This is a genomic window from Actinoplanes utahensis, from assembly GCF_016862455.1.
Taxonomy (GTDB): Bacteria; Actinomycetota; Actinomycetes; order Mycobacteriales; family Micromonosporaceae; genus Actinoplanes; species Actinoplanes utahensis.
In genome coordinates this window covers 1-55819 of record NZ_BOMZ01000035.1, presented here as the reverse complement: position 1 = coordinate 55819, position 55819 = coordinate 1, and the positions used below count along the sequence as shown (strand labels likewise).

Sequence of the window (55819 nt, the reverse complement as noted above, 5' to 3'; positions counted from 1 at the left end):
GCTCCCGGCGCATCGCCGCGTCCGGCAGCGGCACGGTGAGCGCAATGGCGAGCAGGTCGGGCCCGCGCAGCGCCGGATCCACCGACTCGGGCCTGCTGGTGGTGCAGACGACCGCGACACCCTCGGCGAGCGTCGCCGCCAGCACTTGCCGGAAGACCGTGGAGATCGGGCCGGGCTCCTCGCGGGGGGCCAACGCCTCCACGTCAGAGATCAGGAGAACGGCGGGACGCTCACCGCGTACCTCAGCGGAGAGCTCTCGCAACCGACCGGCAGCCGCATTGTTGGTGAGAGCCGCCAGCTCCGGTCCCCAGACCGGCCGGACCGTCGCGCCGACCGCCGCGCCCACCGCGTGGACCAGCGCGGACTTGCCGGACCCGGAAGGGCCGGAGATCAGGACACCGAGCGTGGCCCGGGTGCCGAGCTTGGCCAGCACCTCGCGGTGATGGAATCCCAGGTCGAGCAGTTCCTCCAGTTCCTTGGCCTGGGCGCGGAGGCCGGGCAGGTCGTCGAGGCTGGGTGGTGGCACCTCGGGATCGGTGGAGGCCGGCGTCCCCGCGGCGATGCGGCGGGTGGTCGCGGTGCCCGTGGTGGTCGCGGCGCCGGTGGCGGCCGCGGTGGGACCGTCCTGCCAGCCGACGACCGTGTCCATGGTGACCAGGGACGCGTCGCCGCCGGTCACCTCGATCACGGACAGCAGGGTGCTGGTCCAGGCATAGCCGACCCGGTTGGCGAGGCTGCGCCGGGCGGCCTCCACCAGTGGCCGATGGCCGGCGTCGGGCAGCACGTCCTGCGGCAGCAGCGAGACGTCGTCGCCGGCGCTGACCACCTTGCCGAGCAGCGCCAGCCGCAGCATCTCGGGCGAGACCACGGCGACCACCTCGGGCGGCCCGGCGAGCGTCACCCGGCCGGCCGCCGTCACCGGGACCGGGGTGACCGTGACCTGGCCGCCGTCACGCATTCCGAGGTTGCCCAGGATCAGATCGTCGGCGTAGAGCAGGCCGCGCCCGGCGGTCGCGTCGGCCCGCGCGACGATCCCGGCCGTGACGCGTTTCCCGGCCAGCCGCACCGGGTCGCCCGGGCGCAGCGCCAGCGCAGCCATCACCTCCGGGTGCAGTCGCACGATGCCGCGCCGCGCGTCCAGCGCGGCCGGCCGCAGGGTCACCGTCAGCGTGAGATCATCGGCCACCGCGCGTGCCTCCGGGTCATTGGTCTGGAGCTGGCCCGTCCACGCTAGCCGCCGAGGGGTAGTAGCTGCCCGCTGAGAGGTTTCACAGGCATCGCTCAGCCCGTTCCGGCTAGCGTGTGCGCCATGTCTGCCCTGACCGACCGTCTCCGGCTCACACGCCGCCGGGTCATACCCGCGGTGGCCGCCGCCGTGGTGCTGGCCGCCGCGGCCGTGTGGGCCGTGCGCCCGGCGCCCGAATCCTGGACCACCGAGGACCTGAGACTGGCCGGTGAGGGCGGGGTCGAGTTGGACGCCCGGTTCTACCTGCCGGCGGACAGAGACGGCAAGGTCCCGGCGATCCTGCTCGCGCACGGCTTCGGCGGCTCGAAGGACTCGGTGCGGGACGAGGCCGAGTCGCTCGCCGAGCAGGGCTACGCGGTCCTGGCCTACACGGCGCGCGGTTTCGGCCGCAGCACCGGTCAGATCCACCTGGACAGCCCCGACCACGAGGTCAAGGACGCGCAGCGCCTGCTCGACTGGCTGGCCACCCGCTCCGAGGTGACCACCGACAGCGCGGGCGACCCGCGGGTCGCCGCGGTCGGCGGGTCGTACGGCGGGGCCCTCGCCCTGCTGCTCGCCGGGCAGGACCAGCGGGTCGACGCCATCGTCCCGTCGATCACCTGGAACGACCTGGGTCGGTCCCTGGTGCCCGGCGGCGTCTTCAAGAAGGCCTGGGCGGGCTACTTCTTCGGCAGTGGCAGCGCCGACCTGTCCGCGCTCGCGGCCCTGACCGGCGGTGGCGGCGGCCCGGAGCGGGAGGGCCCGGCGCCGGACGTGGACCCCGCCTGCGGCCGGTTCGCCGAGGACGTCTGCAAGGCGTACCTGCAGATGGCCACCACCGGCATCCCCGACGAGACCACCCTGGCGCTGCTGAGCAGGTCCAGCCCGGCGAGCGTCCTCAGCAAGATCAAGGCGCCGACGCTGCTCGTCCAGGGCGCCGTGGACAGCCTCTTCCCGCTCTCCGAGGCGGACGCCAACGCCAAGGGCATCGCCGCGGCCGGCACCCCGGTGAAGGTCGCCTGGTTCACCGGCGGCCACGACGGCGGTGAGGGACCGGCGAACGACTCGGACCGGGTCGAGTTCCTCACGCTGCAGTGGCTGGACCACTACCTCAAGGGCGAAGGCGACACCCCGAGCGACGACTTCACCTGGTCCCGGGTGGCCGGGTTCAGCGCGACCAGCCGGGATCTGGCGACCAACGGGTACTCCGCGGAGGCGTACCCCGGAATCGCCGGAACCGGAACCACCGACGTCGCCGTCACCGGACCGGCCCAGCCGATCGCCAACCCGCCGAACGGGAACCCCGGCGCGATCTCCTCGATGCCCGGCCTGACCAGCCGGTTGAGCTCACTGCTCAGCGGCGGAGTCGCGATCGACGTGCCCGGTCAGCACGCGAACTTCTCCTCGGCCCCGCTGACCGGCGCGATCGACGTGGCCGGCTCGCCCACGGTGAGACTGCGGGTGGCCTCGCCGACCGGTGAGGCGGTGGTCTTCGTCAAGCTCTACGACGTCGACCCGAACGGCGCGGCGACGCTCAGCGCCGGCCTGGTCGCGCCGGTCCGGCTCACCGGGCTGCCGGCCGACGTCACGCAGGCCCAGCCGGTCACCGTGACCCTGCCGGCGATCGTCCGGCAGATCGAGGCCGGTCACACCATCCGGATCACCGTCGCCACCACCGACCAGGCGTTCCTGAGCCCGGCCACGCCCGCGGTCTACACCGTCGCGGTCGAGTCGGCGCTGACCCTGCCGACGCTGGCCGGCACCCCGATCGGCGACCCGGGCAACCTCTGGTGGCTGGCGCTGGCCGGGGTGGTCGGTGTGATCCTGCTCGGCCTGCTCCTGCTGCTGGTGATCCGCCGGATCCGGCACCGCCGCCGGGACGTGACCGTCATCGAGGAGCACGCGGACACCCCGCTGGTGGTGAAGGGGCTGCGTAAGGCGTACAGCGACGGGTTCGTGGCGGTCCAGGAGATCAGCTTCACGGTCCAGCGCGGCCAGGTCGTCGGGCTGCTCGGCCCGAACGGCGCCGGCAAGACCACCACGCTGCGGGTCCTGATGGGCCTGACCCAGCCGACCGCCGGCGAGATCTTCGTCTTCGGGCACCGGCTGGTCCCGGGCGCCCCGATCCTCTCCCGGGTCGGCGCGCTGGTCGAGGGACCGGGCTTCCTGCCGCACCTGTCCGGCTACGAGAACCTGAAGGCGTACTGGCAGGCCACCGGCCGGCCGTGGGCGGACGCACGGTTCGAGGAGGCCCTGGAGATCGCCGGACTGGGCGACTCGGTGCACCGCAAGACCCGCAAGTACAGCCACGGCATGCGGCAGCGTCTCGCCATCGCCCAGGCCATGCTCGGCCTGCCCGAGCTGCTGGTGCTGGACGAGCCGACCGACGGGCTGGACCCGCCGCAGATCGCCGAGATGCGCCGGGTGCTGCAGCGTTACGCCACCGACGGCCGGGCCGTGCTGGTCTCCAGCCACCTGCTCGCCGAGGTGGAGCAGACCTGCACCCACGCGGTCGTCGTCAACAAGGGCCGGATCGTGGCGTCCGGGCCGGTCGACGACATCGTCGGCGACTCGCCGTCGGTGCAGCTGGACGTGTCCGACGTGCCGGCCGCCACCCGGATCCTGGAGGAGCTGGGGGTGCGTTCGGTCAAACCGGAGGGCCCCAGCGGGCTGATCGTCGACATGAACGGCACGCCCCGCTCCGAGCTCGTCGCGTCGCTGGTCGGCGCCGGGATCGGGGTGGACCGGCTGGTGCCGCGCCGCCGCCTGGAGGACGCGTTCCTGTCCCTGGTCGGCGACAACTCGCGAGGAAGTGGAGACCGATGAGTTCGCTGGAGGCCGCGGCCGGTTACAAGCCCTCGCGCACGCTGCCGATCTGGGCCGAGGTGAAGCGGCAGGCGTCCCGGCGGCGCACCCAGCTCGCGCTCGGGTTCATGGTGGTGCTGCCGCTGATCGTGCTGGGCGCGTTCGAGTTCGGCAACACCGGCGGTGGTGACGACGACGGCGACGGCGGTGGCGCGTTCAGCAGCATCGCCGACCTGGCCACCTCCGGCGGCCTCAACTTCGCGCTGTTCTGCCTCGCCGTCTCGGCCGGGTTCCTGCTGGTCGTGGTGGTCGCGCTGTTCTTCGGCGACACGGTGGCGAGCGAGGCGAGCTGGGGCAGCCTGCGGTACCTGCTGGCGATCCCGGTGCCGCGGGCCCGGCTGCTCGGCGTGAAACTGACCGTCGCCGGGCTGTACTCGCTGCTCGCCCTCTTCACCCTGGTCGGCACCGGCCTGCTGATCGGCACGCTGCGGTACGGCTGGGGCCCGCTGGGCAGCTCGATCGCGGCGGAGCTGCCACCCGCCGAGGGTCTGCTGCGGCTGCTCGGCATCGTCGCCTACCTGGCGGCGACGCTGCTGGTGGTGGCCGGTCTGGCGTTCCTGCTGTCGGTGCTCACCGACGCGGCTCTGGGCGCGGTCGGTGGCGCGGTGATGCTCTGCATCCTGTCCAACATCCTCAACGAGATCGAGGCCCTCGGCGACCTGCGAAAGCTCCTGCCGACGTACTACAACGACGCCTGGCGCGGGCTGCTCTCCACCCCGATCCAGACCGACGAGCTCGCGCAGGGCACCATCTCGGCGATCGTCTACGCCACGATCTTCTGGGGGCTGGCCTTCTACCGCTTCACCCGCAAGGACATCACTTCCTGAAACCGGGCAAGATCAAGAACGCTTTTCGGTACGCCGTCGCACAGTCCCGTCGGTTCGCGGCGGCCACGGCAGGCGGGACACCGGACCGCTCCCCGGCCGCGGGTCATGCATGTGTGAGTCGGTCCGGGCCACCGCCTGCGCTGCCGCGGGGCCACGGGGCTGGGCTACGGCGTACCGAAAATGGGGTTCAGGGATTTTCGGGGGAGGAGGGCCGGGACCGAAGGGCGCTCGCGGAAGGAAGTCGCTCACACCTCGGGATCTCCGTATGGCGTTGACGGAATCTCGTCGTAAGGTGTGGGAAACAACTGAATACCTCATCCAGAGGGGCAGAGGGATACGGCCCGACGAAGCCCCGGCAACCACCGCGCAGGACATCTCGATGACGAGGCCGCGCGTGGCAGGTGCTAATTCCGTCCCCGTTCCGGCAGGTCGCCGCGGGGAAAGATGAGAGGAACTCATATGACGTCTGTCGTCGACGCCTCCGCGCACACCTCCACCTCGCCGGCCCGTGGCCTGATCTGTCGCGCCTGCGGCGCTGAGTACCCGCTCGCCGCGCAGCACGCCTGTTACGAGTGTTTCGGCCCGCTCGAGGTGGCCTACGACGAGGCGGCGCTCGCGCGGGTGACCCGGGCCCAGATCGAGGCGGGCCCGCAGAACATCTGGCGCTACGCGGCCCTGCTGCCCGCCGGTCAGGACCCGGCGACCCGGGTGAGCGTCGACCCGGGCATGACGCCGCTGGTCGCCGCCCCGGCGCTGGCCGCCGCGCTGAACATCCAGGCGCCGCTCTACGTCAAGGACGACTCGCAGAACCCGACCCACTCGTTCAAGGACCGGGTCGTCTCGGTGGCCCTGACCGCCGCCAAGGAGCTCGGTTTCACCCGGTTCTCCTGCGCCTCCACCGGTAACCTGGCCAACTCGGTCGCCGCCCACGCGGCCCGTGCCGGCGTGCCGAGCATCGTCTTCATCCCGGCCGACCTGGAGCAGGGCAAGGTCATCACCACCGCGGTGTACGGCGGTGAGCTCGTCGCCATCGAGGGCTCCTACGACGACGTGAACCGGCTGTGCAGCGAGCTCGTGGAGACCGACGAGTTCGAGGACACCGCGTTCGTCAACGTGAACGTGCGGCCGTTCTACGCCGAGGGCTCCAAGACCCTCGGCTACGAGGTGGCCGAGCAGCTCGGCTGGCGCATCCCGGCCCAGGTGGTCATCCCGATGGCCTCCGGTGAGCTGCTCACCAAGGTGGACAAGGCGTTCAGCGAGCTGGTCGAGATCGGTCTCGCGGAGGCGCCGGAGGGCGGCTGGACCGTCTTCGGCGCCCAGTCCGAGGGCTGCAACCCGATCGCGGTCGCGCTGCACGGCGACACCGACGTGATCACCCCCGTCAAGCCGACCGGCATCGCCAAGTCGCTGAACATCGGCGACCCGTCCGCCGGGCCGTACGCGATCGAGGCCGTCCGCCGCACCGGTGGCTGGATGGACTACGCCAACGACGACGAGATCCGGGCCGGCATCCGGCTCCTCGCCGAGACCACCGGCATCTTCGCCGAGACCGCCGGCGGGACCACTGTCGCGGTGCTGAAGAAACTGGTGGAGAGCGGCCGGCTGGACCCGAGCAAGGAGACTGTGGTCTACAACACCGGCGAGGGTCTGAAGACTCTGGACGCGGTCGCCGGCCAGGTTGGACCGACCCACACGATCAAGCCGTCGCTGCGTGGCGCACGTGAGGCCGGCCTGCTCGGATGACGTCGGTGGGTGCGCAACCCCTCCGGGGTGGCGCACCCACCGAAGTGGCCGTTTCGTGACCATCTATCACTGTAGGTAGTCGGCGATCAGCCGGTTGTCGAGAAATCCCTCCCTCGAGGACTTGCGATCTGATCTCCGGATCGGCAATATGCTCTCTGCGGGAGGATGCGACGCCGTACGAGGCCCCTCACCTGAGCTTGGCGACAATCTCCGAGGGACCCAACGATCCAGCGCTGACCCAATGGCTACGTGCCCGGAGGCGCTGTGCGTCCTTCCTCCCGACCAAATCTCCTCCGCCGTCCGAGGCGGTGAACCCAGGGCCGCAGTGGGATCTCGACGGGATAGTTCCCGTCGGCCAGGCCCGCGTTGCGCTCGAACCAGTTGCGGACGCCGTAAGACCGGGTCAGCGTGATCGACCAGCCGCACGCGAGCCAGTAAGCGGGCCAGAACAGCGGGCCGAGCACCGCGTACTGCCCGGCGTGCCGCGACTCGTGGGTGAACAGCCGGGTCCGTTCCTCGGCCAGCAGCCACTCCGCGGTCCGCTTCGTGATGATCACCGAACCGACCGTGAAACACGTCGCCTTCGGCACTTGGAAGCGGTAGTTCTCGGCGATCAGCACCCCGTGCCGGCCCCGCCGGATCCGCGCCCCGCACGCCTTGGCCAGCGCCAGCCCGACCAGGGTGGTCCCGTTCACCGCGGTCAGCGTGGTCCGGGCCAGATGCCACCCGCGCCCGGCCATCTCACACCCGCCGGCGCATCTGCAGCTCGGCGAGGGCCGGGATGGTCGGATGCCGCAGGCGCACCCCGGTGTCGATGAAGCCGAGCTTCTCGTACGCCCGGACGGCCCGTCCGTTGCCGCACACCACCTCGAGCATCAGCTCGTCCCGCCCGCACGCCGCGGACCAGTCGGCGACCGCCTCGACGAGCTGGCCGAGCAGCTTGCCGCCGCGATGCGCCGGCGTCAGATAGACCGCGAAGATCACCGTGCAGCCGGGCTCGCCGGGCACCACGCACCCGCCGGCGTGCCCGATCAGCGGCCCGCCCGGATCGGCGATGAACTGAGCGCGCTCCGGCCCGGACGACGACTCCCGGATCAGCTGCCGATAGCCCTCGTGCGGCCGGGACGCCGCCCGCTCCAGGGTCTCCAGGAAGGCGAGCGGACTGTCCGCCAGCATCTCCAGGCGCAGGGCACGCATCCGCCCGGCATCCTCGGGAGTCACCCGGCGCACGTTCCAGCTCTCCATAGGCTCCATCCCTACCGCCACCGGCCCTGCGCGGCAACCGGGTTGGCATGAACGGACGAGGGCGGGGTGGTGCGGGGGATCCCGGCCATCCTGGACGCCGGCCAGGCGGTTGCGGCGCTCGTCACCCCGGCTCCGCGGGCACGGAAAGCGGCGCGCACCCCTGCTGACCTGCGGTTGAAGATCATCGAGGGAAATCCCGGCCGCTGTGGCGGGTTTCGCGGGAAGATGGGGTTTCTTGCACTCGCCATCCGAGAGTGCTAAACAAGTGATTGGCACTCGCGCATTGCGAGTGCCAGCAGGTCGGGACGGTGGGGTTCCGGTTGCGATGCCGCCATCGGCATCGGGGCACGGAGCCGGTCGTCGCGGGCTATCCGGCTCGGCCTGAGGACGTCACCTTCGCCAGGTGGTGGCGTCCACAGACGTTCCTCAACGTGCGGAGAGCGGGGCCGACGAGGCCCGGCACCGCGGATGTCCGGGAGGACAACGCCGTATGGCCAAGATCATCGCATTTGACGAGGAAGCCCGTCGCGGCCTCGAGAGCGGCATGAACCAGCTCGCCGACGCCGTGAAGGTGACGCTCGGCCCGAAGGGCCGCAACGTCGTCCTCGAGAAGAAGTGGGGCGCGCCCACGATCACCAACGATGGTGTATCCATCGCCAAGGAGATCGAGCTCGAGGGCACCTTCGAGAAGATCGGCGCCGAGCTGGTCAAGGAGGTCGCCAAGAAGACCGACGACGTCGCCGGTGACGGCACGACGACCGCGACCGTCCTGGCCCAGGCCCTGGTCCGTGAGGGCCTGCGCAACGTCGCGGCCGGCGCCAACCCGATGGCCCTGAAGCGGGGCATCGAGGCCGCCGTCGCGAGCGTCTCCGAGGAGCTCAGCAAGCTGGCCAAGGAGGTGGAGACCAAGGAGCAGATCGCCTCCACCGCCTCCATCTCGGCCGCTGACACCACCGTCGGCGAGAAGGTCGCCGACGCGATGGACAAGGTCGGCAAGGAAGGCGTCATCACCGTCGAGGAGAGCAACACCTTCGGCCTCGAGCTCGAGCTCACCGAGGGTATGCGCTTCGACAAGGGCTTCATCTCGGCCTACTTCATGACCGACGCGGAGCGCATGGAGGCCGTCTTCGACGACCCCTACATCCTCATCGCGAACAGCAAGATCTCCGCGGTCAAGGACCTGCTCCCGATCCTCGAGAAGGTCATGCAGGGCGGCAAGCCGCTCGTCATCATCGCCGAGGACGTCGAGGGCGAGGCCCTGGCCACCCTGGTCGTCAACAAGGTCCGTGGCACCTTCAAGTCGGTCGCCGTCAAGGCCCCCGGCTTCGGTGACCGCCGCAAGGCCATGCTGGAGGACATCGCCATCCTGACCGGTGGCGCCGTCATCAGCGAAGAGGTCGGCCTCAAGCTCGACGCCGCCGACCTGTCCCTGCTGGGCCAGGCCCGCAAGGTCGTCATCACCAAGGACGAGACCACCATCGTCGACGGTGCCGGCAACGCGGAGCAGATCCAGGGCCGGGTCAACCAGATCCGCGCCGAGATCGAGCGCTCGGACTCCGACTACGACCGTGAGAAGCTGCAGGAGCGTCTGGCCAAGCTGGCCGGTGGCGTCGCGGTGATCAAGGTCGGCGCGGCCACCGAGGTCGAGCTCAAGGAGCGCAAGCACCGCATCGAGGACGCCGTTCGCAACGCGAAGGCGGCCGTCGAGGAGGGCATCGTCCCCGGTGGTGGCGTTGCGCTGGTCCAGGCCGGCAAGTTCGCCTTCGACAAGCTGGACCTGTCCGGCGACGAGGCCACCGGCGCCAACATCGTCAAGGTCGCGCTCGACGCCCCGCTGCGGCAGATCGCCGTCAACGCCGGCCTCGAGGGTGGCGTCGTGGTGGAGAAGGTGCGCAACCTCGAAGCGGGTTGGGGCCTGAACGCCGCGAACGGTGAGTACGTCGACCTCCTGGCCGCGGGCATCATCGACCCGGCCAAGGTCACCCGCTCGGCGCTGCAGAACGCCGCGTCGATCGCCGCGCTGTTCCTCACCACCGAGGCCGTCGTGGCCGACAAGCCGGAGAAGAACCCGGCCCCGGCCGGCGCCCCCGGCGGCGGCGACATGGACTTCTGAGTCCACCAGTCACCAAACCGGAAGGCGGTCCGCTTCGGCGGGCCGCCTTCCGGCGTTTCACGCCGGCTGCCGCGGCTCTGCGCCTGCCCACCTTCCGGGTGGCCGGCGGTGACCGGCTCAAACGCCTCACCCTGCGGATCGACCCGTCCGGGACGATCCGGGAGGTCCAGTTCCCGATCACCGACCCGGCGGCCTCGGTCGACGCGATGTCGGCAGCGGTGCCGGGATAGCGGACATCGCGTACAGCAGGATCCCGAGCAGGGTGGTCAGGCAGCTGGCGACCGTCAGTGCGGTCAGGCCCGGACCGGTGACCGGCAGATCCGGCGGCTCCGGCGGGGCCGGGGGAGCCGGCGGTTCCGGCGGGGCCGGGACGACGGTGGGCGCCGGGGACACCGAAGCAGACGGTGGGCCGGCCGGGACGGTGGTGGGCCGGGCCGGGGGTGTGATCGGCACCGTGACCGGCGGAGCGGGTGAAGCCGGCGGGGTCGGCGTGACCGGCGACGGGGAGGCGGGGGCCGGCACGGTCACGATGATCGTGCCGAAGGCGACGTTGCCGTTCGCGTCGATGATCTCGTAGGTGAAGCGGTCGACGCCGGTGAAGCCCGGGTTCGGGGTGTAGGTGACCGTGCCGTCCGGGTTCACGCGCACCGTGCCGTGCTGGGGCTGGCCGATCCGGCCCACGGTCGCCGGGCGGCCCTGTTCGTCGGTGCTCGGCAGCGGGATCGCGACCGGGCTGCCGGGCGGGGTGGTGGCCTCCCGGTTCGGGGCGGACGGTGGTGGCCCGACGGTGACGGTCACGGTGGCGCCGGTCTCGGAGCCGTCCTCGGTCACGGCGGTGTACGCGAACACCGCGTCCCCGGAGAAGCCCGGCTCCGGCGTGTAGGTGACGGCGCCGTCGTCGATCCGGGCGGTCCCGTGGTCCGGGGTGGTCACCGCGGTGATCCGCAGTGTGCCGCTCGGGTCGAGGTCGTTGGCGAGCACCGGTACGGTCACCGCCCGGCCGTGCGGGGTGAACCGGGAGTCCGCCACCGCGTACGGGACCCGGCGTGTCACCGTGACCTCGACGACCGCCTCCGCGGTGCCGCCGTGACCGTCGCTCACCTCGTACCGGAAGAGGTCCTGACCCTCCCATCCGGCCGGTGGCGCGTAGCGGATCCGGTCGCCCGCCGGTGTCGCGGTCCCGTGCTCCGGTGCGCCGACGGCGAAGATGGCGAGGGTCTGGCCGGGGTTCTCGTCGGTGTCGTTGGCGAGCACGTCGATGTCGACCGGGTGACCGGCCCGGGCGGCCGCCGTGTCGCCGCGGGCCACCGGCGCGGCGTTGGCCACCCGTACCGCGATCCGGGCGGTGGCGGTGTTGCCGATCGGATCGCGGACGGTGTAACCGAACGTGTCCGTCCCGGTGAATCCCGCGCGGGGCGCGTACCGGACGGCACCGCCGGCGCGGATCGTGGTGTGGCCGTTCGGCGGCGTCTCGACGGCGGTCACCGTGAGCGCCTGTTGTTCCGGGTCGGTGTCGTTGGCGAGGGCGGTGACGTCGACCGGTGTGCCGGATGCGGTGGCCGCGGTGTCGTCCGCGGCGACCGGCGCCGCGTCGATGGTGAGCCAGACCGTGCCGGTGTCGCTTCCGCCGACGTCGTCGCGGACCAGGTAGTCGAAGGTGTCGGTGCCGGTGGCACCCGTGGTGGGGGTGTAGTCGACGCTGTCCCGGCCGGTCACGACCGTTCCCCGGGCGGCGGGTCCGGCGGAGCCGACGGTCAGCGGCTGGCCGGTGTTGGCGTCGGTGTCGTTGCCGAGGACCGGGAGCATGGTGGTGCCCTGCTGCCGGACGATGTACGTGTCGTCGAACGCCACCGGCGCAGCGTTGCGGACGGTGACCGTCACGACGGCCGTCTCGCTCGCCCGGTGCGGGTCCCGGACCGTGTACCCGAACCCGTCGATGCCGGTGAACCCCGGGTCCGGGGTGTAGGTGAGCGTCCCGCCGGAACCGGCGGCGATCGTGCCGTGCGCGGCGGCGGTCCAGCCGGAGACGGTCAGCTGCTCGCCGTTCGGATCGCTGTCGTTGGCGATCACGTCCACGGTGACCGGCGTGCCGGTGTCGGTGGTGACGGCGTCGGCCCGGGCCACCGGAACGGCGTTGACCAGCTCGATCGTCACGTTCGCCGCGGAGGTGCCACCCCGGCCGTCGCTGATCGTGTAGCGCAGTGTGTCCGTCCCGGAGTACCCGGTCACCGGCTGGTACGCCACCCCGCCGCCGCTGACCGTCGCGGTGCCGTGTCCGGGGGCGACGTCGACCGTCACCGTGAGCGGATCGCCGTTCGGGTCGTCGTCGTTGACCAGCACCTCGATCCTGGACTGCCGCCCGGTCGGCACGGTCACCGCGTCGTCGCGGGCGGTCGGCGCGGCGTTCAGCACGGTGATCGTGACGGTCGCGGTGTCGGTGCCGCCCCGGGTGTCGGCGATGGTGACGGTGAACGTGTCGGTGCCGGAGAAGCCCTCGGCCGGGGTGTAGGTGAGCGTCCCATCCGGGTTGGGCGTCACGAGGCCGTGCGCGGGCCCGGTCGCGCCGCTGACCCGCAATGTGTCGCCGTTGGCGTCCCGGGCGTCGGTGAGCACGTCCACCGGCTTCGCGGTGCGGTACGCCGTGGTCACCGCGACGTCCACGGCCACCGGGGCGGCGTTGCCGACCATCACCGTGATCCACCCGGTGGACGTGCCGTCGTGGTCGTCCTCGATCGCGTACCAGAATCTGACAGGGCCGGAGAACCCGGCGTCGGCCTGGTAGACGACCTTCGTGTCGGTGCCGGTGCCGACCACGGTGGCGGTGCCCGAGGACGGGGTGTCGGTCCCGGTGATGGTGAGCGGGTCCAGGTTGCTGTCGCTGTCGTTGCCGAGCGCCGGGATCGTCACGCTGCCCAGGTAGGGGACGGTCGCCAGGTCGTCGCTCGCGGTCGGCGCGGCGTTCGCCACGTCGACGAGGATCTGGGCGGTCGCGGTGTCCTGCCCGTCGCTGACGGTGTACCCGAGGACGGCCTGCCCGACGAAGGTGGCCGCCGGGGCGTAGGCGACAGTGCCGGTGCCGTCGATCCGGACCGTCCCGGCGCCGGGCTGCGGGCCGGTGACCGCGACCACGGTGAGCGGGTCGCCGTTCGGGTCGCTGTCGTTGCCGAGCACCGGGACGATCACCTCGGCGCCGGAGGCGGTGGCGTCGGCGTCGTCCCGGGCGACCGGCTCCGCGTTGGCGGTCCGCACGGTCACCGTCGCGGTGTCCCGGCCGCCGTCCGCGTCGGCGAGCACGTACGTGAACGTGTCGTTCCCCTTCCACCCGGCCGCCGGTGTGTAGGTGATCGTGCCGTCCGCCTCGACGATCGCCGCGCCGTGCCCGGGCGGGGCGCCGAGCGTCACGGTCAGCGCGGACGCCGGGCCGTCCGGGTCGCTGTCGTTGCCGAGCACCGGCACGTTCGCCGCCGTTCCGGTCATGGTGCTCATCGACTCGCCTGTCGCCTCCGGCGCCAGGTTGATCCGGAACGTGACGGTGTCGGTGTCGTTCGAGGCCAGGGCGTCGGATCCGGTCCCGGAGGCGGCCAGGGTGGCGGCCGGCTGTGCGGCGGCGGTCCCGGCGACACCGGCCGGGATGGTCACGGTGGCCGCGGTGCCCGGGGCGATCGGCCCGAGGGCGCACGTGACCAGCTGGGCGAAGACCGAGCATCCGGCGGGCAGGGCGCCGGCGCCGACCCCGGCGGGCAGGGTCAGCTCGGCGACTGCCGCGTTCTCCTGGGCGGTTCCGGCGTTGGTGACCGTGGCGACGTAGGCGACCGTGCCGGGCAGGGCCGCACGTTGCAGCACCGGCGGCTGCACGGTCAGGGCGGCGACCAGGTCGGTCCGGCCGGGCGCGACCGCGGTGGCGAGCGAGGCGGCCGGCCCGGTGACGCTGACGTTCGCGGTGTGACCGGTGTAACTGAGGTCGACCAGGCTGGTGATCGGGTATCCGGGTGGGGCGGCGGGGTCGATCTGGACCCGCAGGACGGCGTACGCCGTACCGCCGCTCCCGATGTTCCCGAGCGAGAGCTCGGCCCGTCCCGGCCGGAACGTGCCGCCGTCGTCGCCTGCCGCGTCGGTGACCGGGACGCCGCCGATCCGCAGCGACCCCGGCACGTACGTGGTCCAGGTCGGGATCGCGCCGGTGATCCAGGTGTGGTCCGCGGTGTCGTTGCCGTCGTTGCGGACGTCGATCCGGTACTCGATGACGTCGCCGGCGACCAGGTCTCCGCCGTTCACGTCGGTGCCGGTCACGGTGGTGGTCATCTTCGGGGCGTACAGGTCGATGGCGAAGCTGACCACGCCCGGGTAGTAGGTGTCGCTGGTGGTGTTCAGGGTGAGGGTCGCCGAGGTGGCCGCGTGTCCGAGCCGCCCGGTGGCGTCGAACTGGTCGATGTCGACGCCGAACAGGTTGGCCCAGCCCGGGCTGCGGCCGGTCACCGGCGTCCCGCCGTCACTCACCGTGCTGTTGAAGAAGTTGTCCGCCGGGTTGGCACCGTCGCTGACCGCCGCCCCGTCGAGCCGCAGCACGTCCCCGGACTTGCCGCGGTCGCCCTCGTAGACGACGGTGCCGATCTCGGCGCGGACGGTGCCGGCGTGCGGGGTCTCGAACCCGCCGACGGTGATGTCGACGCCGCCGGAGCCGCCGCTCACCGAGCCGTAGCCGTCGTACAGGCGCAGGGCGCGCAGGCTCTCGGCGGGATTGCGGTAGGCGATGGCCAGGGTCCAGCCGGCGAACCGGTCGATGCCGGTGCCGGCCTGGATGTTCGCGACCCCGTACACCCCGTTGCCGGCGCCCGCGACCAGCGCGGTCACGTCGGCGTACGCCTGATAGTTGGTGTCGGTGCCGCCGGCGTCGAAGGTCTTGACGGAGGTGACGGTCTGCCAGCCCGCCGTGGGGGTACGGAACAGCACCCGCCCGCGGTTCGCCGGCGCCGGGGCGTTGACGCCGGAGGTGCCGCCGTCGGTGTCCGCGCCCCAGTACAGCGCCGCGAACAGCACCGATCCGCCGGGTGGCAGCGCGACCGTCGCGGTGCTGTCGTTGCGGGTGGTCACGCCCAGGTCGCCGTCGGCGTCGGCGTTCGTCATCGCGTACCCGTTGTTGTCCTGCGACTCCCCGTTCGGCCGCTGGCCCTGCCGCGCGTTGAGGCAGTTCCCGAGCGGCGGGCAGACCAGGTTGGCGTTGCCGCGCAGCATGATCGAGCCGTTGGTGTTGGCCGCGTACCGCAGGGTGAAAGGCGAGGTGACCGCGGCCGCCACGGGCCGGGCCACCAGGGCGGTGGCGGCCAGCAGGGTGGCGTAGACGAGCAGAACCGCGGTCCCGGTCCGGTGCATGGCTCCGACGGTAATCCCGACTAAGTGGGTAAGGCTGACTATTCGTGGCATACCGGAGGTCAGCGACTTTCCCCCGCCGGAGTGACGGCAGTGGGCGCTAACGTGGGACGGGTGCGTGATCCCTCGGTCTCCCGGTACTCCGCCGGCCGTCTGTCCCCGATCCGACGCACCGCTGATCTGCGGCGGCTGCGTGACGAGCAGTTCGACGTCCTGGTGATCGGTGGCGGCGTGACCGGCGCCGGCGCCGCCGTCGACGCCGCCTCCCGGGGCCTCAAGGTCGCCCTGGTCGAGGCCCGCGACCTGGCCGCCGGCACGTCCAGCCGGTCCAGCAAGCTGATCCACGGCGGCCTGCGCTACCTGGAGCAGCTCGAGCTGCACCTGGTGCACGAGGCGCTGACCGAGCGTGGGCTGCTCGCCACCCGCCTCGCCCCGCACCTGGTCCGCCCGGTCCCGATCCTGGTCCCGCTGCCCAGCGCCGGCCTGCCCAAACGGGCCTGGCAGCGTGGCTACTACGGGCTCGGTGTGGCCGCCTACGACGCGTTCGCCGGGATCTTCGGCGCCGGCCGGGGCATGCCGCTGCACCGGCACCTGACCCGCGACGGCGCCCGGCACCTGTTCCCGAGCCTGCGCGCCGACCGGGTGGCCGGCGCGATCCGCTATTTCGACGGCCAGGTCGACGACGCCCGTCTGGTGGTCAACCTGGCCCGGACCGCGGCCAGCCTGGGCGCGGCCGTGGTGACCAGCGCGCGCGTCACCGGCTTCGTGCGCGAGGCCCGGCAGGTGGTCGGGGTCCAGGTGCGCGACCTGGAGACGCCCGACGCGGAGCCCTTCGAGGTGCGCGCGCGTACGGTCGTCGCCGCCACCGGGGTGTGGAGCGACGACATGTCGCGGATGCTCAGCGACGTCGGAGTACGTCCCGGCCTGCGGGTCCGCGCGTCCAAGGGGGTGCACCTGGTGGTGCCCCGCTCAGCGATCACCGGAGAGGCCGGGCTGATCCTGCGGACCGCCACCAGCGTGTTGTTCGTGATCCCGTGGGGCGGCCACTGGATCATCGGCACCACCGACACCGACTGGCAGCTCGACCGGTCCCATCCGGCCGCGTCCGCCCGCGACATCCGCTACCTGCTGGACCAGGTCAACGCGGTGCTGGACCGGCCGCTGACCACCGACGACATCGAGGGCGTCTACGCCGGGCTGCGCCCGCTGCTCTCCGGCGAGGCCGACTCCACCTCGAAACTGTCCCGCGAGCACGCGGTGGTCGAGCCGATGCTCGGCCTGCTGCTGGTGGCCGGCGGCAAGTACACGACGTACCGGGTGATGGCCGCCGACGTGGTGGACCGGGCGGTGTGGCGGCTCGGCGGCGCGGCCCGCCCGTCGCGCACCGACGAGTTGCCGCTGCTCGGTGCCGACGGCTTCGCCGCGGCCTGGCGGGACCGGCAGGATCTGGCCCGGCGGCACGGCGTCACGGCGGGCGTGGTCGAGCACCTCCTGGAGCGGTACGGGACCCTCACCGTCCACCTGCTCGCGATGATGGCCGCCCAGCCGGAGCTGGCCCAGCCGCTCGCCGGCGCCCCGGAGTACCTCACCGCCGAGGTGGCGTACGCGGCCCTCGCCGAAGGCGCCCTGCACCTGGACGACGTGCTGACCCGGCGCACCCGCATCTCGATCGAGACCGCGCACCGCGGCGCCGAGTCCGCCGAGCACGCCGCCGAGATCATGGGGGAGGTGCTCGGCTGGGACGCCACCGTCCGGCGCAAGGAGGTCGAGCACTACCTGGCCCGGGTCACCGCGGAACGGCAGTCGCAGACCATGCCGGACGACGCGACCGCCGACGCCGCCCGGATCGGCGCGCCGGACGTGCGCGGACTGGCCGCCGACCGGCGGGAGCCGCTGCTCGAGATCGACCTGTGATCCTCGTCGACGAGCCGCTCTGGCCGGGCCGGGGCTGCCTCTGGTCGCACCTGGTCAGCGACGTGTCGTTCGACGAGCTGCACGCCTTCGCCGAGATGCTCGGGGCTCCGCGGCGGGCCTTCGACCGGGACCACTACGACATCCCGGAGTTCCGGTTCCGCACCGCGCTGTGGCTGGGCGCCACCCTGCTGCCGTCCCGGGAGCTGACCGTGCGGCTCCGGGCGGCCGGCCTGCGCCGCCCGAAACACCTGGTCAGACGGGCGGGCGTACCCGAATGAGCAGGTTCCGCCCGCACTGGGCGCTGCGTCTGGCCCCGCACGTCGGGTGGCGGGTGCTCGTCCTGATCGGCGTGCTGGCCCTGGGTGTGCTGGGCCTGACGCTCGGCGACGCGCCGCGGGCGCTGGCCATCGCGTTCCCCAGCGTGCTGGGCCTGGCCGGACTCGTGTGGATCATCGTCAGCGTGGCGCCGATCCGGGAGCGGCAGATCGCCTCCTCTCGGCGCCGGGGCGGCACTCGCGGGCGTTAGGCGCTGTGTGGTGGACCCCGTGGGAGCCACCACACAGCGTCTAGGCCAGCTCCGCCAACTCGGCTTCCAGGTTCGCGCGGGCCCGGTCCTCCCACTGCTCGCGGATCGGCTCCAGGCGGTAGATCGACGGGAGTTTCAGCAGTTCGGTGAGGACCCGGGAACGGCCGCCGCGGAAGGCGTCGTCGGGGACGTGCGCGTACTCCCGGCGGATCGCCGCGGTGTAGGCGGCGTACCGCTCCGGGTCGGCGGCGAGGATCGACAGGTCCGCGTCGCAGAGCAGCTCACCGTCCGGATCGTCGTCCTCGGTGGCGTGCCCGGCGGTCAGGCTGACCAGGCGGGCCACCTCGGCGGCGGCCTCGTCCGGGGCGCCCAGGCTGACCAGCAGGCCGGCGGCAAACTCGGCGCTGTCCCGCTCGTTCGCGTCACCCAGGGCGCGCGGGTCGTACACGGCGTCGTGCAGCCAGGCCGCCAGGCGTACCCGATCGGGGTGGGGTGCCAGGTGAGCGAAGCGATCGACGACGTCGAGCACCGACTCGAGGTGGCTCACGTCGTGGTAGTGGCGTTGCGGCTCGGTCCAGCAGCCGAGCAGGTGTCGGGCGGCCGCGTCCAGGTCGTCGTCGCTCGCGGTGGCGCCGGCGCCACGCGCGGCGGAGCGGAAGGCCTCGGGCAATGATGTCACGTAGGCATCCTGGCACGTAGGTTGTGATCATGACCGTGGTCCTCTCCCGTGCCAGGGCCGGGCTGATGCTCGCGATCCAGGCCGGCCTGGCCGCCGGTCTCGCCTGGTACGTGGCGCACGACCTGTTCGGCCGCCCGATGCCGTTCTTCGCGCCGATCGCCGCCGTGATCGCGCTCGGCTCGTCGGTGGGACAGCGGCTACGGCGCACCTCCGAACTGGTGATCGGTGTCGCCGCCGGGATCGGCCTGGGCGACGGGATCATTCTGCTGATCGGCAACGGGCCGGTGCAGATCGGCGTGATCGTGCTGCTCGCGGTACTGCTGGCGACCGCGGCCGGTGGCGGGGCGGCGCTGATCGTGCAGTCCGCCTCCTCGGCCGTCCTGGTCGCCACCCTGACCACCGCGAACGGGCCGGTGTGGACCAGGTTCCTGGACGCGCTGGTCGGCGGCGGGATCGCCCTGGTGGTGATGACCGTCCTGCTGCCGCTGAACCCGCTGACCGTGGTCCGCCGGGCCGCCGATCCGGCGTTGCGGGCCTTCACCGACGGCCTGCACGATGCCGCCCGCGGGCTGGCCGCCGCCGAACCGGAGGTGATCCACGGGGCGCTGGAGCGGTTGCGGGCCGCGGAGGGCACGTTCGCGGCGTTCAGCGCGGCGATCGAGGCGGCCGGCGAGAACGTGGCGTTCGCCCCGGCCCGATGGCGGGCCCGCGGCGCCCTGGCCCAGTACGTCGACGGCGCGCCACAGCTCACCTACGCGCTGCGCAACGTCCGGGTGCTGCTGCGCCGGGCACAGACCGCACTCGACGACCACGAGCCGATCCCGGCGGTGCTGCCCGAGTCGGTACGGCACCTCGGCGACGCGGTGGAGTTGCTGCGGCAGGAGTGGGACCGGGGCATCGAACCGGTCGCCGCTCGGGAGCGGGCGCTGCGGGCGGTCGCCGAATCGGGCCGTGCCTACCAGGAGGGCGTCGGATATTCCGGCGGCGTGGTGGTGGCCCAGACCCGGACCGCGGTGGCCGACCTGCTGCGCGCCACCGGCGTGGAATACGCCGAGGCCACTCGCCAGGTCCGCGACGCGATCGGCTGGAGCACCCGCCCGCGCGGGGCACGCCGGAGGCCGGGCCGGTCCACATGATCGATGTGGGGCATGTCGGCCGGGAGCCGGGTGACTACGCTGGCGGACATGGCCGACGAACCAGCAGCCTTCAGCCCGGTCTCGGCGCCGCCGACCCCGCCTCCGCCGACCCTGCCCGCGCCCGGCCGCGCCGGATGGTGGCGCTGGGTGGAGATCGGCGGGGCGATCACGCTGATCGCGCTCGCGGCCATCGGCATGCTGATCTTCTTCGGTTACAACATCGGCCCGGCCGGTCTGGCGATCGGCCTGACCGCGGCGATCCTGCCGGTGCCGTTGCTGGCCAGCGCCTTCGTCTGGCTCGACCGCTATGAGCCGGAGCCGGCCAAATATCTGATCTACTGCTTCGCCTGGGGCGCCGCGGTGGCGACCGCGGTGGCGCTGATCGTCAACAGCGGGTCAGCGTGGCTCTTCGACAAGATCGGCCTGCCGGACGCACTGGTGGCGGTGCTGGTGGCGCCGCTGATCGAGGAGTCGATGAAATTCCTCGGCCCGCTGCTGCTGTTCTGGCGCCGGCGCAAGGAGTGGTCCGGCATCACCGACGGCATCGTCTACTGCGGGCTCTCCGCGCTCGGCTTCGCCATGGTGGAGAACGTGCTCTATCTGGGCGGCCACGGCTACGCCAAGGGCGCCGCCGACTACGGCCCGGCGACCGGCCTGCAGAACGTGTTCCTGATCTTCATCGTTCGGATCCTCTTCACCGGCTTCGCGCACCCGCTCTTCACCTCGATGGCCGGGATCGGGCTGGGCATCGCGGCGCGCTCCGGCGACCGCACGGTCCGGCGGCTCGCCCCGATCGCCGGGCTGGTCCTGGCGATGATCCTGCACGGCATCTTCAACCTGCTGCCGACGCTGTCCGTGGCCACCGGCGAGACCCTGATCATGTTGTACGGCTATCTCGGCTTCATGGTCCCGCTCTTCTTCACCGTCGTCGGTTTCGCGATCGCCTGGCGCAGCTGGGAGGGCCGTCTGGCCGAGCGGGTGCTGTACCCGTACGCCGAGGCCGGCTGGTTCGCCCCGTCCGAGGTCGCCGCGCTCGGCACGCTGGGCCGCCGGCACGCCGCCCGGGAGTGGGCCCGCCGGGTGGCCGGCCCGATCGGGCGGCGGGGCATGCGTGACTTCCAGTTCGCCGCGACCAAACTGGCCCTGCTCCGGGACGGGCTGACTCGTGGCCTGCCGCGGACCCCGGTGGAGATGGATCGGGCGGTCCAGGAGGAACGGGATCTGCTGATCGCGATCAGCGGCCACCGGTCGGCCTTCGCCGGGCGGGACCCGCAGACACCCCCGTCCTGGTGGGACGGGCGGCATTACCGGATCACCTTCCCGGACGGGGTGGTGCGGACCGTGGCGCCGCCGCCGGAGCCGGTCATGCCGGTCCCGATCGTTCTGCCCACGATGCCGGTGGGTTACGCGTCGCCGCCACCGGGTTACGCCGGTCCGCCACCGTTCGCTCCGCCGCCGGCCGATCCGTCAGCGCCGGTCGTGCGGCATCCGCTGCCGCCTCAGAGGTAAAGGCCGGTCCCGTCGGATTCGACCCGGGTGGCCGCGACCGCGTGCACGTCCCGTTCGCGCAGCAGCACATAGCCCCGGCCGTGCAGCTCCACCTCGGAGCGGTCGTCGGGGTCGAACAGGACGCGGTCGCCGACCACGATCGAACGCACGTTGGGGCCCACCCCGACCGCGGTCGCCCAGGACAGGCGCCGTCCCATCGAGGCGGTGGCGGGGATGACGATGCCGGCGGTGGAGCGGCGCTCGCCGTCGCCACCGTCCTGACGGACGAGGACACGGTCGTGAAGCATCCGGATCGGCAGTCCGGTCTCGGTACGGGTGTCGGCACTCACGTTGCAGACGGTACGCCGCCACGGATCAGCCACGTTCACGGGGAAGCCGATCCGGGCATTCGGGTACTAGCGTGATGGTCATCGTTCGTACAGGTCGAGGGGGTTAGGCGGTTGAACCGCTTTCAGCGGGTCAGGGACAACCTGAAGAAGGCCTACGACTCGGGCCGGGAGTCGGTGCGGCAGATGCGGGCCGAGCGCCCGGCGCCGGAGCCGGAGCGGTACGAGAACGAGTTCGTCCCCGTCCCGCCCGACCCGGAGATCGTGCACGGTTCGACGGCCAGCCGGGACGACGCGGACGTCCCGCAGCCGTTGCGGATCGCCGCGGCCTGGAGCTGGCGGCTGATCGTGGTCGGCGTGATCGGCTGGGCGCTGCTGAGGCTGGTCGGCATGGTCAGCATCGTGGTGGTGCCGCTGGCCATCGCCCTGCTGCTGTCGGCGTTGTTCGGCCCGGCCGTCGGCTGGCTGCTGCGGCTGCGGCTGCCCCGTTCGCTGGCCACCTTCCTGGTGCTGGTCGGCGGCATCGGCCTGCTCGCCGGCACGCTGACGTTGGTGGTCAACGAATTCGTCGCGGGCGTGCCGAAACTGACCGAGAACGCGAGCGCCGGCGTCCGGCAGATCCAGCAGTGGCTGCGGACCGGCCCGCTGCACCTCTCGGACGCTCAGGTGGACGAGGCGATCGACGCCGGCCAGAAGTGGATCAACTCGAACACCACGTCACTGACCTCCACCGGCATCGCCACCGTGGCCACCCTCGCGGAGCTGGTCACCGGCCTGCTGCTGGTCATCTTCGCGACGTTCTTCTTTCTGCGTGACGGGCGGGCCATCTGGCGGTTCATCGTCCGGCTCTTCCCGGTGAACGCGCGCTGGTCGCTCGCCGACGCCGGGGACGCCTCCTGGACCACCCTGGGCGCCTACGTGCGGGCCACCGTGCTGGTCGCCTTCATCGACGCGGTCGGCATCGGCATGGCGCTGGTGGTGCTGGAGGTGGAGTTCGCGTTCCCGCTGGCCGCTCTGGTCTTCCTGGGCGCGTTCGTGCCGATCGTGGGCGCCAGTGTGTCCGGGGTGGTCGCGGTGCTGGTGGCGCTGGTCGACGAGGGCTGGGTGGTCGCCCTGATCACGTTGGGCGCGGTCATCCTGGTCCAGCAGATCGAGGGCCACGTCCTCCAGCCGCTGATCATGGGGCGGGCGGTGTCGGTGCACCCGCTCGCGGTGATCATCGGGATCGCGTGCGGTGTGGTGCTGGCCGGCATCATCGGCGCGCTGGTGGCCGTACCGTTGATCGCCGTCCTGAACACCGCCGTGCGGCGGCTGTCCCGCCGGCGCCCGGAGATCCCGCCGCACGCCGAGGTGGTCACCACCGGCGTCTGAAACCCGGTCCGGCGGGTTGCCGGTGCTGTCTCAGCGACGCTGAGACAGCACCGGCAACCCGCCGGACGTAACGCGAAAGGCGGGACCCCGGCAAGGGTCCCGCCTTTTCAACAGAGCGTGGGTCAGGCGTTCGCCACGGTCAGCGCGATCTCGTTGACGCCACGCGTGACGTCGACGGCCAGCTCGCCGTTGCCGTGCCGGCTGAGCGCCCGCACGGTCCACGAGCCCGGCGCCGCGAAGAAGCGGAACACACCCTCGGGCGAGGAGACGACCTCGGCGGTGAACTCGCCGGAGCCGTCCAGCAGCCGCACGTAGGCGCCGCCGACGGCCTCGCCCTCGGCGTTGCGGACGAGACCGGTGATCACCGTCTCCTTGGCCAGGTCCACGCTGCTGGGGAGGGGCGCGGACTGGTCAGGGGCGGCACAGCCGGCCGCGACGTTGGCAGTCGGAGAAGTCATGTGATCAGGCCTTTCCGGGCTCGTCGCCGAGGGCGATCGGCACACCGATGAGGGAGCCGTACTCGGTCCAGGAACCGTCGTAGTTCTTCACGTTCTCCTGGCCGAGCAGCTCCTTGAGCACGAACCAGGTGTGCGAGGAACGCTCGCCGATGCGGCAGTACGCGATGGTGTCCTTGCTGCCGTCGAGGCCGGCCTCGCCGTAGATCTTGGCGAGCTCCTCGTCGGACTTGAAGGTGCCGTCCTCGTTGGCGGCCTTGCTCCACGGCACGCTGATCGCGGTCGGGATGTGGCCGGCCCGCTGCGACTGCTCCTGCGGCAGGTGCGCCGGGGCGAGCAGGCGGCCCGCGAACTCGTCGGGGCTGCGCACGTCGACCAGGTTCTTCACGCCGATGGCCTGCACGACCTCGTCACGGAAGGCCCGGATCTCGAGGTTCGGCTCCTTGGCGTTGTAGACCGTCTTGGTGCGGACCGGGATGTCCTTGGTGTACGGCCGGGCGTCCAGCTCCCACTTCTTGCGGCCACCGTCGAGCAGCCGGACCTGCTCGTGGCCGTACAGCTTGAAGTACCAGTACGCGTACGCCGCGAACCAGTTGTTGTTCCCGCCGTACAGGATCACGGTGTCGTCGTTGGAGATGCCGCGCTCGGACAGCAGGGCGGAGAACTGCTCCTTGTTGACGAAGTCTCGCCGAACCGGGTCCTGCAGGTCCTGCTTCCAGTCGATCTTGATGGCGCCGGGGATGTGGCCGCCGTCGTAGGCGGTGGTGTCCTCGTCGACCTCGACGAAGACGAGGCCCGGGGTTTCCAGGTTCTGCTCGGCCCACTCGGCCGAGACGAGTGCGGTGTCGCGACTCATCGATTCACTCCCTTGGAGATGGGTGATGGGAGAGTCAGCGCACGGATGTGTCGTCGCACTCCGCGCGGACCCAGGGGTAGGTGGGATCACGGGCTTGCTGTGCGACGGCGCCACTGCCGGGCTTAGAGATGCCCTGGGCTAGCTAGAAGAGAGGTGCTCAGCCTCGCGTGGCCCCGTCAGATGACGGGACGACACAGGCACGCGGCCACGCGGCACAGGTCGACCGCGCGCCGTTTGGTGAGCAACAGACTCATGTGGGCGACCCTACCAGCGTGCTCACGCTACGGAACAGTGCCGACCACGATCCGGGATCGAGTGAGGTCAGACACCCGCCGCCGCGAGCGACACATCGGTCGCCCCGAACGCCACCCGCAGGCCCTCCGGCAGCGGCTGCAGCGTCTTGAGCTGCAGGTTCATCGGCAGATCCGGCACCTGAATGTCGGGGAGGTCGCGTTCCAGCAGAGACGTCAGGCGGCTCTCGTCGATCGGGGTGTCCGGCAGGTCCGTGGCCGTGACGTCGGAGAAACGCACCCGAATCTTGCCGCCGACCACCTTCAGATCGATGACGGCGGAGACCGATACCTGCTGGGTCCGCGTCAGCGGCACCACCGCGGAGCCGACCACCTTCCCGTCCTTCTCGGCGAGCTTCAGCCCCTCCTGACCGGTCGCCTCGGCCAGCAGCGCGTAGTCGATCGTCCCGACGCCGGTGACCGACCCGGCCCGCACCTCGCCCTGGCCGGTGCGCAGCGCGTCGAGCGGGGCCTGCACGTTCTGCGCGCGGATGTCCAGCAGATCCATCCGGACGGTCTCGCCGGACAGCGCGGTCGCCCGGAAGTCGGGCAGCTCGATCCGGATCTCCTCGTACTTCCCGGCGAGGACCTGGGTGAGGAACGGGACGCCGGCGATGGTCACCACGGGCGGACTGCTGGAGGCGCTGCGGGCGGCGACCTCCTCGGCCACCTTGTCGGCCAGGATGTTCTCCGCGTACGAGTTGCTGAACCGATCCAGCACGGCGAGCCCGGCCCCGAGCAGGACCAGCAGCACCAGAACCACGATGAGAAGCCGGCGACCCCGGCGACGGCGGGGACGCTCCGATCCGTACACCTCGGCCACTGTTTCTCCCCTTGACGCCCGACTGCCCTGGAAACGTACATGCCCGGGTCCAGGGGCCAGTGAAACCGGTGGGTCAGGTGAGGTACCAGTGTGCCAGCGTGTACGCCGCGAACGCGGTGAGCGCGAACCCGCCCAGCGGGCCCTGCATGTGCCGGGCCAGCCAGAAGGTCGGCGCCTCCCCGGCCAGCCGGCGGCCCGCCTCGCCGAAGTTCACCGCCAGGTCGATCAGATGCGCGGCCACCGCGGCGACCAGGCCCAGCACCGCGCCCTTGGCGGGGGTGAACGGGAACACCAGATAGCTGCCGAGCACGGCCGAGGCCAGGGTGCCGAGCATGGCGCCGAGCACGATGCCGGTAGCGCCTCGCGGCACCTGCAGGGCGATCCGCGGTTTCGGGAAGACCGCGTCGGTGAGCCGGGCGACGAGCAGGGCCACCCCGGCGCCGGTGCAGCAGACCAGGATCGTCTGCGATCCGATCGGCTCCCGGGTCAGGACGATCAGGATGGCGTACGCCGTAGCGCCGCACACGATGATCAGAGTGGTGCGCCAGGTGTCCTTGGCACGCTGCCGGTCGCCGGCGCGGATCACCTGCGCCACCATCGTCGCCGCGAAGCCGCCGAGGGTCACCCACAGCAGCGGCAGCAGTTCACCCGGCTCGCCGGTCACCGCCAGGTAGTCGGCGATCAGCGCGGTCACCGCGACCACCGCGGCGGTCGCGGCCGCGGCCGGCGGTTGCAACGCCATGGTCCAGGCGAGCAGACCGAGCAACTGCACCCCGAAGAGCACGATCGCGTACGGCGTCCGGGCGCCGGGGCCGGTGAGGTGACTGCCCGCGATCAGCGCCACGGCGAGCAGCGCGGCGAAGCCCCCGATCGCGGCCGACAGCTTGGGCCGGACCGGGACGACCGGGATCTCCTCGAACTCCTCGTCGTCCTCGAGCTCCTCCGACGAGGGGGGTTTCTCCTCCTCGTCCTCCGGGACGGCGCTGAACCCGGCCTTGGCCCGGCCCGGGTTCATGCGCGCGACCTGCTGGGAGGCTTCAGCGTCCCAGGGGTCGTCGTTCGGCATCGAGGGGAACACGCCTGTGATCGTGCCAGAACCGGGTCCGTGGGCCCAATCGCCGCACCTCCACCCGCTCGGGTAAAAGGCTGGTTAAGGATCGGCTGTTCGGCCACCTACCTGGCGTTCTCTACATCACTTGCGAGTGCGACCCAGGTATCAGAGGAGATACATCGGTTAAGGTAATCGCAACCCACCCGTCGGTGACGCCGGGCCCCATTCTCCGGTGGCGCAGCAGTCGAGCTTCGCCGACCGGGTCACCCGAGCGGCACTTCGCCGCGAGGACGGAGGTGAGTGTGGAGATCCTTCTGCTGGTCACGGCACGTGCCGGTGAGCCTTCCGCCGTACTGCCCGCTCTGGACCTTCTGCCCCACTCGGTGCGCACCGCCCCCCGCGACGTGCGCACCCTGGTGTCCGGGCCCAGCCCCGACGCCGTCCTGGTCGACGCCCGTTCCGAGCTCTCCGAGGCGCGGGCCACCTGCCGCATGCTCCACGCCACCGGGATCGGCGTCCCGCTGATCGCCGTGGTCACCGAGGCCGGGCTGATCGCGCTGAACGCGGACTGGGGCGTCGACGACGTCATCCTGGCCAGCGCCGGCCCGGCCGAGGTCGAGGCGCGGCTGCGGTTGTCGGTCGGCCGTCTCAACAACGCGACCGCCGGCGCCGGCGGCTCGATCCGTGCCGGTGAGCTCAACATCGACCCGGACACCTACGCCGCGAAGCTCAAGGGCCGCCCGCTCGACCTCACCTACAAGGAGTTCGAGCTGCTGAAATTCCTCGCCCAGCACCCGGGCCGGGTCTTCACCCGCGACCAGCTGCTCCGCGAGGTCTGGGGTTACGACTACTTCGGCGGCACCCGCACGGTCGACGTGCACGTCCGTCGCCTGCGCGCCAAGCTCGGCTCGGAGTACGAGTCGATGATCGGCACGGTCCGCCAGGTCGGCTACAAGTTCGTGGTTCCGCCGTCCGGCCGCCAGCTGCCGGACAACGAGCCCGTCTCGCTGCCGGCTTGATCTAGAGTTCCCTCCATGACGTCACGAGAGCCGGTCCGTGTCACGGGCCGGCTTTCGTCGTCCGAGGTGGACGACGTGCTCGCCCTGGCCGCTGCCGCCGGGCACCTGGACGGCGTGCACCCGCTCTCCGAGGACGTGGTGCTGCGCGTGCGCGGCGATGTTCCCTACGAGGGCGTCCACCTTCTCTCCTACGCCGGCGACCGGCTCGCCGGTTACGCCTTCCTGGACGGTCCGGAGCGATCCGGCGAGCTGATCGTCCACCCGCACTTCCGGCGCGCCGGTGTCGGCTCCGAGCTGCTGGCCGCCGCGGGCGCCGGCCCGATGCGGATCTGGGCGCACGGCGACGATCCCGGTGCGGCCGCGTTCGCCGGACGCCACGGTTTCGAGCGGGCCCGGGTGCTGTGGCAGATGCGCCGCTCCCTGACCGAGCCGCTGCCGGACATCCCGCTGCCGGACGGCGTGACCGTCCGCGGGTTCCGTCCCGGCTCCGACGAGCAGGCCTGGCTCGGTGTGAACGCCCGGGCTTTCGCGCACCACCCCGAGCAGGGCCGCTGGACGCTCGACGATCTGCGGAGCCGGGAAGCCGAGCCGTGGTTCGACCCGGCCGGTTTCCTGCTCGCCGTCGACATCGCGGACACCCTGCTCGGCTTCCACTGGACCAAGGTGCACCCCGCCTCCGGCGACGAGCCGGCGCTCGGTGAGATCTACGTGCTCGGCGTCGATCCGGCCGGGCACCGCCGTGGTCTGGGCGCCGCGCTGAGCGTGGCGGGCCTGCGGCACCTCGCCGGGTCCGGCCTGACCGTCGCCGGCCTCTACGTGGACGAGTCGAACACCGCCGCCGTGAAGCTGTACCGGGGGCTCGGTTTCGAGGTCTACAAGACGGACGTGAACTACCGCCGGTGAGGCTGAGCCCCAGGTAACCGGATGGTCACCTGGCCGCAGCCCGTCGTTTCCGCCTCGTGGACTTTGCGTCGTCACCCCCGTTCGCTCGGTGACGAACCCGTTCCTGGATAACGGCCCGGACAAGGGGATATCTCGCGGCGGTAACGGGCCACCGGATATTTCCGACATGTCGAGTACAACTCGAGTGGTTCACCTTCCCGTCAACTTCAGATCAGGGGATGGCTACTCAGCGGGGTCGACGTGTTCACGCCTGGTTCATTTGGGGCCAGCGAGCCGGTCACTTCCCACTTTTAACTTTCCCCATGTGAGCCGGTGAGACACCGGCTGCAGGACACACCCCCACCCGAAGGGAAAACCGTGAAGCTCCAGCGGTCCGGACTCGTTGCCGGCATTGCTCTGACTGCGACCATCGCGCTCACCGCGTGCGGCTCCGACAACGAGCCGACCCCGGCGGCCAACGGCGGCTCCTCCGCTGCCGCGGGCGACTGCGTGAGCGGCAGCCTGACGGCTCAGGGCTCGAGCGCGCAGAAGAACGCCATGGACGAGTGGATCAAGGGCTACCAGGCCAAGTGTGGTTCGGCCGGCGCCAAGGTCGACTACCAGGGCACCGCCTCCGGCGCGGGTATCCAGGCGTTCATCGACGGCACGGCCGACTTCGCCGGTTCCGACTCGGCGCTGAAGGAGGAGGAGCAGCCGAAGGCGGACGCCAAGTGTGTCGGCGGCAAGGCCCTCAACCTCCCGATGGTGATCGGCCCGATCGGCGTCGTCTACAACGTCCAGGGCGTGGACGGCCTGCAGCTCTCGCCCTCCACCCTGGCCAAGATCTTCTCGCTGAAGATCACCAAGTGGGACGACCCGGCCATCAAGGCGGAGAACCCGAGCGCGACCCTCCCGTCCGCCAACATCGAGACCGTCCACCGCGCTGACGAGTCCGGCACCAGCGACAACTTCACCAAGTACCTGAGCAAGGCCGCCGAGGCCGACTGGACCTACGGCAACGCGAAGGCCTGGAAGGCGCCGGGCGGCACCGCCGTCTCGAAGTCGGACGGTATCGCCACCAAGGTGAAGAACACCGCCAACACCATCTCCTACGTCGAGATGTCGTTCGCGGAGAACCTGAGCCTGCAGACCGCGAAGATCAAGAACGGCGCCGGCGAGTACGCCGAGCTGAACGGCACCAACGCCGGCAAGACCTTCGAGAACGCCACGATCAAGGGCAAGGACGGCGACCTCGCGCTGTCGATCGACTACAACACCAAGACCCCGGGCGCGTACCCGATCGTCCTGGTGACTTACGAGATCGCCTGCAGCAAGGGCAGCGCCAAGGCCAAGGAGGTTCAGGCCTTCCTGAAGTACACCTCCAGCACCGACGGCCAGAAGGCTCTGGAGAAGGTCGGCTACGCCCCGCTGCCGGAGACCCTGCGCACCCAGGTCGAGAAGTCGGTCGCCTCGATCGCCTGATCCGACTTACCAAACGACGATCCCTCCGAACGACAGCGAGCGCGCAGATGGGTGACTACCCTTCCCGCTCGGTGAACGCCACCGCCGGCGACCTGGCCGCGACCTCGAGTCGCGGTCAGGGTGCCGGCTACGGCGCTTCCCCGAGCAATCACAACGAGCCCCCGCTCGGTGGCGGTGGCGCACTGCCGAAGAAGTCCCGCTTCTCGATCGAGACCGGCTTCCGGGCCCTGTCCACGGCCTCCGGCGCGATGGTCCTGGTCATCATCGTCGCCATCGCCGTCTTCCTGATCTACAAGGCGCTCCCGGCGCTGCAGGCCAACACCGGCCACTTCCTCACCCAGTTCGAGTGGAACCCGAACGACGCGACGCCGTCCTTCGGTATCGCGGCGATCGCCTTCGGCACCGTCCTCAGCTCGATCATCGCGCTGCTGGTCGCCGTGCCGGTCGCGTTGAGCATCGCGCTCTTCCTGTCGCACTACGCGCCCAAGCGGCTGGCCACGCCACTCGGCTTCGTGATCGACCTGCTCGCGGCCGTGCCCAGCGTCGTCTTCGGTCTCTGGGGCCGGGACGTGCTGCAGTCGCCGGTCCGCGACTTCTCGCTCTGGCTCAACGAATACTTCGGCTGGATCCCGCTCTTCGGCGGCAACGGCCCGTTCGGTCAGTCGATCCTGCTCGGCGGCCTGGTGCTGGCGATCATGGTGCTGCCGATCATCACCTCCCTCTCCCGCGAGGTCTTCCAGCAGACCCCGGGCATGAACGAGGAGGCGGCCCTGGCCCTCGGCGCCACCCGCTGGGAGATGATCCGGACCGCGGTCCTGCCGTACGGCAAGCCCGGCGTGATCGCCGCGGTGATGCTCGGCCTCGGCCGCGCCCTCGGGGAGACCATCGCCCTGGCCATGACCCTCAGCATCAAGTTCGACATCTCGTTCAACCTGATCGAGAACGGCGGTAACTCGGTCGCCGCCAACATCGCCAACGCCTTCGGTGAGGCCAACGAGACCGGCCGCGGCGCGCTGATCGCCTCCGGTCTGGTCCTCTTCACCATCACTCTGGTGGTCAACATGACGGCGCGGGCGATCATCTACCGCCGTCGCGAGTTCCGGGACAACGCCGCATGAGTGAGCGCAGCGAACGAAAGAGCAAGCACAGCCTCGATGCTCATGTCGGCACGGAGCGAAGCGGAGTGACGGCATGAGCGTCTTGGAGAAGCAGGTGCCCGGGGTCGTCATGACGCCGGACAACATCCGGAGCAGGAAGCTCCCGGTGGTGACGAACGTGGTCATCGCGGTGGCGGCGTTCGCCATCGCCGCCGCGATCGTGCTCGGTCTCGATATCGGAAACTGGGTTCTGGTCGCCGTGTTCGGCGCCGCCTTCTACCTGATCGGCCTCTCCGTCGTGGCGGGTCGCATCGAGGGCAAGCGGGCCGCTCGCAACCGGACCATGAAGGCGCTGATCTACACCGCCTGTGTGCTGGCCGTCCTGCCGCTGATCTCGGTGATCTGGACGCTCGTCACCAAGGGCCTGGCCCGCTTCGACGCCGACTTCTTCGGCAGCTCGATGAACAACATCGGGGCCCGGGACGCCAACGGTGGCGCGTACCACGCCATCATCGGCACCCTGGAGCAGGTCGGCCTCGCCACCCTGATGGCGGTTCCGGTCGGGGTGCTCGGCGCGATCTACCTGGTGGAGTACGGCCGCGGCAAGTTCGCCGGCACGGTCCGCTTCTTCGTCGACGTGATGACCGGTGTCCCCTCGATCGTCGCCGGCCTGTTCGTCTACACCTTCTGGGTGCTGGGCGTCAGCCCGATCTTCAACGACGGCCGTCCGCAGGCCTCCGGCTTCGCCGCGGCGATGGCGCTGGCAGTGCTCATGCTGCCGACCGTCGTCCGGTCCACCGAGGAGATGCTGCGCCTGGTGCCCGGACCGCTGCGGGAGGGCTCCTACGCGCTCGGCGTGCCGCAGTGGAAGACGATCCTCAGGGTCGTCCTGCCCACCGCGCTCCCCGGCATCGTCACCGGCATCATGCTCGCGGTCGCCCGCGCCGCCGGTGAGACCGCCCCGGTGCTACTGGCCGCCGGTGGTCTGGCCGCGATCAACTTCAACCCGTTCGAGGGTGGGCAGTCGTCGCTCGCGCTCTTCGTCTACCAGCAGGCCGGTGACGGCTCGAAGTTCGCGCCGGACCGGGCCTGGACCGCCGCGCTGACCCTGGTCGCGCTGGTGCTGATCCTGACCGTCGCCGCCAAGCTGCTCGCCCGCCGCAACAAGCTGTCCCGTTAAGAGGTGTCACACATGGCCAAGCGCATCGAGGCGAGCAACGTCTCGTCCTACTACGGCTCCTTCAAGGCGATCGACAGCGTTTCGATGACCGTCGAGCCGAAGACGATCACCGCTCTGATCGGCCCGTCCGGTTGCGGCAAGTCGACCTTCCTGCGGTCCATCAACCGCATGCACGAGGTGCTGCCGGGTGCCCGCATCGAGGGCAGCCTGACGATCGACGACCAGAACATCTACGACCCGGACGTCGACGTCACCGCGGTCCGCCGCATGATCGGCATGGTCTTCCAGCGGCCCAACCCGTTCCCGACCATGTCGATCTACGAGAACGCGGTCGCCGGCCTCAAGCTCAACGGCGTCAAGAAGAAGTCGGTGCTCGACGAGGCGGCCGAGAAGTCGCTGCGCTCCGCGAACCTGTGGGACGAGGTCAAGGACCGCCTCGACCGCCCGGGCGCCGGCCTCTCCGGCGGTCAGCAGCAGCGCCTCTGCATCGCCCGCACCATCGCGGTGCAGCCGCAGGTCGTGCTGATGGACGAGCCGTGTTCCGCGCTCGACCCGATCTCGACGCTGGCGATCGAGGACCTGATGTTCAAGCTGAAGGACCAGTTCACGATCATCATCGTCACGCACAACATGCAGCAGGCCGCCCGCGTCAGCGACAAGACCGGCTTCTTCTCCATCGAGAAGACCGGCGACCCGGGCCGCCTCATCGAGTACGACGACACCCAGAAGATCTTCAGCAACCCGTCCCAGAAGAAGACCGAGGACTACATCACCGGCCGTTTCGGCTGAGTTCTTCCACCGCGAAAGCCCGCCGCTGTCAGCGGCGGGCTTTTTCGTATGTGCGACCCGTATTCAACTGGCGGGCATCAATGCGAAATCTATTTGCGAAGTGGCTGGGCGCATGTCGGGCGCGGCTCGCCTCCGCACGCCTGACGGCCCGGAAACCACCGCCCCGCGCCGGGGCACGGCACGGTCGGATCCGGCGGGTGCGGCGTACGGCGTACCCCATGAAGGGTCTAAGGGATCTGGAGCGTGACCTGACCGTCCGCGGTGACCACGACGCGGGGGTTGAGCGGGGTCGCGGCGTCACGGTGCGCGGAGGCGGCGACGACGTCGGCGAGCGTCCCGCAGGCGGCGATCTGGGCGAGCGTGCGCCGGGTGGGCGGGAGCATCGGCAGGCCGTCGGTGCCACCGATCGGGACCCACGCGGTGCGATCGGCCTCGCCGGAGACGTCGCGGGCGCTCTGGGCCTGCGGGAGCAGCGCGACGAAGAACCAGGTGTCGAAGCGCCGCGGCTCGAACTCGGGGGTGATCCAGCGGGCCCAGGGCAGCAGCAGGTCGTCACGCAGCCGCAGACCGCGGCGGGCGAGCAGGTCGGCCATGCCGAGTTCGCGGCGCTGCACGGCGGCCCGGTCGCTCTCCCAGTCGGCGCCGTCGACGGCGCCGACCGTGCGGTCGGGTTCGGCGGCCGGACCGGCGAGCAGGATGCCGGTCTCCTCGAACAGTTCGCGGGCGGCGGCGCCGACCACCGCGTGCGCCTCGTCGCCGGGCAGGCCGAGCCGTTCGGGCCAGTCGGCGCGGACGGTGGACGGCCGGTCCGAAGGGTCGACGACGCCGCCGGGGAAGGCGTAGACACCGCCGAACGTCATCGTGCCGGCGCGGCGCAGCACGTAGACCTCGAAGCTGTCGTCACGCGGCCGGAGCAGGACCACGGTCGCCGCCGGGCGGGCCGGAGCGGGTGGCCCGGTGAACTCGCGCGCGCGTTGCGACATGGCGGGCGGAAGCGACATCGAGTCGGTCACCGGTCGATCGTGCCACCCGGGGCGGCCGCGGCGATACGGTATCGCCCGCGCGGAATGCGGCCGGCAGTCCGCGACAGGCCGCGGGAGGCCGCCGACAGGCTGCGGGGGGCCGCAGGAGGCCGCTGGCAGGTCGGCGGCAGGCCGCGGGAGGTCGGCGGCAGGCCGCGGGAGGTCGGCGGCAGGCCGCGGGAAGCTGCGGGAGGCCGCCGGGAGGTCGGGAGAGACCGCGGAATGCCTACGGAGAGGTCCGCGGAGGGTTCGCCGGACGATACGGTATCGATCATGACGGGACAGAAGGTCCGCTGGGGGATTCTCGGCCCCGGCGGGATCGCCAGCACATTCGCCGACGACCTGCCACTGGTGGAGGGCGCGGAACTCGCCGCCGTCGCCTCGCGGAACAAGGAGAACGCCGAGGCGTTCGCGGAGCGGCACGGTTTCGCACGCGCCTACGGGTCGTACGCCGAACTCGCGACCGACGACGCCGTGGACGTGATCTACGTGGCGACGCCGCACGCGTTCCATCTGGACACGGCGATGCTCTGCATCGAAGCCGGCAAGGCGGTGCTGGTCGAGAAGCCGATCACGCTGGACCTGGCGTCGGCGGCGGTGCTGGTGGAGGCCGCGCACGCCCGGGGCGTGTTCCTGATGGAGGCCATGTGGATGCGCTGCAACCCGGCCATCCGCAAGATCGCCGAGCTGGTCGCCGGCGGTGCGATCGGCACGGTGAGCGCGGTCCACGCCGACTTCGGGTTGCAGGGCCCGTTCGAGGCGTCGCACCGGTTGCGTGACCCGAAACTGGGTGGCGGCGCGCTGCTCGATCTCGGCGTCTACCCGATCCACCTGGCGCACCTGATCCTCGGTGTGCCGGAGCACGTGCACGCCTGGTCGCACCTGACCGCCGAGCGGGTGGACGAGACCACCGGCGTCCTGCTGGGTTACGAGTCCGGCGCGGTGGCCGCGCTGACCTGCAGCATCAACGGGGCCAGCCGGAACGCGGCGTCGATCACCGGCACCGACGGGCGGATCGACCTGCCGGCGGGCTTCTTCGTGCCGACCGAGTTCACGCTGAACCGGCCGGACGAGGAGCCGGAGACGTTCCGGTTCCCGATCGAGGGCAGCGGTTACCAGTTCGAGGCGGCCGAGGTGCAGCGCGCCCTGCTCGCGGGCGAGCTGGAGAGCACGATCGTTCCGCACTCCACCACGCTCGAGGTGATGGGCCTGCTGGACGCCCTGCGCGAGCAGATCGGCGTCATCTACTGACGAGCGTGTGTATCTCGGCCGTCATGCGCGCCCGGGATACACACGCTGGTCAGCTGAACAGTGGGCGTACCACGAAGTAGATGATGCAGGCGAAGAACGCGGCGGCGGGGAACGTCGTCACCCAGGCGATGATGATGTTGCCCGCCACGTTCCAGCGGACCGCGCTGAGCCGTTTCGTCGCGCCCACGCCCATGATCGCCGAGGTGATGGTGTGCGTGGTGGAGATCGGCGCGTGCAGCACCAGGGCGTTGAAGTAGAGCACCGAGCTGGCCACCGTCTCGGCGGCGAACCCCTCCGGCGGGCCCAGGTCGATGATCTTGCGGCCGAGGGTGCGGATGATCCGCCAGCCACCGGCGTAGGTGCCCGCCGCCAGGACCGTGGCCGACGTCCAGTAGACCCACTCCGGGATGTGCTCCGAGCTGGACTGGAAGCCGCCGGTGTAGAGGGCCAGCACCACGATGCCCATGGTCTTGGCCGCGTCCTGCATGCCGTGTCCAATGGACATCGCGGCCGCCGAGGCGGTCTGTGCCCAGCGGAACCCGCGGTTGAGCCGGCCCGGATGCCCGCGCCGGAAGATCCACATGATCGCGACCATCATCACGAAGCCGAGGAGCAGCCCGACGAACGGCGACACCACCATCGGGATCAGCACCTTGTTGATGATGTTGTCCCACTGGACCGACCCGACGGTGGCGAAGAGCGTCGCCCCGACCAGACCGCCGAAGAGCGCGTGTGACGAGCTGGACGGCAGCCCGAAGTACCAGGTGATCAGGTTCCAGGTGATCGCCCCGAGCACGCCGGCGAAGACGATGCCCAGGCTGGGGACACCGGTCGGCAGGTCGACCAGGCCGTCACCGACCGTCTTGGCGACCTCGGTGCCCAGATGCGCGCCGATGAAGTTGCCGATCGCGGCCATGCCGAGTGCGATCCGTGGCGTCAGCGCCCGGGTGCTGACACTGGTGGCGATGGCGTTCGCGGCGTCGTGGAAGCCGTTCGTGTAGTCGAACGCCATCGCGGCGAGGATCACCGCCACGACGGCGACGAGTTCGGGATCCACGCTCTAGGACTCCTTGACCGCGATGGTCTCGACGGTGTTCGCCACGTGCTCGAAGGCGTCGCAGGCGGCTTCCAGCTCGTCGACGACCTCCTTCATCTTGAGGACGGTCAGCGCGTCGTACTCCCCGGAGAAGAGGCGGACGAGCAGCATCCGGTACGCGCGGTCGCCGTCGTTCTCCAGGCGGTTGATCTCGATCCAGTACTCCTCGAGATTCTTCATCGTGCGCAGCCGGGGCATCGCCTCGGCGGTCACCTTGGCCTGCTGATCCAGCACGGTGACCAGCTCGTGCAGCTCCCGCGGCAGCGACGGCAGATCGGTCAGCCCGTAGAGGTAGAGCAGGTTGCCCGCGGCCTCCAGGTGGTCCATCACATCGTCCAGCTGGGAGCCGAGCGAGTAGATGTCCTCCCGGTCGAACGGGGTGATGAAGGTGGAGTTGATCTTCTTGTACAGCTCATGGGTGATCAGGTCGCTGTCGTGCTCCACGTCGGTCAGCCGGTCGGACACCGACTGGACGTCCACACCGGGCAGCGCCAGCTCGTTCAGCAGCTCGGTCCCTTTGACCAGGTTGTACGCGGCTTTGGTGAAAAGTTCGTAGAAGGCACCCTCGACGGGGCGGAATGAGAACTTCACAGCGCGGACCTCGATCGACGGCTTTTGAATGGATCTCCGCCAGCATGCTAGCGGTCCCCGCGGGTTCACCCTTGGCGACGGTTCCTAAACCGTCTCGTGACGACCGTTTGAACGTGGCGCGTTGGGACGCGGCGCGGAACGGCGAATGGCCCTGGTCGGCAGGTGTGGCCGGGGCGTTCCGCTGACCGGGTGCCGGCGCAGGTGCCGGGCCAGGCCGGTCAGGTCGGTGTCGGCGATCACGTCCACACCGGCGGCCCCCAGTTCACTCCAGATCGCCGCGCGGGCCCGGCGGGCGCCCTCGGGCAGGCCGGCGATCCGGACGGTGCGGCCGTCGTCGTGCGCGGCGCGGACGAGGGCGTGCAGCTGGTGCCGTTCCTCGGCGGTGATCGGCTCCTGGCCGTCCCACCCGAACCGGCGGCTCCACGACTCGCTCACCATCGGCACCAGTGACGGCGGGGCGGATCGGGATCCCAGGTCGTCGAAGGTTCCGTCGGCGAACGCGTACCGCTCGGTCTGGGCCGCGAGAAGCTCGCGGACGTCCACCGCGCCGGTCACCGTGACGGTCACCGCACCCGGCGTCAGCTCGTCGCCCCGGCAGTGGCTGAGCAGGCCGGAGTGGTCCTGCAACTGCCGGTCGAGCATCCGGTACGCGTACAGCAGCGCTTCCGGGTCCCGGTTCGTCCCGGCGAACTCGACGACCAGCCGGAACGGCGCCTTCTGGTCGGGCCACACGCGTCCCGCGCCGGTCCGGGTGCGGGCGAAGAGCGGGGTCAGGACCAGGCGCCGCAGGGTTCGGCCCGGCTGCGGCCCGCCCGGGCCCAGGTAGAGCTCGCCGTGCGGGCCGGGGGTGACCCGGACCGTCAGCCCGCCCAGCCGGGCCTTGAGCACACCGGGCAGCGGATCGGCCGTCTCCGGCCCGGTCAGCGCGTGACCGGCGGCGAGGCAGGGCCGGGAGCGGCGGAGCATCACGACCGAGACCGCGCCGCCCGCACCGGCCAGCCCGGCCAGGCCGCCGGCGAGAGTCGCCATGTCCTGCACCAAGCACCGTCCGATTTAGTCTTTATGGGTGTTTTATACTGTGGCACAGTCGCTAGCTCGAAACCGGTGTTCTCGCGCAGAATCCCTCTCATGTCGCAGCCGTCCACCGACGAGTTCGAGCGCCACCGCCCCTACCTGCACGCGGTGGCGTACCGGATGCTCGGTAACCGCGCCGAAGCCGAGGACGCGGTGCAGGAGACCTGGCTGCGCTACGCGCAGCAGACCGAGGAGATCAGAAATGCGCGGGGATGGCTGACAACGGTCACCGCACGGATCTGCCTGGACCTTCTCAACTCCGCTCGGGTACGCCGTAACGAGTACCCCGGCGAGTGGCTCCCGGTCTACGTGGTCGAACCCGACGCCGGCCCCGCCGACCGTGCCGAGATCGCCGACCAGGTCAGCATCGCCCTGCTCGTGGTGCTGGAACGGCTAACCCCGGAACAGCGGGTCGCGTTCGTGCTGCACGACGCGTTCGCGGTGCCGTTCGAGGAGGTGGCGGCCGTGCTCGACAGCACGCCGGCGGCCGCCCGCCAGCACGCGTCCCGGGCCCGCAAGGCGGTCGCCGGCGGCGGGATCCGGCACACCGCGGGACTGGCCGAGCAGCGGCGGGTCCTCGACGCGTTCCTCGCGGCGGCACAGGACGGCGACATGCGCGCCCTCGCCGCGGTTCTCGCCCCCGATGTGGTCGCCATCGGCGACGGCGGCGGTGTCGTCCGCACCGCCCTGCGCCCGATCCTCGGCGCCGACAAGGTGGCCCGGTTCTTCACCGGCCTGTTCGGTCACCGGTTGGCCGGGGTCACCGACATGAAGATCGAACCGGCGCTGGTCAACGGGTCGGCGGCGCTCGTCGTCCGGGCCACCCGGGCGGACGGCGGGCCGCTGCTGCTGGTCTCCACGGTCGCGGTCGACGACGGCCGGATCACCGGCATCTTCAACCAGCAGAACCCGAAGAAGCTGAGGTTCGTTCCGGACCTGTCCTGAGCGGGACGGCGGTGGACGAACCCGCTCAGTCCTGCGTGACCTCGAGCAGGTGCTTGCGGTAGTGCGAGGCGAACGGCTCCGAGCCGTCGCCGAGCGCCACCAGCAGCTGCCGCGCCGCCGCGTAGGCGTGCTCCACCAGATCCTCCGGGTAACCGAAGGCGACCCGGTGCTCGGCGAACTCGTCCTCGTCGCGCAGCTCGACCACACCCGTCTCGCGGCGGCGCACCGCGTCCAGGTCGAGATCGATGATGTGGACCGTGTCACCCTCCCAGCGGGCCGGGGTGGTGATGTCGCAGTAGACCTCGCTGGTCCTCGGCGGCGGGTTGAACATCCCGGTCCACCAGGCGTGATGCGGGATCAGCAGGACGAACGGGATCTGCTCCACCGACGGTCGGCCGTGGTAGACCGAGGCCGTGCCACGGGTCACGCCGACCCAGATGCCGAGGTCGTCCTCGGCCAGGCGGCGGGCCGGGTAGTCACGATGCGCCGATCCGTCGTACTTCGTGTAGATGACCCGGACCATCTCGCTCGGCATGGCTTGCACCCTAACGGTGACCGGAAAGTGTCGGTGGTGCCGGGTACGGTTCCTCCCGTGCCCGCAGCCAGCAAGAAGAAGGCCACCGCCGATCAGCTCCTCGCCGCCGCCGTCGGCGCCGTCCCCGGGGGATCCGCCCGGCCGGGCCAGCAGGCCATGGTCGAGGCCATCGACAAGGCCGTGAAGAACAAGGAGCACCTGCTCGTCCAGGCCGGCACGGGCACCGGCAAGAGCCTGGGATACCTCACTCCGTCCCTGCTCGTCGAGGGTCCCGTGGTGGTCTCCACCGCCACCCTCGCCCTGCAGAACCAGCTCGTCGAGCACGACCTGCCCCGGCTCGCCGAGGCGGTCCAGCCGGTGCTCGGGCGCAAGCCCACGTTCGCCGTGCTGAAAGGCCGCCACCACTACCTCTGCGCCGCGAAACTCGAGCACGCCGACGAGGACGGCCCGTCCGACACCCTCTTCGACGCCGCGCCGCCCCCGCCCAAGGCCGGTCAGTGGCTCGGCGAGGCGGGCCGGCTCGGCAAGCAGATCCTGCGCATCCGGAAATGGTCGGAGAAGACGCAGACCGGCGACCGCGACGAGCTGGACCCGGGCGTCGACGACTCGGCCTGGAAAGCCGTCTCCATGCCCGCCCGGGACTGCGTCGGCGCCGCCCGCTGTCCCTACGGGGCGGAGTGTTTCGCCGAGGCCTCCCGCGTCCGCGCCCGCGAGGCCGACATCGTCGTCACCAACCACAGCCTGCTCGCCGTCGACATGATCGCCGGCCGGCAGATCGTCCCGCCGCACAAGCTGCTCATCGTCGACGAGGCGCACGAGCTGGCCGACCGGGTCTCCTCCGCCGCCCAGGCCGAGATCACCCCGGAGGCGATCGAGCGAGCCGGGCGCCGCGCCCGCACCGTGGTCACCCCGGCCGCCGCCGAGGCGCTGGCCGAGGCTGCCGACGCGCTCACCCTGGCACTTGCCGACCTGCCGGCCGGGCGGCTCACCGACGGTCTGCCCGAGCGGCTGCGCCTGGCCGTGGCCACGCTGGAGTCGGCCACCCGGGCCGGGCTCACCGCGATCGGCGAGATCAAGTCCGACGATCCCGACCCGGTCGGCAAGCAGCAGGGCAAGGCGGTCCTCGACGAGCTGTCCACCACCGCTCAGCGCCTGCTGGAGGAGAACAAGTTCGACGTCGCCTGGGTGGAGAAATCCGACTTCGGCAACGGCCGTCGCGCCCTGGTGGTGGCCCCGCTCTCGGTCGCCGGCACCCTCGCCGAGAACCTGTACTCCGACCGCACCGTCGTGGTCACCTCGGCCACCCTGACCCTCGGCGGCCGCTTCGACACGGTGGCCCGCTCGCTCGGCCTGCCCGCCGCCGCACCCGGCCCCGAGGGCGCGCCCGCCTCCGGTGACGGATGGACCTCGCTCGACGTGGGTTCCCCGTTCGACTACCCCAAGCAGGGGATTCTGTACGTGGCGGCACACCTGCCGCGCCCCGCGGCATCGGGCCTGCCCGACGCGGCCGGCGCCGAGCTGCTGCGGCTGGTCGAGGCGCTCGGTGGGCGCACCCTCGGGCTCTTCTCGTCCCGCAAGGCCGCCACCCAGGCGGCCGAGCTGGTCCGCGCCAAGACCGACCTGCCGGTCCTGCTGCAGGGCGAGGAGACGCTGCCGATCCTGGTCCGCAAGTTCAAGGAGCAGAAGGAGAGCTGCCTCTTCGGCGTGATGTCGCTGTGGCAGGGCGTCGACGTGCCCGGCGACGCCTGCCAGCTCGTCGTCATCGACCGGCTGCCCTTCCCGCGCCCGGACGAGCCACTGGCCGCGGCCCGCGCCGACGCGGTGGACGCGACGGGCGGCTCCGGCTTCTCCGCGGTGAGCGTCCCGATCGCCGCCGTCCGCCTGGCCCAGGGTGTCGGCCGCCTGATCCGCTCCACCGGCGACAAGGGCGTGGTCGCGGTCCTGGACTCCCGCCTGGAGACGGCCCGGGGTTACGGCGCCTTCCTGCGCAAATCCCTGCCCCCGTTCTGGTACACGACTCGTCCCGATGTCGCCGAGGGCGCCCTGCGCCGCCTCGCGAACAGCTGAGGGGTTGATAAGAGACTATAGGCGCTAGTACGCTAGCGGCATGACATCTTCGATGGCTGAAGTTCGTGCTGGTGGCGGACGCCTGCCCACTGAAAAGATCACCCTCGACCTGGATCCGACCGGGCTGTATGCGGCCCGGTTCGCGGCAGCCGCTGAAAACATGCCCCTGGACGACTGGATCTCACGAGCCGTGCGCGCCCGGGCGATTCAGGAAGACATGGAACGTCAGCGTGAGCGGGGACAGCTCGATCTCGACGATCCTCCCGGCTGGGCTGAGATGGTGGAGAGAAACGTCCTCGGTGTGGACGAGGCATGAGGCGCGGCGAGGTCTGGACCGCTTCGCGGTTCGGTCATGACCGGAAAGTCGTGATCGTGGGCCACGATGCGATCACCCGGCAGCGGAAAGCCGTGCTCGTCGTGCCGATTTCCGAGGTCATGCCTCCCGGGCTGGTCGAACCGACTGTCTCGGACAGCGAGGGCACCGTTCTGGGCGTGGCGCAGGTGCCGCGTGTCGGTGAGATCAGTAAAGAGGGCCTCAAAGCTCACGCGGGCATGCTCGCGTCCACCAGTGTCGAAAAGATCAACATGGCTCTGCGGTCGACGCTCGATCTGTGACCGGATGTGCCACCATCGCAGCCGTGGTGGGGCCGGGATCGTGGCCCGGCCCTGACGGCTGGAGGTGTGCTGTTGCTGGTGATCGCCTGCACTCTGCTGGTGGACCGGGACGGGGCTTTGCTGTTGCAGCTCCGGGACGACAAGGCGCCCTACTTTCCGAACGTGTGGGGACTGCCCGGCGGCTCGGTCGAGGAGGGGGAGACGCCGCTGGAGGGCGCGGTCCGGGAGCTGTGGGAGGAGACCCGGCTGCGGGCGGATGGTGAGCTGCGGCTCTTCGCCCAGCAGGAGCTGCCGGAGCAGCAGCGGGTCAAGAACTACTTCTACGGCTCGACCTCGGCCCGGCAGGAGGATGTGGTGCTCGGCGAGGGCGCGGCGATGGTGTTCGTCCCGGCGAGTGAGGTGCTGGACCGGGAGTTCACGCCGGGAAGCGCCGAGATGATCGGCCGGTTCCTCGCGTCCGCGGAGTACGCGTCGCTGAAGTAGTCCCTGTGGCCTCGGTGACCCCACGTGTCACCATGGCTGCCGTGACGGGGCCGGGGTATGGGTATCCGCCGCCGGTTCGGGACGGGCGGCGACGGCGGTGGGCGGGTGGCGCGCTGGTGGCCTGGGGGCTGGTGCTGACGGCCGCCGTGTTCTGGTCGGTGCGCAACGATCCGCCGACCGTGCCCGAGCAGCGGGATGCCGGTCAGGCGTTGCCCGCGTTGCGTGCGGCTGCCGGCGCGGTCGTCGAGGCGGCTCAGGAGGAACGCTGGGTGCTGCGGCTCGGGGAGCTGCGAGCCGACGAGTGCTCGCTCACCCCGGTGCGGGACGGGGTGGAGATCAGCCGGGACGTGACTCTCTACGTGGCCGAGGGCGAGGCGCGGGAGGCGCTCGACTCGGTGACGGCGGGGCTGCCACCGGCGTACGGGGCCAGTGTGGTGGCGACCCGCGGTGGCACCCGGTTGTCGTTCTACGCCGATGCCGGGGAGTTCATCGCGATCGAGACGATGGCGAACTCGGCCGACCGGGTGCTGGATCTGCACGTCTCCACGGGGTGTCGGCCGGAGAGCGCAGGCGTCGACCTCTCCGATCCAGCGGCCGGGCCGGTCCCGGCCGAACTCACCACGATGGTCGCCGCGATGAAGGCGACCGGGAGCGGCGCCGACGGCGGGTCCGGGAGTGGCGAGAGCTTCCGGAGTGCGGCGGTGCCCTGCCCGAGTGGCGGGACGGCCGTGGTGTACGTCGCCGACGGGGTGTCGGGGGACGCGTCGGGCGTACCCGTCGGGGTGCCGGACGGGACGACCCCGGTGTGGTCGGAGCCGGGCGAGTGGGCGTACCGAAACGGGTCTGAATCGGTCGTTGTCACCGCGGAGAACGCGCGTCAGCGGGCGACCGTGACCACCGGATGCCGGGCGGGCTGAAAGCCCGGATCAGTAGACGAGCGCCTGCGCCCCGTCGGACATGATCTCTTCGACGAAGACGGCCGCGCCGGCGATGCGGATGCCGGGGATGACGTCGGCGGGCCCGATGTCGCGGCGGGCCGCGCACTGGGTGCAGGCGGTGATCCGGCCGGCTTCCAGCAGCACCTCGATCAGGTCGGGCAGCGGGGCGGCGTGCGGCAGCTCGAAGGTCGCGGCCCGGCCGGGCAGGGCGAACCAGGTGGACTCGCCGGTCAGCCACAGCGACACGTCGACGCCGGCGGTGGCGGCCGTGGTCGCCACGTTGAACGCCTGGTTGCAGCGTTCCGGGGCGTCCGCGCCGGCGGTGGCCTTGACGACCAGCAAACGTGCCATACCGGCCAGCATAAGATGGGCCGGTCATGGTTACGGAGATCGGGTTCGTGAGCCTGCTGGTGGCCGCTCTGGGCGGTCTGGCCGGCGGCTTCGGCTATCTGGCAATGCGCATTTCGAGGGGACGCTGGTGAGCAACGAGACGGAAAACCCGCTGGGACCGCCGCCGTGGCTCAACGCTCCGCCGGTCGGGAAGTACCCCTACGAGGACACTCACGACCTGCGGTCCGGCCCGGATCTGCACCCGTCGCTGCTCGGCCTGCTGCCGTTCGTCGGCTTGTGGCGTGGCCGTGGGCAGGGCGGCTTCCCGGTGGACGAGGACTACAACTTCGCCCAGGAGATCCGGATCAGTCACGACGGCCGGTCGTTCCTGCGGTACGAGTCGCGGGCGTGGCTGCTCGACGAGGACTCCAAGCCGATCGGGCAGGCGCTCGTCGAGTCCGGGTTCTGGCGGCCGATCCTGGTCGACGGCCGGCCCGGTGACGAGATGGAAGCCACCATGATCCGGCCGGACGGGGTGGCCGAGCTCTACCTGGGCAAGGCGGCCACCACCCGGCTGGAGATGGCGGCGGACGCGGTGGCTTACACGCCGTCTGGCCTGCACGTGACAGGCGGGCACCGGCTGTTCGGGATCGTCGAGGGCGCGCTGTTGTACGCCCACGAGATCGCGATCGACGAGAGCGGCCTGAAGCCGCACATGTCCGCCCGCCTGCTCCGCATCGGCGGCTGAACCCCACCCACCCCACCCGCGATCTTGTGAGGTTTCGGCGACGAAAGCGCCCTAACCTCACAAGATCGCGCCCGCTATGAAGTGGCGGGGAAGCCGAGGAGGGTGAGGAGGCGGGGTGTCCACGGGGAGTGCGGGCGTGGCTTTCCGTCGAGCTCGGTCACCTCGGCGAGGCCGCGGAGGGAGGACGCCAGCCAGATGGCGTCGGCCGCGACCAGCTCGTCCAGCGTGACCATGCGCTCGGCGGCGCGCAGGCCCACCGACGGCGCCAGCGACAGCAGGTGGGCGGCGGTGATGCCGGGCAGGATTCCGGCCTCCGCGGGCGGGACCGTGCACAGCTCGCCACCGGCCAGCCAGACCACGGAGGCGGTGGGGGCTTCGAGGGCGTACCCCTCGGTGGCGAACCAGATCATGTCGTCGGCGCCCTGCCGTACCGCCCACCTCCTGGCTGCGAAGTTCTCCGCGTAGGACAGCGACTTGGCCGACGAGATGGACCACGGCGGACGCCGCCGTACCGAGACGCCCAGATCCGCGGTGATCACCCGCACCCCGTCGCGTCGTTCGCGCAGCACCGCCGGGGGGATCGGCGTGACCGCGGTGTGCACCCGCCCGCCGGTGTAGATGATCCGCAGCGCCCGTGGGACGTCCGATCCCGGATCCACACCCGGGACCGCGATGTCCTCGCCGGTGAACGCGGGCAGTTCGGACAGGTCCGGTTCGGGCAGGCCGAGGATCGCCGCGGACCGGACCAGCCGGGCGAGGTGTTCGTGGAGAAGCCACGGCCCGTCCGGGCGCAGGTGGATGGTCTCGAAGACCCCGTCGCCGAAGAGGTCGCCGGGAGCGACGCGGATGTGGGTGTTCATCCGAACTATGCTCGTCACGTGTCCGCCACATCGCTAGCCGCCATGCTCCGCGAGCGGGGCCTGCGACTCACCCCACAGCGCCAGCTGATCCTCGAAGCGGTGCACGAGCTCGGTCATGCGACACCCGAGTCGGTGCACAACGCGGTCCGTGAGCGGGCCGCCGGTGTGAACATCACCACCGTCTACCGCACGCTGGAGCTGCTCGAAGAGCTCGGCCTGGTCAATCACACGCATCTGTCGCACGGCTCCCCGACGTACCATGCGGCCGGGGAGGACCAGCATGTCCACCTGGTGTGCCGGTCGTGCGGCTCGGTGTCCGAGGTCGATCCGTCGGTGATGCATCCGGTCACCGACCAGCTGCTGCGTGAGCGCGATTTCCGGGTCGACGTGGGGCACGTGTCGCTGTTCGGGCTGTGCGGCAACTGCAAGGAGGCCGAATGACCATCGTGATGGTGGAGGATCTGGAGCCGGGCTCGGCCGACGCCGGGGTGCCCGCCCATCTCGGCGACCCGATGCGCGAGCAGCGCCTGCTGGAGACCGGCGTGGGCCTGGTCGACCGGTCGAACCGTGACGTCGTCGCGGTTCCCGGCGAGGAGCGGGCGAGCTGGCTGCACACCCTGACCACCCAGCACCTGTCCGGCCTCTCCGCGAACCAGGGCTCCGAGCTGCTGGTCCTGTCGCCGAACGGGCATGTCGAGCAGCACGCCTACGTCACCGAGGACGGCACGACCGCCTGGCTGGACACCGAGCCGGGAGCCGGCGCCGGTCTCCTGAAGTACCTGGAGATGATGCGTTTCTTCACCCGGGTGGAGCCCCGCGACGCGACCGCTGAGATGGCGGTCCTCTCGCTGGTCGGCCCGGCTGCGGCCGACCTCTTCCCGGACCTGGCGGCCCCCGAGGTGGGCGCGGTGCCGGGTCCCAAGTTCGCTGCCGGATCCGTTCTTCCCGAGGCGACGACCCGCTATTCGGTACGACCGTACGAAGGTGGCCTGGCCCGCCGGGTGCCGCTCGGCGTGGACCTGCTGGTGCCCCGCGCGCGGAAGCAGGCCGTGATCGAGAAGCTGGGCGTGCCGCAGGCGGGTGTCTGGGCGTACGAAGCGGTTCGGGTCGCCCGCCGGATCCCCCGGCTGGGCTGGGAGACCGATCACCGGACGATCCCCGCCGAGGTGGATCTGATGGCTTCCGCGGTGCACCTGGAGAAGGGGTGCTACCGCGGTCAGGAGACGGTCGCCCGGGTGCACAACATGGGCCGTCCGCCCCGCCGCCTGGCCCTGCTGCACCTGGACGGGATCGCCACCGACCATCCGCCGGCGCGGGGCACCGCGGTGGAGCTGGACGGTCGCGCGGTCGGTTTCGTCGGCACCGCTGTCCGCCATCACGAGCTGGGCCTCATCGCCCTCGCCGTGCTGAAGCGCAACGTTCCCGACGACGCACACCTCACGGTGGGTGAGTCCGCCGCCGCGATCGACCCATTCCCCGCCGAATAGTTACTCTTCCGGGGACGTCCTCAGTGGGCATATGCGCGTTTGAACCGTGGATGTGCTTAGCTAGTGCAGCCAGCGTTGCCGCGCTGGCCACACCAGCTCGCCCCGGTTGCTGAGAATTATTCTCGTAAAGCTCCCACCTCCCTCAAAGGCGAGTTACTTTGATACCAGCTTGATCACCACAGAGGGGATCTTTGTGACTGTCTGTAGTTAATTATGGCTGATCGTTTTGGCAATTGCCACTGTCGCTTGACATTTGACATTGCCAATGGCACTTGCCACATGTCAGAGTGACATGTTGCAGGATGCGCTGCGATCACGGAGGTGGCGATCATTCCCGGTCATCCTGGGCCCCTGGTTCGCCGCCGCCAGCTCGGAGCGGCATTGCGGCAACACCGCATCGGCGCCGGGCTCAGCATCGCCGACGTGGCGAAGGAGCTACTCCTCTCGCCCTCGAAGATCAGCCGTCTGGAGACAGCGCAAAGAAACATCTCCGCCCGCGATGTCCGAGATTTGCTCGACCTCTACCGAGTCGCTGATCCCGAAGTCCGCGACGAGCTTATGAGGCTCGTCGAGGAAAGCCGCGAATTCGCGTGGTGGGCGCACTACAACATCGATTCCAGTTATAAGCGGCTGATCGGCCTGGAGGGGGCCGCCACAACGATTTGCGATTATCAGATGGGAGCCGTTCCCGGGCTCCTGCAGACGCCTGAGTACGGTACCGCCCTGGCCGGTGCCTGGAACGACGATCCAGAAAATCTCAAGGAGATCGTCGAGGTCCGAGTCGCCCGGCAGCGGCTGCTGAACAGCAATACCAACCTGAATTTCGTTGTGGACGAATCCGTGCTGCGCCGTTCGATCGGCAGCACCGAGATAATGCAAGCTCAGATTCGCAGGCTGATCGACCTGAGCGCCGGATCCCGCATCGTCTTCCAGGTTCTTCCGTTCTCCGTCGGCGCCCACCGGGGCCTGGTGAGCGGATTCATAGTCCTACAGTTCTCCAATCCTATATCTACTGGCTCAGCGGCCAGTATGTCCGACATCGTCTACCGGGAGGGTGTCGTCGGCGCAGGTTGGTACATCGAGCAGCCCGAGGAGGTTGCCGGATACCTGGACGCTTTCCGCGATCTTCAACGGAGAGCGCTCACCCAACCGGAGACGACGTCTTTCCTGGAAGAGCTCCTCCGGGACAATTAATTGTCGGCTCTGCGCCAGCTGGCATATTCCTGGGAGCATCCGATGTTCGTCGACAACATGAACCTGCCCTGGCGTACCTCCTCCTTCTGCACCAATGCCGCGTGCGTGGAGGTCGCCATCACCGCCGAATCCGTATTCGTTGCGGACTCGAAGGAATCCCGCCGCCGGATCCTCGCCCACACCAGAAGCGAATGGCGCGACTTCATCACCGGCGTCAAGAGCGGCGCCTTCAGCCACTGACCACGGCGAAAGGGCGGGATCCCACGGGATCCCGCCCTTTCGCCGTCCCTAGAAGTCATGGTTGTCTTGCGCGGCACCACCGGATCCGGACAGGCGGTCAGCGCGGCATCGAGGCCCGGATCCGGGACGTCCGCATGGCAGGATGGCCGCATGACCGGGACCTTGATCACCGTCGCCCCGACCGGCGCGGAGAGCAGCAAGGCGGACGTGCCGGCTCTGCCAGTGACCCTGGATGAGCTGGTGACCACCGCCAAGGAGTGCGAGGCGCTCGGCGCCTCCGTCATTCACGTCCACATCCGTGACGACGACGCCCGTCCCACCCTGGACCAGGGCCGGCTGCGTGCCACCGTCTCGGCGTTGCGCGCGGCCACCGGCCTGATCGTGCAGCTGTCGTCGGGTGGTTCCGTGCACGATCCGGAGGCGGACCGGCTGGCTGTGCTGGACGCCGGGCCGGAGATGGCCTCCTGCACGATGGGCACGGTCAACTTCGGCGACGACGTGTTCCTGAACCGGTGGGCGTTCATCGTCGACCTGCACACCCGCATGCAGGAGCGCGGGATCGTGCCGGAGTACGAGATCTTCGACCTGGGCCAGCTCACCACCCTGCAGCGCCTGCTCGACCGGTACGGCCTGCCCTTCGGCGGTCATGTGCACGTCGACCTGGTGATGGGTGTGCCGGGCGGGATGCCCGGGACGGCGGCCGCCGTGGTCGCCTGCGAGCGGATCATCCGGGACCTGCCGGAGGGCACCACGTTCGCGGCGACCGGGATCGGCCGCAGCACCCTGCCGGTGATGCTGGCGTCGCTCGCGGCGGGCGGTCACCTGCGGGTCGGCATGGAGGACACCCTGACGTACGCGAAAGGTCGTCCCGTCGAGTCCAACATGCAGCTGGTCGCCCGCGCCGTCGGATTCGCCCAGCTCGCCCAGCGCCCGCCGCTGACCCCCACCCTGGCCCGTGAACTGCTCGGAGTGCCCGCTCGATGATCATCGCTGAAGTCGTCCGCTCCGGATTCGTGGAAAGCGTCCACCACGGTGTGGTCGCGGTGATCGGGGGAACGAGTCTCGGGGACGTGGACAGCCCCTTCTTCCCCCGCTCGTCGAACAAACCCCTGCAGACGGTCGGCCTGCTGAACGCCGGGCTGGTCCCCCGCGAGGAGGCCGACCTGGCCCTGATCAGCGGAAGTCACGACGGGGAACGGTTCCACGTGGAACGCGTCCGGGCCATGCTCGCCGCCACCGGCCTGGGCCCGGAGGCGCTGCGCTGCCCGGCCGATCTGCCGCTGGGCGAGACGCCGCGGAACGCCTGGCTGCGCGGCGGGGGCGAGGCCGAGCCGATCCTGATGAACTGTTCCGGCAAGCACGCCGGCATGCTCGCCACCTGTGTGATCAACGGGTGGCCGCTGGAGTCGTACCTCGAAATCGATCATCCCCTGCAGAAGGCCCTCGCCGACGCGGTCAGCGAGCTCGCCGACGAGCCGATCGCGGCGCTCGGGGTGGACGGCTGCGGCGCGCCGATCTTCGGTATCACGCCGATCGGGCTGGCCCGGGCGTTCCTGCGGCTGGTCGAGGCGGAGCCGGGAACGCCGGAGCGCCGGGTGGCCGACGCGATGCGGGAGCACCCGGAACTGGTGGCGGGCACCGGGACGGAGGACACCGTGCTGATGAACGCGGTGCCGGGGCTGCTGGTGAAGAAGGGTGCGGACGGGGTGGCCGCGGCCGCCATGGCCGGCGCCGGGGCGGTGGCGCTGAAGATCGCGGACGGCGCGACGCGGGCCCGCGTACCCGTGCTGATCGAGGCCCTGCGCCGGATCGGCCTGGACGTTCCCGCCATGCCCGAGGTGATTCTGGGCGGGGGCCGCCCGGTCGGAGAGGTTCGCGCGGTCTTCGGATAGTGGGGTGACCCGGTTCACGCTAGCTGTAGCAAGCGTTTTGCTTGCAACAGCTAGCACCGCAGGCTACCTTCGGATGCATGGCCACGTCCAAGGACCTGCCCGAGGACATCGGAACCTTCATCCGGGACCTGCGGCAGACCGCGAAGATCTCGCTCCGGCAGCTCGCCGACAAGGCGGGCGTCAGCAACCCCTACCTGAGCCAGATCGAGCGTGGCCTGCGCAAGCCGAGCGCTGAGGTGCTGCAGCAGATCGCCAGCGCCTTGCGAGTGTCGACGCCCGCGATGTACTTGCGGGCCGGGCTGCTCGATGGCGAGGGCCACCAGGGTGTGCTGGCCGCCATCGCGGTCGACCCGGAGCTCACGATCGCGCAGAAGCAGTCCCTGACGCAGATCTACGAGACCTTCCGCAACGAGAACGCGCGCAACGCACCACCCGCCGAAGACGCTGAAGACGCTGAGGAGCAGAAATGACCGAGCAGACCCAGACCAAGATCCCGACCCCGCTGTACGCCGCCGCCGGCGCCGGTGACCTGGCCTACCAGCAGCTCCGCAAGCTGCCGGCCGTGGTGACCGAGCTCAGCACCCAGGCTGCCGCCGCCCTCCGCGCCTACAACGACCAGGCCGGCACCAAGGCCGCCGAGCTGCGCGGCAAGGCCGAGCAGACCGACTTCGCCGTGCTCCGGGACAACGCGACGAGCGCCGCCGTGACCTTCGCCCAGGTCGCCCAGGAGCGCGCCATCGCCGTCTACAACGAGCTCGTCTCCCGCGGCGAGCGCGTCGTCGGCACCGGCGTCGTCGAGGCCGCCGACGTGGTCAACTCCGACATCGAGGCCACCGAGCAGCCGAAGGCCGTCGAGTCCGCGGTCGAGGAGGCCAAGGCTGTCGAGGCCGCGCCGAAGCCGCGCAAGCGCGCCAAGCCGGCCGCTCCCGCCGAGTGATCTGACACCGGTACGACATGATCCCAGGGCCCCGGCATCGCTGGGGCCCTCGGCATAGACTCTGGGTCATGGCCACCGCAGCGCCCATCTTCTTCCTGGACGTCAGGTATTACATCGATGTGATCATCTACATCGTCTCGCTGGCGGTGCAAGCCGTCGCCCTGATCCATTGCCTGACCCAACGCGGCAACGGTTTCCAAGCCCTCGGCACCCTGCCGAAAGGCGCGTGGGCCGGCATCATCGGTGTGTGCCTGGCGCTCACCGCGCTCACCGGAGGCCGTCTCCTGATCATCAGCATGATCGGTGTCGCCGCGGCCCTGGTCTACATGCTCGACGTCCGCCCGGGTCTCAAGGACCTGTCGGACGGCAAGGGCTTCTGGTGACCGGTCCGCTCCCACCAACCGCTTCGCTTACGGCTTCAGGTCCGCTCAGGGCTTCCGGTCCGCTTACGGCCTCCGCTTCGCTCGGGGCTTCCGGTCCGCTCATGGCTGCCGCTTCGCTCGCGGGTTCCGGTCCGCTCGCGGTGATCGTTTCGTGAGGCGGGGCCGTTTCGGCCCGCCTCCGCCGGACGGCGGGCCGCGCCTTCAGCGCATGGACCGGACAGGTCCGCGGACGGGCCGGCCGACGCTTCCGGGTCCGGCGACCGAGTTGGTCACCCTCCCCTCAGGGGTACGGGTGGAGCGTCTCGTCACCGGCTCCGGTGACCCGGTCACGGTTTTCGCGCACGGGCTGGCCGGAGACGTCTCCGGCACCCGGCCGCTCGGCAGCGCGGTCACCGGTCGCCGGGTGTTCTTCCACTTCCGGGGGCACGGCCGTTCCGACGCGCCACCCGGGCCGTGGTCCTTCGCTGACCTCGCCGCCGACCTGGACGCCGTCGCCGACCTGACCGGCGCCACCCGGGCGGTCGGCGTGAGCATGGGCGCCGCCGCCCTCTGCCGGTCGATCGCCGAGGCGCCCGGCCGCTTCGAACGTGTCGTCCTCTACCTGCCCGCCGCCCTCGACGGCAGCCGCCCCGCAGCGTCGGAGCAGCGGCTGGACCGGCTTCTCGCCTCGGTCGAATCCGGCGAAGCCGCCATGATCGCCGCGGCGGTCGAGCAGGACATCCCGCCATCGGTACGTGACACCCCCGCCGGCTGGAGCTTCCTGCGCCAGCGGGTCGAACAGTTGCAGCAGGACGGCCTGGCCGCCGAGATCGCATCGGTGTGGTCCGCCCCCGCCCTGACCGAGGAGTCCCGGCTGGCCGACTTCCCGGGCCAAGCCCTGGTCATCGGCTGCCTCGGCGACGAGGTGCATCCGGTCTCCTGGGCCGAGCGGATCGCCGCCCTTCTCCCCGAAGCCGAGCTGGAGGTCTACGACCGCCCCGCCGTCCTCTGGAACAACCGCACCGCCTTGCGGGAACGCATCTCCGAGTTCCTGAACCGCTGACCCGCACCCTGCGTTCCTCCGCCTCCGCCTCCGGTTTGCCCCGTCCCCGTCTCCGTCCCCGTCTCTGCCTCTGCTTCTGGCTTGCTTCGCTTCTGGCTTGCTCCGCTTCTGCCTCCGGGTTCCCCGCTTGCTGCCGTCGTCTTCTCCCAGCGTCGTCGCCTGGAGCCCGGCCCTTCTGCCGCACGGGTCCGGCCGTCTGGCCTCTCTTCTCCACCCTCGTCTCTCCGGCACGCCCGTCGTTTTCCTGGTTCGCGCTTTGGGTGTTATGCCGGAAAGCCGTAACTTTTCGGGCGGTGAAGCGGTGAGTGGTACGTGCGCTTGTCCCCTAAATCCGTTTTTTTCGCTTTGGTGATTGTCGGACTGCCGTTCGCGGTGGTCACCGGCTGGGCGTTGGGGGCCCCCGCCGTACGCCCCGCCGCGTTCGGCGGCGACGGCACCCTCCATGGGGCCGATCGAATCGGCTCCGCCCCCCGCAAGACCAGTCCGCCACGGGACTCGCCGGCCGGCTACACGGCCCGTCCGCCCCGATCCACGGCCGTCCCGCCTCGGGCCACCGTTCCGGCTGCCGTGCCCAGCACGGTCGTCACGACCGTCACGACCGTGACGATCGTGCAGTCCGTACCGGTCCCGCCCGCCTCGACCACCGATCCGCCCCTGCTGACGCTTCCCCCCGTCCCTACCCCGACACAGGTCGCCCCGTCCGGCCCCGCTGAGACACCTCCTGTGCCGACCGCTACCACCACCTCCGTCACCCCTTCCTTCTCCGCCGGCGACAACCCGTAGCCGGATCCACCGGGCCGGCCGTCGGCAGGCTCGGCGCCTGGCAGCCGCTTTCGGTGAGCACTCCCGTGTCCCGGGTCGATGCCGAGTCCCCGGGGCAGGCGTGCGCCCGTTGGTGGTCGTGCCGTGAGCACCCGTCCAGTCGTGGGCTCTGGACCATCAGAGCGCTGGACCGGTGACGGAGTGGAGGTCCAGGTGCCGTCCACCTGCGACCAGGGCACTCGGATTCCGGTTACTCACGGGCCGGGCGAGGAACAGCGCTGGGCGGAATCCGGGTCGTCGAAGACCGGACCGCGTGCGGCGCGCTAGGCCGGTTCCTGGAGCTCCGGGTCGAGCACAGCGCCCAGCCCCGTAGAAGCGCCGATCGTCACCCACCATGGCCACGCAGCAAACCCGGCCCAGGCCTCGCGCCGGAAGCGGCAGAAGACCAACCCCGAGGCCGGACGCCGAGAGGTACACGCGCCGACACCACGGAAGATCGGTGTGAACCGAGAGGAACACACGCAGTAAGCTCCCGGGACGTGAGTGGTGATCAGCGCCGGCCGGTGACGGCGTTTCGTGAGTTCGTCAACGGGGCCGCGCTGCTCGGCCGTGGCCTTGCCCTGGTGCTGCGCAATCCGCGGCTGCTCCTGATCGGACTGATTCCGGCGCTGGTCTCCGGTGTCCTCTACACCGTTGCGCTGGTACTGCTGATCCGCTATCTGCCGGACCTCTCCGCGTCGGTCACCTGGTTCGCCGACGACTGGTCCGGCGGGGTTCGTGGCACCATGCGGGTGCTCGGCGGCATCGCCGTGCTCGGTTCCGGGTTGCTCCTGGCGGTGCTCACCTTCACCGCGGTCACCCTGCTGATCGGCGACCCGTTCTACGAGAAGATCTCGGAACTGGTCGAGGATCGGTTCGGCGGCGTACCCGACGCCGTCGACATCGGTTTCTGGCGCTCCCTGCGCCGCAGCCTCGCCGACTCGCTGAAACTGATCGGCGTCTCCATTCTGGTCGGTATCCCGCTCTTCCTGCTCGGGCTGCTGCCGTTCGTCGGCCAGACCGTGATCCCCGTACTGGCCGGGGGCATCGGTGGCTGGCTCCTCGCCCTGGAGTTGACCGGCGTTCCGTTCCAGCGCCGTGGCCAGCGTCTGCGTCACCGCCGTGCGGCGCTCTCCCGTAACCGGCCGCTGGCCCTGGGTTTCGGAGCGATCGTCTTCGCGACGTTCCTGATCCCACTCGGCGCGATCCTCCTGATGCCCGCCGCGATCGCCGGCGGGACTCTGCTGGCCCGCCGATCCCTCGGTCACCCCATCGAAATCACCTCCACCGTCTCCCTGTGACCCCACCGAGCACAACCCGTCCCGGCTCCGGAGCGCGGTAGCCGGACCGGCCCCCGAAGACGCGCTGTCGCTGCGTGCATGCGGCAATTCGCCCCCGAGAGATCAGAGGGTCCAGCTCGCCCCCGCTGCGATCGGTGACACGTCGCGTGGTGAGCGGTGGTGAGCGGTGCTTGATGCGGTGCGGCGCGATCGGTGACCGAAGGACAGCCCTGGCGGACGGAGCCAGACACCGGCAGCGATAAAGCTGGAAGATCCGGCCAGGTGGAACCGAGTCGGCGCCGCTACGGCAGCTGGCCGCTTCCGGTCCGCGCCGGTCCTCCGTTTCCGGTCCGCGGGAATTCTCCGTTTCCGGTCCGCGGTGGTCCTCCGTTTGTGTTCCCCAGCGTTCTCCGCTTCCGGGTCGCGGGGTCCTCCGCTTGCGGTCCCCGGGGAACCAGAGCAGGCGGAACCAGAGCAGGCGGGATCGGAGCTGGCGGGACCGGACCTGGCGGAATCGGGCTGGGCGGAGCCGGGCCAGGCTGGGCGGAGCCAGGCGGGCCGGATCGGGCTGGGAGGGCTCGGCCGGAGGACGGTAGGGTCGCGGCGTGGAGATCGAGCTGGTCGAGGGCGATGTCACGGAGCAGCGCGTCGATGTGATCGTCAACGCGGCGAACTCGTCGTTGCTCGGCGGCGGTGGGGTGGATGGCGCGATCCATCGCAAGGGCGGACCGGAGATTCTGGCGGAGACGCGCATGCTGCGCGCTTCGAAGTACGGCCGAGGGCTGCCGATCGGGCAGGCCGTCGCGACGACCGCGGGCCGGTTGCCGGCTCGCTGGGTCGTGCATACCGTCGGGCCTGTCCACAGTGTCACCGAGGACCGATCCGAGTTGCTGCGGGCCTGCTATGCGAACTCGCTGCGGGTCGCTGACGAACTCGGTGCCGAATCCGTGGCGTTCCCGCTGATCTCGGCGGGGATCTATCGGTGGCCGGTCGACGACGCGGTCCGGCAGGCGCTCACCGTCCTCCGCGCCGCGGAGCCGGCACACATCCGTACCGCGACCCTGGTCCTGTTCGGCGCCGAGACCGCCGCCACCGCCCGCGCGGTCGCCGGCCACCAATAGCGACCGACTCTGGCCGTCCCGGCGCTGGCGGGACTGTCCGCAGAGCGGCGGATCCTGCCCGGCTGGCTGGCACCGCTGACCCTGCTGGCCAATTCGCCGCCCTCTTGTCGATCGCGG

General features: G+C 70.7%; 54 protein-coding genes, 1 pseudogene and 1 riboswitch (1 of these 56 cut by a window edge). Of the genes and pseudogenes, 37 read left to right on the top strand and 18 right to left on the bottom strand.

What is annotated here, in order from left to right; translation table 11 throughout:
- On the bottom strand, positions 1-1186 hold the 5' portion of the coding sequence (locus Aut01nite_RS11990; RefSeq protein ID WP_043533147.1) for an AAA family ATPase. 1088 nt of this gene lie to the left of the window's left edge; 1186 of the gene's 2274 nt are visible here — the first part of the coding sequence; it begins with the start codon at positions 1184-1186; its stop codon lies off the left edge, out of view.
- Positions 1187-1309: 123 nt separating this feature from the next.
- On the opposite strand from Aut01nite_RS11990, the gene Aut01nite_RS11985 reads away from it, so the two are divergent.
- The 3 genes from Aut01nite_RS11985 to thrC all read left to right on the top strand — a co-directional run bounded on the left by Aut01nite_RS11985 (position 1310) and on the right by thrC (position 6660).
- Positions 1310-4051 (top strand): alpha/beta fold hydrolase, encoded by a 2742-nt coding sequence (locus Aut01nite_RS11985; RefSeq protein WP_043533148.1) that lies wholly within the window; start codon positions 1310-1312, stop codon positions 4049-4051.
- A complete protein-coding gene (locus Aut01nite_RS11980) occupies positions 4048-4917 on the top strand; it encodes an ABC transporter permease (protein WP_043533149.1) in 870 nt (289 codons plus the stop codon). The genes Aut01nite_RS11985 and Aut01nite_RS11980 overlap by 4 nt, the downstream gene beginning before the upstream one ends.
- 311 nt (positions 4918-5228) lie before the next feature.
- Positions 5229-5368: riboswitch (SAM riboswitch) on the top strand.
- 8 nt (positions 5369-5376) lie between these two features.
- Positions 5377-6660, top strand: coding sequence for a threonine synthase (gene thrC / locus Aut01nite_RS11975; protein WP_043533151.1), 1284 nt, complete (start codon positions 5377-5379; stop codon positions 6658-6660).
- Positions 6661-6905: 245 nt separating this feature from the next.
- Here thrC and Aut01nite_RS11970 read toward each other — a convergent pair whose 3' ends face one another.
- On the bottom strand, positions 6906-7400 hold the full coding sequence (locus Aut01nite_RS11970; RefSeq protein ID WP_052164598.1) for a hypothetical protein: 495 nt from the start codon (positions 7398-7400) through the stop codon (positions 6906-6908).
- Between the two features lies 1 nt (position 7401).
- Positions 7402-7905 carry a GNAT family N-acetyltransferase gene (locus Aut01nite_RS11965; RefSeq protein ID WP_052164599.1) on the bottom strand — a complete coding sequence of 168 codons (504 nt, stop codon included), beginning with the start codon at positions 7903-7905 and terminating at the stop codon, positions 7402-7404.
- Positions 7906-8395: 490 nt separating this feature from the next.
- On the opposite strand from Aut01nite_RS11965, the gene groL reads away from it, so the two are divergent.
- Positions 8396-10018: a chaperonin GroEL gene (gene groL, locus Aut01nite_RS11960; RefSeq protein WP_043533155.1), complete on the top strand. Its 1623-nt coding sequence runs from the start codon at positions 8396-8398 to the stop codon at positions 10016-10018.
- 177 nt (positions 10019-10195) lie between these two features.
- Here the strand turns inward: groL and Aut01nite_RS11955 are convergent, their stop codons facing one another.
- On the bottom strand, positions 10196-15388 hold the full coding sequence (locus tag Aut01nite_RS11955) for an Ig-like domain-containing protein (protein WP_052164600.1): 5193 nt from the start codon (positions 15386-15388) through the stop codon (positions 10196-10198).
- Between the two features lie 111 nt (positions 15389-15499).
- Between Aut01nite_RS11955 and Aut01nite_RS11950 the strand changes: the two genes are divergently transcribed.
- From Aut01nite_RS11950 to Aut01nite_RS11940, 3 genes are read left to right on the top strand one after another with little or no spacing between them, the layout of a single operon-like run.
- Complete coding sequence (locus Aut01nite_RS11950) at positions 15500-17299, top strand: glycerol-3-phosphate dehydrogenase/oxidase (RefSeq protein ID WP_043533157.1); 1800 nt, start codon at positions 15500-15502, stop codon at positions 17297-17299.
- On the top strand, positions 17296-17577 hold the full coding sequence (locus Aut01nite_RS11945; RefSeq protein WP_043533158.1) for a DUF4031 domain-containing protein: 282 nt from the start codon (positions 17296-17298) through the stop codon (positions 17575-17577). Before Aut01nite_RS11950 ends, Aut01nite_RS11945 begins: the two co-directional genes overlap by 4 nt.
- Positions 17574-17825: a hypothetical protein gene (locus Aut01nite_RS11940; RefSeq protein WP_043533159.1), complete on the top strand. Its 252-nt coding sequence runs from the start codon at positions 17574-17576 to the stop codon at positions 17823-17825. Before Aut01nite_RS11945 ends, Aut01nite_RS11940 begins: the two co-directional genes overlap by 4 nt.
- Before the next feature lie 40 nt (positions 17826-17865).
- Here the strand turns inward: Aut01nite_RS11940 and Aut01nite_RS11935 are convergent, their stop codons facing one another.
- Entirely contained in the window at positions 17866-18504 is a 639-nt protein-coding gene (locus Aut01nite_RS11935; protein WP_043533160.1) for an HD domain-containing protein, read from the bottom strand.
- Positions 18505-18533: 29 nt separating this feature from the next.
- Between Aut01nite_RS11935 and Aut01nite_RS11930 the strand changes: the two genes are divergently transcribed.
- A complete protein-coding gene (locus Aut01nite_RS11930) occupies positions 18534-19640 on the top strand; it encodes an FUSC family protein (RefSeq protein ID WP_043533547.1) in 1107 nt (368 codons plus the stop codon).
- 48 nt (positions 19641-19688) lie between these two features.
- Positions 19689-21149 carry a PrsW family intramembrane metalloprotease gene (locus tag Aut01nite_RS11925; protein ID WP_236643181.1) on the top strand — a complete coding sequence of 487 codons (1461 nt, stop codon included), beginning with the start codon at positions 19689-19691 and terminating at the stop codon, positions 21147-21149.
- Here the strand turns inward: Aut01nite_RS11925 and Aut01nite_RS11920 are convergent.
- Entirely contained in the window at positions 21140-21436 is a 297-nt protein-coding gene (locus tag Aut01nite_RS11920) for a GroES family chaperonin (RefSeq protein ID WP_173476762.1), read from the bottom strand. The genes Aut01nite_RS11925 and Aut01nite_RS11920 overlap by 10 nt on opposite strands.
- A gap of 153 nt (positions 21437-21589) precedes the next feature.
- Between Aut01nite_RS11920 and Aut01nite_RS11915 the strand changes: the two genes are divergently transcribed.
- The gene (locus tag Aut01nite_RS11915) at positions 21590-22846 is read left to right on the top strand and encodes an AI-2E family transporter (RefSeq protein WP_043533162.1); all 1257 of its coding nucleotides are present in this window, start codon (positions 21590-21592) and stop codon (positions 22844-22846) included.
- Between the two features lie 122 nt (positions 22847-22968).
- On the opposite strand, the gene Aut01nite_RS11910 is transcribed toward Aut01nite_RS11915, so the two are convergent.
- The 5 genes from Aut01nite_RS11910 to Aut01nite_RS11895 form a co-directional block, all read right to left on the bottom strand.
- Entirely contained in the window at positions 22969-23304 is a 336-nt protein-coding gene (locus tag Aut01nite_RS11910; protein WP_043533163.1) for a DUF1416 domain-containing protein, read from the bottom strand.
- A 4-nt stretch (positions 23305-23308) separates the two neighbouring features.
- On the bottom strand, positions 23309-24157 hold the full coding sequence (locus Aut01nite_RS11905; protein WP_043533164.1) for a sulfurtransferase: 849 nt from the start codon (positions 24155-24157) through the stop codon (positions 23309-23311).
- Positions 24158-24333: 176 nt separating this feature from the next.
- Positions 24334-24411 (bottom strand): Ms5788A family Cys-rich leader peptide, encoded by a 78-nt coding sequence (locus Aut01nite_RS44780; RefSeq protein ID WP_311772860.1) that lies wholly within the window; start codon positions 24409-24411, stop codon positions 24334-24336.
- Positions 24412-24478: 67 nt separating this feature from the next.
- Complete coding sequence (locus Aut01nite_RS11900; RefSeq protein WP_043533165.1) at positions 24479-25270, bottom strand: LmeA family phospholipid-binding protein; 792 nt, start codon at positions 25268-25270, stop codon at positions 24479-24481.
- Positions 25271-25343: 73 nt separating this feature from the next.
- A complete protein-coding gene (locus Aut01nite_RS11895) occupies positions 25344-26348 on the bottom strand; it encodes a hypothetical protein (RefSeq protein WP_236643182.1) in 1005 nt (334 codons plus the stop codon).
- Between the two features lie 275 nt (positions 26349-26623).
- On the opposite strand from Aut01nite_RS11895, the gene Aut01nite_RS11890 reads away from it, so the two are divergent.
- The 6 genes from Aut01nite_RS11890 to pstB all read left to right on the top strand — a co-directional run bounded on the left by Aut01nite_RS11890 (position 26624) and on the right by pstB (position 32770).
- Positions 26624-27340, top strand: a complete 717-nt coding sequence (locus tag Aut01nite_RS11890) for a winged helix-turn-helix transcriptional regulator (RefSeq protein ID WP_043533166.1) — start codon at positions 26624-26626, stop codon at positions 27338-27340.
- Between the two features lie 15 nt (positions 27341-27355).
- Positions 27356-28243 (top strand): mycothiol synthase, encoded by an 888-nt coding sequence (gene mshD, locus Aut01nite_RS11885; protein ID WP_043533167.1) that lies wholly within the window; start codon positions 27356-27358, stop codon positions 28241-28243.
- Positions 28244-28600: 357 nt separating this feature from the next.
- On the top strand, positions 28601-29704 hold the full coding sequence (gene pstS / locus Aut01nite_RS11880; RefSeq protein WP_043533168.1) for a phosphate ABC transporter substrate-binding protein PstS: 1104 nt from the start codon (positions 28601-28603) through the stop codon (positions 29702-29704).
- A 47-nt stretch (positions 29705-29751) separates the two neighbouring features.
- A complete protein-coding gene (gene pstC, locus Aut01nite_RS11875; RefSeq protein ID WP_043533169.1) occupies positions 29752-30822 on the top strand; it encodes a phosphate ABC transporter permease subunit PstC in 1071 nt (356 codons plus the stop codon).
- A 73-nt stretch (positions 30823-30895) separates the two neighbouring features.
- The gene (pstA, locus tag Aut01nite_RS11870) at positions 30896-31981 is read left to right on the top strand and encodes a phosphate ABC transporter permease PstA (protein ID WP_052164601.1); all 1086 of its coding nucleotides are present in this window, start codon (positions 30896-30898) and stop codon (positions 31979-31981) included.
- A 12-nt stretch (positions 31982-31993) separates the two neighbouring features.
- On the top strand, positions 31994-32770 hold the full coding sequence (pstB, locus tag Aut01nite_RS11865; RefSeq protein WP_043533170.1) for a phosphate ABC transporter ATP-binding protein PstB: 777 nt from the start codon (positions 31994-31996) through the stop codon (positions 32768-32770).
- Between the two features lie 227 nt (positions 32771-32997).
- On the opposite strand, the gene Aut01nite_RS11860 is transcribed toward pstB, so the two are convergent.
- Positions 32998-33771, bottom strand: coding sequence for an NUDIX hydrolase (locus tag Aut01nite_RS11860; RefSeq protein ID WP_043533551.1), 774 nt, complete (start codon positions 33769-33771; stop codon positions 32998-33000).
- Between the two features lie 294 nt (positions 33772-34065).
- Between Aut01nite_RS11860 and Aut01nite_RS11855 the strand changes: the two genes are divergently transcribed.
- Positions 34066-35043: a Gfo/Idh/MocA family protein gene (locus tag Aut01nite_RS11855; protein ID WP_043533171.1), complete on the top strand. Its 978-nt coding sequence runs from the start codon at positions 34066-34068 to the stop codon at positions 35041-35043.
- 49 nt (positions 35044-35092) lie between these two features.
- Here the strand turns inward: Aut01nite_RS11855 and Aut01nite_RS11850 are convergent, their stop codons facing one another.
- From Aut01nite_RS11850 to Aut01nite_RS11840, 3 genes are all read right to left on the bottom strand, one after another.
- Complete coding sequence (locus Aut01nite_RS11850; protein WP_043533172.1) at positions 35093-36100, bottom strand: inorganic phosphate transporter; 1008 nt, start codon at positions 36098-36100, stop codon at positions 35093-35095.
- A 3-nt stretch (positions 36101-36103) separates the two neighbouring features.
- On the bottom strand, positions 36104-36730 hold the full coding sequence (locus Aut01nite_RS11845) for a DUF47 domain-containing protein (RefSeq protein ID WP_043533173.1): 627 nt from the start codon (positions 36728-36730) through the stop codon (positions 36104-36106).
- Between the two features lie 84 nt (positions 36731-36814).
- Positions 36815-37759: a PI-PLC domain-containing protein gene (locus tag Aut01nite_RS11840; protein WP_043533552.1), complete on the bottom strand. Its 945-nt coding sequence runs from the start codon at positions 37757-37759 to the stop codon at positions 36815-36817.
- A gap of 99 nt (positions 37760-37858) precedes the next feature.
- On the opposite strand from Aut01nite_RS11840, the gene sigJ reads away from it, so the two are divergent.
- Complete coding sequence (gene sigJ, locus Aut01nite_RS11835; protein ID WP_043533174.1) at positions 37859-38749, top strand: RNA polymerase sigma factor SigJ; 891 nt, start codon at positions 37859-37861, stop codon at positions 38747-38749.
- A gap of 25 nt (positions 38750-38774) precedes the next feature.
- Here sigJ and Aut01nite_RS11830 read toward each other — a convergent pair whose 3' ends face one another.
- Positions 38775-39284, bottom strand: coding sequence for a DUF402 domain-containing protein (locus tag Aut01nite_RS11830; protein ID WP_043533175.1), 510 nt, complete (start codon positions 39282-39284; stop codon positions 38775-38777).
- A 33-nt stretch (positions 39285-39317) separates the two neighbouring features.
- On the opposite strand from Aut01nite_RS11830, the gene Aut01nite_RS11825 reads away from it, so the two are divergent.
- From Aut01nite_RS11825 to Aut01nite_RS11805, 5 genes are all read left to right on the top strand, one after another.
- Positions 39318-41351, top strand: coding sequence for an ATP-dependent DNA helicase (locus Aut01nite_RS11825; RefSeq protein ID WP_043533553.1), 2034 nt, complete (start codon positions 39318-39320; stop codon positions 41349-41351).
- A gap of 40 nt (positions 41352-41391) precedes the next feature.
- On the top strand, positions 41392-41667 hold the full coding sequence (locus Aut01nite_RS11820) for a hypothetical protein (RefSeq protein WP_043533176.1): 276 nt from the start codon (positions 41392-41394) through the stop codon (positions 41665-41667).
- Positions 41664-41966, top strand: a complete 303-nt coding sequence (locus Aut01nite_RS11815; protein ID WP_043533177.1) for a type II toxin-antitoxin system PemK/MazF family toxin — start codon at positions 41664-41666, stop codon at positions 41964-41966. The genes Aut01nite_RS11820 and Aut01nite_RS11815 overlap by 4 nt, the downstream gene beginning before the upstream one ends.
- A gap of 66 nt (positions 41967-42032) precedes the next feature.
- Positions 42033-42449: an NUDIX hydrolase gene (locus Aut01nite_RS11810; protein ID WP_373871475.1), complete on the top strand. Its 417-nt coding sequence runs from the start codon at positions 42033-42035 to the stop codon at positions 42447-42449.
- A gap of 41 nt (positions 42450-42490) precedes the next feature.
- On the top strand, positions 42491-43366 hold the full coding sequence (locus tag Aut01nite_RS11805; RefSeq protein WP_236643183.1) for a hypothetical protein: 876 nt from the start codon (positions 42491-42493) through the stop codon (positions 43364-43366).
- Positions 43367-43375: 9 nt separating this feature from the next.
- Here Aut01nite_RS11805 and Aut01nite_RS11800 read toward each other — a convergent pair whose 3' ends face one another.
- Positions 43376-43750 (bottom strand): DsrE family protein, encoded by a 375-nt coding sequence (locus Aut01nite_RS11800; protein ID WP_043533179.1) that lies wholly within the window; start codon positions 43748-43750, stop codon positions 43376-43378.
- Between the two features lie 14 nt (positions 43751-43764).
- Here Aut01nite_RS11800 and mtfM point away from each other — a divergent pair, with 14 nt between their 5' ends.
- Together mtfM and Aut01nite_RS11795 are read left to right on the top strand one after the other, a co-directional pair.
- Positions 43765-43869 (top strand): small membrane protein MtfM, encoded by a 105-nt coding sequence (gene mtfM, locus Aut01nite_RS44260; protein ID WP_043533180.1) that lies wholly within the window; start codon positions 43765-43767, stop codon positions 43867-43869.
- On the top strand, positions 43866-44465 hold the full coding sequence (locus Aut01nite_RS11795; RefSeq protein WP_043533181.1) for a heme-binding beta-barrel domain-containing protein: 600 nt from the start codon (positions 43866-43868) through the stop codon (positions 44463-44465). Before mtfM ends, Aut01nite_RS11795 begins: the two co-directional genes overlap by 4 nt.
- Before the next feature lie 74 nt (positions 44466-44539).
- Here Aut01nite_RS11795 and Aut01nite_RS11790 read toward each other — a convergent pair whose 3' ends face one another.
- Positions 44540-45325: an aminotransferase class IV gene (locus tag Aut01nite_RS11790; protein WP_043533182.1), complete on the bottom strand. Its 786-nt coding sequence runs from the start codon at positions 45323-45325 to the stop codon at positions 44540-44542.
- Between the two features lie 42 nt (positions 45326-45367).
- On the opposite strand from Aut01nite_RS11790, the gene Aut01nite_RS11785 reads away from it, so the two are divergent.
- The 12 genes and pseudogenes from Aut01nite_RS11785 to Aut01nite_RS11730 all read left to right on the top strand — a co-directional run bounded on the left by Aut01nite_RS11785 (position 45368) and on the right by Aut01nite_RS11730 (position 55702).
- Positions 45368-45766 (top strand): Fur family transcriptional regulator, encoded by a 399-nt coding sequence (locus tag Aut01nite_RS11785; protein ID WP_084000103.1) that lies wholly within the window; start codon positions 45368-45370, stop codon positions 45764-45766.
- Entirely contained in the window at positions 45763-46812 is a 1050-nt protein-coding gene (gene ygfZ / locus Aut01nite_RS11780) for a CAF17-like 4Fe-4S cluster assembly/insertion protein YgfZ (RefSeq protein ID WP_043533184.1), read from the top strand. The genes Aut01nite_RS11785 and ygfZ overlap by 4 nt, the downstream gene beginning before the upstream one ends.
- A gap of 321 nt (positions 46813-47133) precedes the next feature.
- Positions 47134-48006, top strand: coding sequence for a helix-turn-helix domain-containing protein (locus Aut01nite_RS11775; protein WP_052164602.1), 873 nt, complete (start codon positions 47134-47136; stop codon positions 48004-48006).
- A gap of 42 nt (positions 48007-48048) precedes the next feature.
- Entirely contained in the window at positions 48049-48246 is a 198-nt protein-coding gene (locus tag Aut01nite_RS11770) for a DUF397 domain-containing protein (RefSeq protein WP_043533556.1), read from the top strand.
- Positions 48247-48396: 150 nt separating this feature from the next.
- Positions 48397-49230, top strand: coding sequence for a beta-keto acid cleavage family enzyme (locus Aut01nite_RS11765; RefSeq protein ID WP_043533186.1), 834 nt, complete (start codon positions 48397-48399; stop codon positions 49228-49230).
- The gene (locus tag Aut01nite_RS11760) at positions 49227-50138 is read left to right on the top strand and encodes an asparaginase (protein ID WP_043533187.1); all 912 of its coding nucleotides are present in this window, start codon (positions 49227-49229) and stop codon (positions 50136-50138) included. Before Aut01nite_RS11765 ends, Aut01nite_RS11760 begins: the two co-directional genes overlap by 4 nt.
- A gap of 77 nt (positions 50139-50215) precedes the next feature.
- Positions 50216-50596 (top strand): annotated as a pseudogene (locus tag Aut01nite_RS11755) (helix-turn-helix domain-containing protein); the annotation flags it as partial.
- Between the two features lie 8 nt (positions 50597-50604).
- Complete coding sequence (locus Aut01nite_RS11750) at positions 50605-51075, top strand: hypothetical protein (RefSeq protein WP_043533189.1); 471 nt, start codon at positions 50605-50607, stop codon at positions 51073-51075.
- A 68-nt stretch (positions 51076-51143) separates the two neighbouring features.
- Entirely contained in the window at positions 51144-51458 is a 315-nt protein-coding gene (locus Aut01nite_RS11745) for a DUF2516 family protein (RefSeq protein ID WP_043533190.1), read from the top strand.
- Positions 51459-51666: 208 nt separating this feature from the next.
- Positions 51667-52500, top strand: a complete 834-nt coding sequence (locus tag Aut01nite_RS11740; RefSeq protein WP_052164604.1) for an alpha/beta fold hydrolase — start codon at positions 51667-51669, stop codon at positions 52498-52500.
- Between the two features lie 1301 nt (positions 52501-53801).
- Entirely contained in the window at positions 53802-54602 is an 801-nt protein-coding gene (locus Aut01nite_RS11735) for an EI24 domain-containing protein (RefSeq protein WP_043533192.1), read from the top strand.
- 584 nt (positions 54603-55186) lie between these two features.
- Complete coding sequence (locus Aut01nite_RS11730; RefSeq protein WP_043533193.1) at positions 55187-55702, top strand: O-acetyl-ADP-ribose deacetylase; 516 nt, start codon at positions 55187-55189, stop codon at positions 55700-55702.
- The last annotated feature ends 117 nt before the right edge of the window (positions 55703-55819 follow it).

Coding starts and splice junctions, on each gene's coding strand:
- Aut01nite_RS11985 (WP_043533148.1), top strand. CDS start 1,310: ATGTCTGCCCTGACCGACCGTCTCCGGCTCACACGCCGCCGGGTCATA.
- Aut01nite_RS11980 (WP_043533149.1), top strand. CDS start 4,048: ATGAGTTCGCTGGAGGCCGCGGCCGGTTACAAGCCCTCGCGCACGCTG.
- thrC (WP_043533151.1), top strand. CDS start 5,377: ATGACGTCTGTCGTCGACGCCTCCGCGCACACCTCCACCTCGCCGGCC.
- Aut01nite_RS11970 (WP_052164598.1), bottom strand. CDS start 7,400: ATGGCCGGGCGCGGGTGGCATCTGGCCCGGACCACGCTGACCGCGGTG.
- Aut01nite_RS11965 (WP_052164599.1), bottom strand. CDS start 7,905: ATGGAGAGCTGGAACGTGCGCCGGGTGACTCCCGAGGATGCCGGGCGG.
- groL (WP_043533155.1), top strand. CDS start 8,396: ATGGCCAAGATCATCGCATTTGACGAGGAAGCCCGTCGCGGCCTCGAG.
- Aut01nite_RS11955 (WP_052164600.1), bottom strand. CDS start 15,388: ATGCACCGGACCGGGACCGCGGTTCTGCTCGTCTACGCCACCCTGCTG.
- Aut01nite_RS11940 (WP_043533159.1), top strand. CDS start 17,574: ATGAGCAGGTTCCGCCCGCACTGGGCGCTGCGTCTGGCCCCGCACGTC.
- Aut01nite_RS11930 (WP_043533547.1), top strand. CDS start 18,534: ATGACCGTGGTCCTCTCCCGTGCCAGGGCCGGGCTGATGCTCGCGATC.
- Aut01nite_RS11925 (WP_236643181.1), top strand. CDS start 19,689: ATGGCCGACGAACCAGCAGCCTTCAGCCCGGTCTCGGCGCCGCCGACC.
- Aut01nite_RS11920 (WP_173476762.1), bottom strand. CDS start 21,436: ATGCTTCACGACCGTGTCCTCGTCCGTCAGGACGGTGGCGACGGCGAG.
- Aut01nite_RS11910 (WP_043533163.1), bottom strand. CDS start 23,304: ATGACTTCTCCGACTGCCAACGTCGCGGCCGGCTGTGCCGCCCCTGAC.
- Aut01nite_RS11905 (WP_043533164.1), bottom strand. CDS start 24,157: ATGAGTCGCGACACCGCACTCGTCTCGGCCGAGTGGGCCGAGCAGAAC.
- Aut01nite_RS44780 (WP_311772860.1), bottom strand. CDS start 24,411: ATGAGTCTGTTGCTCACCAAACGGCGCGCGGTCGACCTGTGCCGCGTG.
- mshD (WP_043533167.1), top strand. CDS start 27,356: ATGACGTCACGAGAGCCGGTCCGTGTCACGGGCCGGCTTTCGTCGTCC.
- pstC (WP_043533169.1), top strand. CDS start 29,752: ATGGGTGACTACCCTTCCCGCTCGGTGAACGCCACCGCCGGCGACCTG.
- pstA (WP_052164601.1), top strand. CDS start 30,896: ATGAGCGTCTTGGAGAAGCAGGTGCCCGGGGTCGTCATGACGCCGGAC.
- pstB (WP_043533170.1), top strand. CDS start 31,994: ATGGCCAAGCGCATCGAGGCGAGCAACGTCTCGTCCTACTACGGCTCC.
- Aut01nite_RS11860 (WP_043533551.1), bottom strand. CDS start 33,771: ATGTCGCTTCCGCCCGCCATGTCGCAACGCGCGCGCGAGTTCACCGGG.
- Aut01nite_RS11855 (WP_043533171.1), top strand. CDS start 34,066: ATGACGGGACAGAAGGTCCGCTGGGGGATTCTCGGCCCCGGCGGGATC.
- Aut01nite_RS11840 (WP_043533552.1), bottom strand. CDS start 37,759: ATGGCGACTCTCGCCGGCGGCCTGGCCGGGCTGGCCGGTGCGGGCGGC.
- sigJ (WP_043533174.1), top strand. CDS start 37,859: ATGTCGCAGCCGTCCACCGACGAGTTCGAGCGCCACCGCCCCTACCTG.
- Aut01nite_RS11830 (WP_043533175.1), bottom strand. CDS start 39,284: ATGCCGAGCGAGATGGTCCGGGTCATCTACACGAAGTACGACGGATCG.
- Aut01nite_RS11820 (WP_043533176.1), top strand. CDS start 41,392: ATGACATCTTCGATGGCTGAAGTTCGTGCTGGTGGCGGACGCCTGCCC.
- Aut01nite_RS11815 (WP_043533177.1), top strand. CDS start 41,664: ATGAGGCGCGGCGAGGTCTGGACCGCTTCGCGGTTCGGTCATGACCGG.
- Aut01nite_RS11800 (WP_043533179.1), bottom strand. CDS start 43,750: ATGCTGGCCGGTATGGCACGTTTGCTGGTCGTCAAGGCCACCGCCGGC.
- mtfM (WP_043533180.1), top strand. CDS start 43,765: ATGGTTACGGAGATCGGGTTCGTGAGCCTGCTGGTGGCCGCTCTGGGC.
- Aut01nite_RS11790 (WP_043533182.1), bottom strand. CDS start 45,325: ATGAACACCCACATCCGCGTCGCTCCCGGCGACCTCTTCGGCGACGGG.
- Aut01nite_RS11785 (WP_084000103.1), top strand. CDS start 45,368: ATGCTCCGCGAGCGGGGCCTGCGACTCACCCCACAGCGCCAGCTGATC.
- ygfZ (WP_043533184.1), top strand. CDS start 45,763: ATGACCATCGTGATGGTGGAGGATCTGGAGCCGGGCTCGGCCGACGCC.
- Aut01nite_RS11770 (WP_043533556.1), top strand. CDS start 48,049: ATGTTCGTCGACAACATGAACCTGCCCTGGCGTACCTCCTCCTTCTGC.
- Aut01nite_RS11765 (WP_043533186.1), top strand. CDS start 48,397: ATGACCGGGACCTTGATCACCGTCGCCCCGACCGGCGCGGAGAGCAGC.
- Aut01nite_RS11760 (WP_043533187.1), top strand. CDS start 49,227: ATGATCATCGCTGAAGTCGTCCGCTCCGGATTCGTGGAAAGCGTCCAC.
- Aut01nite_RS11750 (WP_043533189.1), top strand. CDS start 50,605: ATGACCGAGCAGACCCAGACCAAGATCCCGACCCCGCTGTACGCCGCC.
- Aut01nite_RS11745 (WP_043533190.1), top strand. CDS start 51,144: ATGGCCACCGCAGCGCCCATCTTCTTCCTGGACGTCAGGTATTACATC.
- Aut01nite_RS11740 (WP_052164604.1), top strand. CDS start 51,667: ATGGACCGGACAGGTCCGCGGACGGGCCGGCCGACGCTTCCGGGTCCG.